This window comes from Ensifer canadensis (assembly GCF_017488845.2).
In the GTDB taxonomy this organism is placed as follows: domain Bacteria; phylum Pseudomonadota; class Alphaproteobacteria; order Rhizobiales; family Rhizobiaceae; genus Ensifer; species Ensifer canadensis.
The window spans coordinates 1,142,053-1,198,071 of record NZ_CP083371.1 but is presented as its reverse complement, the minus strand read 5'-3'; the positions used below and the strand labels follow the sequence as shown (position 1 = coordinate 1,198,071).

57 protein-coding genes (2 of these 57 cut by a window edge) are annotated in these 56,019 nt (G+C 61.9%); 33 read left to right on the top strand and 24 right to left on the bottom strand.

Annotation, left to right across the window (positions count from 1 at the left end):
* On the top strand, positions 1 to 488 hold the 3' portion of the coding sequence (locus J3R84_RS25330) for an alpha/beta hydrolase (RefSeq protein ID WP_025428696.1). The gene continues 115 nt to the left of window position 1, outside the view; 488 of the gene's 603 nt are visible here — the last part of the coding sequence; the start codon falls outside the window, past its left edge; the stop codon is at positions 486 to 488.
* A gap of 3 nt (positions 489 to 491) precedes the next feature.
* Here the strand turns inward: J3R84_RS25330 and J3R84_RS25325 are convergent, their stop codons facing one another.
* The 8 genes from J3R84_RS25325 to J3R84_RS25290 form a co-directional block, all read right to left on the bottom strand.
* Positions 492 to 1,604: an ABC transporter permease gene (locus tag J3R84_RS25325; protein ID WP_057226612.1), complete on the bottom strand. Its 1,113-nt coding sequence runs from the start codon at positions 1,602 to 1,604 to the stop codon at positions 492 to 494.
* A gap of 1 nt (position 1,605) precedes the next feature.
* Positions 1,606 to 2,754, bottom strand: a complete 1,149-nt coding sequence (locus J3R84_RS25320; RefSeq protein ID WP_025428698.1) for an ABC transporter permease — start codon at positions 2,752 to 2,754, stop codon at positions 1,606 to 1,608.
* Positions 2,751 to 4,487 carry an ATP-binding cassette domain-containing protein gene (locus tag J3R84_RS25315; RefSeq protein ID WP_203528070.1) on the bottom strand — a complete coding sequence of 579 codons (1,737 nt, stop codon included), beginning with the start codon at positions 4,485 to 4,487 and terminating at the stop codon, positions 2,751 to 2,753. The genes J3R84_RS25320 and J3R84_RS25315 overlap by 4 nt, the downstream gene beginning before the upstream one ends.
* Positions 4,484 to 5,494 carry a secretion protein HlyD gene (gene hlyD / locus J3R84_RS25310; RefSeq protein WP_025428700.1) on the bottom strand — a complete coding sequence of 337 codons (1,011 nt, stop codon included), beginning with the start codon at positions 5,492 to 5,494 and terminating at the stop codon, positions 4,484 to 4,486. Before hlyD ends, J3R84_RS25315 begins: the two co-directional genes overlap by 4 nt.
* Entirely contained in the window at positions 5,491 to 6,192 is a 702-nt protein-coding gene (locus J3R84_RS25305; protein WP_107027242.1) for a CerR family C-terminal domain-containing protein, read from the bottom strand. The genes hlyD and J3R84_RS25305 overlap by 4 nt, the downstream gene beginning before the upstream one ends.
* A 141-nt stretch (positions 6,193 to 6,333) precedes the next feature.
* Positions 6,334 to 7,497 carry an HPP family protein gene (locus J3R84_RS25300; protein WP_107027243.1) on the bottom strand — a complete coding sequence of 388 codons (1,164 nt, stop codon included), beginning with the start codon at positions 7,495 to 7,497 and terminating at the stop codon, positions 6,334 to 6,336.
* Positions 7,498 to 7,657: 160 nt separating this feature from the next.
* Positions 7,658 to 9,022 carry a sensor histidine kinase gene (locus tag J3R84_RS25295; RefSeq protein ID WP_107027244.1) on the bottom strand — a complete coding sequence of 455 codons (1,365 nt, stop codon included), beginning with the start codon at positions 9,020 to 9,022 and terminating at the stop codon, positions 7,658 to 7,660.
* Positions 9,019 to 9,693 (bottom strand): response regulator, encoded by a 675-nt coding sequence (locus tag J3R84_RS25290; RefSeq protein WP_025428704.1) that lies wholly within the window; start codon positions 9,691 to 9,693, stop codon positions 9,019 to 9,021. Before J3R84_RS25290 ends, J3R84_RS25295 begins: the two co-directional genes overlap by 4 nt.
* Before the next feature lie 281 nt (positions 9,694 to 9,974).
* Here J3R84_RS25290 and J3R84_RS25285 point away from each other — a divergent pair, with 281 nt between their 5' ends.
* From J3R84_RS25285 to J3R84_RS25270, 4 genes are all read left to right on the top strand, one after another.
* On the top strand, positions 9,975 to 11,702 hold the full coding sequence (locus J3R84_RS25285) for a phosphoethanolamine transferase (protein WP_371412253.1): 1,728 nt from the start codon (positions 9,975 to 9,977) through the stop codon (positions 11,700 to 11,702).
* Positions 11,703 to 11,884: 182 nt separating this feature from the next.
* On the top strand, positions 11,885 to 12,262 hold the full coding sequence (locus J3R84_RS25280) for a hypothetical protein (RefSeq protein WP_107027245.1): 378 nt from the start codon (positions 11,885 to 11,887) through the stop codon (positions 12,260 to 12,262).
* A gap of 197 nt (positions 12,263 to 12,459) precedes the next feature.
* Positions 12,460 to 13,128 (top strand): metallophosphoesterase family protein, encoded by a 669-nt coding sequence (locus J3R84_RS25275; protein WP_057226603.1) that lies wholly within the window; start codon positions 12,460 to 12,462, stop codon positions 13,126 to 13,128.
* Positions 13,129 to 13,252: 124 nt separating this feature from the next.
* Positions 13,253 to 13,927, top strand: a complete 675-nt coding sequence (locus J3R84_RS25270; protein ID WP_057211217.1) for an HAD family hydrolase — start codon at positions 13,253 to 13,255, stop codon at positions 13,925 to 13,927.
* Between the two features lie 205 nt (positions 13,928 to 14,132).
* Here J3R84_RS25270 and J3R84_RS25265 read toward each other — a convergent pair whose 3' ends face one another.
* Positions 14,133 to 15,722, bottom strand: a complete 1,590-nt coding sequence (locus tag J3R84_RS25265; protein WP_057211215.1) for an ABC transporter substrate-binding protein — start codon at positions 15,720 to 15,722, stop codon at positions 14,133 to 14,135.
* 748 nt (positions 15,723 to 16,470) lie between these two features.
* Between J3R84_RS25265 and J3R84_RS25255 the strand changes: the two genes are divergently transcribed.
* The 4 genes from J3R84_RS25255 to J3R84_RS25240 all read left to right on the top strand — a co-directional run bounded on the left by J3R84_RS25255 (position 16,471) and on the right by J3R84_RS25240 (position 21,266).
* Complete coding sequence (locus J3R84_RS25255; protein WP_057211213.1) at positions 16,471 to 17,499, top strand: amino acid ABC transporter substrate-binding protein; 1,029 nt, start codon at positions 16,471 to 16,473, stop codon at positions 17,497 to 17,499.
* 73 nt (positions 17,500 to 17,572) lie between these two features.
* Positions 17,573 to 18,721, top strand: coding sequence for an amino acid ABC transporter permease (locus J3R84_RS25250; protein WP_057211210.1), 1,149 nt, complete (start codon positions 17,573 to 17,575; stop codon positions 18,719 to 18,721).
* 3 nt (positions 18,722 to 18,724) lie between these two features.
* Positions 18,725 to 19,831 (top strand): amino acid ABC transporter permease, encoded by a 1,107-nt coding sequence (locus tag J3R84_RS25245; RefSeq protein ID WP_225906291.1) that lies wholly within the window; start codon positions 18,725 to 18,727, stop codon positions 19,829 to 19,831.
* Entirely contained in the window at positions 19,824 to 21,266 is a 1,443-nt protein-coding gene (locus tag J3R84_RS25240) for an amidohydrolase family protein (RefSeq protein ID WP_203528069.1), read from the top strand. Before J3R84_RS25245 ends, J3R84_RS25240 begins: the two co-directional genes overlap by 8 nt.
* Before the next feature lie 64 nt (positions 21,267 to 21,330).
* Here the strand turns inward: J3R84_RS25240 and J3R84_RS25235 are convergent, their stop codons facing one another.
* From J3R84_RS25235 to cysT, 3 genes are read right to left on the bottom strand one after another with little or no spacing between them, the layout of a single operon-like run.
* Entirely contained in the window at positions 21,331 to 22,440 is a 1,110-nt protein-coding gene (locus J3R84_RS25235; protein ID WP_207932861.1) for a sulfate/molybdate ABC transporter ATP-binding protein, read from the bottom strand.
* Positions 22,441 to 22,455: 15 nt separating this feature from the next.
* Positions 22,456 to 23,328, bottom strand: coding sequence for a sulfate ABC transporter permease subunit CysW (cysW, locus tag J3R84_RS25230; protein ID WP_207932860.1), 873 nt, complete (start codon positions 23,326 to 23,328; stop codon positions 22,456 to 22,458).
* Positions 23,318 to 24,184, bottom strand: coding sequence for a sulfate ABC transporter permease subunit CysT (gene cysT / locus J3R84_RS25225; protein WP_025428468.1), 867 nt, complete (start codon positions 24,182 to 24,184; stop codon positions 23,318 to 23,320). Before cysT ends, cysW begins: the two co-directional genes overlap by 11 nt.
* A 42-nt stretch (positions 24,185 to 24,226) precedes the next feature.
* Here cysT and J3R84_RS25220 point away from each other — a divergent pair, with 42 nt between their 5' ends.
* The 3 genes from J3R84_RS25220 (at position 24,227) to J3R84_RS25210 (ending at position 27,092) form a co-directional block, all read left to right on the top strand.
* Positions 24,227 to 24,469 carry a hypothetical protein gene (locus tag J3R84_RS25220; protein ID WP_207932859.1) on the top strand — a complete coding sequence of 81 codons (243 nt, stop codon included), beginning with the start codon at positions 24,227 to 24,229 and terminating at the stop codon, positions 24,467 to 24,469.
* A 264-nt stretch (positions 24,470 to 24,733) separates the two neighbouring features.
* Positions 24,734 to 25,342 (top strand): RBBP9/YdeN family alpha/beta hydrolase, encoded by a 609-nt coding sequence (locus J3R84_RS25215; RefSeq protein WP_057208068.1) that lies wholly within the window; start codon positions 24,734 to 24,736, stop codon positions 25,340 to 25,342.
* A gap of 343 nt (positions 25,343 to 25,685) precedes the next feature.
* A complete protein-coding gene (locus tag J3R84_RS25210) occupies positions 25,686 to 27,092 on the top strand; it encodes an FAD/NAD(P)-binding protein (RefSeq protein ID WP_057225221.1) in 1,407 nt (468 codons plus the stop codon).
* Between the two features lie 19 nt (positions 27,093 to 27,111).
* Here J3R84_RS25210 and J3R84_RS25205 read toward each other — a convergent pair whose 3' ends face one another.
* From J3R84_RS25205 to J3R84_RS25190, 4 genes are all read right to left on the bottom strand, one after another.
* The gene (locus J3R84_RS25205) at positions 27,112 to 27,948 is read right to left on the bottom strand and encodes an ABC transporter permease subunit (protein WP_057214696.1); all 837 of its coding nucleotides are present in this window, start codon (positions 27,946 to 27,948) and stop codon (positions 27,112 to 27,114) included.
* Positions 27,945 to 28,763, bottom strand: coding sequence for a taurine ABC transporter ATP-binding protein (locus tag J3R84_RS25200; protein ID WP_203530102.1), 819 nt, complete (start codon positions 28,761 to 28,763; stop codon positions 27,945 to 27,947). Before J3R84_RS25200 ends, J3R84_RS25205 begins: the two co-directional genes overlap by 4 nt.
* A gap of 101 nt (positions 28,764 to 28,864) precedes the next feature.
* Complete coding sequence (gene tauA / locus J3R84_RS25195) at positions 28,865 to 29,872, bottom strand: taurine ABC transporter substrate-binding protein (RefSeq protein ID WP_203530103.1); 1,008 nt, start codon at positions 29,870 to 29,872, stop codon at positions 28,865 to 28,867.
* Between the two features lie 177 nt (positions 29,873 to 30,049).
* Entirely contained in the window at positions 30,050 to 30,598 is a 549-nt protein-coding gene (locus tag J3R84_RS25190; protein ID WP_057208060.1) for a flavin reductase family protein, read from the bottom strand.
* Between the two features lie 185 nt (positions 30,599 to 30,783).
* Between J3R84_RS25190 and ssuD the strand changes: the two genes are divergently transcribed.
* Positions 30,784 to 31,953, top strand: a complete 1,170-nt coding sequence (gene ssuD, locus J3R84_RS25185; RefSeq protein WP_057208056.1) for an FMNH2-dependent alkanesulfonate monooxygenase — start codon at positions 30,784 to 30,786, stop codon at positions 31,951 to 31,953.
* On the top strand, positions 31,950 to 33,383 hold the full coding sequence (locus J3R84_RS25180; RefSeq protein WP_225968513.1) for an FAD/NAD(P)-binding protein: 1,434 nt from the start codon (positions 31,950 to 31,952) through the stop codon (positions 33,381 to 33,383). Before ssuD ends, J3R84_RS25180 begins: the two co-directional genes overlap by 4 nt.
* 49 nt (positions 33,384 to 33,432) lie before the next feature.
* On the opposite strand, the gene J3R84_RS25175 is transcribed toward J3R84_RS25180, so the two are convergent.
* Genes J3R84_RS25175 through J3R84_RS25150 form a run of 6 tightly spaced genes read right to left on the bottom strand, consistent with a single transcriptional unit; the run spans position 33,433 to position 36,834 of the window.
* The gene (locus tag J3R84_RS25175) at positions 33,433 to 34,143 is read right to left on the bottom strand and encodes an MOSC domain-containing protein (protein WP_203530104.1); all 711 of its coding nucleotides are present in this window, start codon (positions 34,141 to 34,143) and stop codon (positions 33,433 to 33,435) included.
* Positions 34,133 to 34,834 (bottom strand): glutamine amidotransferase, encoded by a 702-nt coding sequence (locus tag J3R84_RS25170; protein ID WP_057208098.1) that lies wholly within the window; start codon positions 34,832 to 34,834, stop codon positions 34,133 to 34,135. Before J3R84_RS25170 ends, J3R84_RS25175 begins: the two co-directional genes overlap by 11 nt.
* Before the next feature lie 2 nt (positions 34,835 to 34,836).
* Positions 34,837 to 35,412: a redoxin domain-containing protein gene (locus J3R84_RS25165; RefSeq protein WP_203530105.1), complete on the bottom strand. Its 576-nt coding sequence runs from the start codon at positions 35,410 to 35,412 to the stop codon at positions 34,837 to 34,839.
* Between the two features lie 53 nt (positions 35,413 to 35,465).
* Positions 35,466 to 36,014 (bottom strand): carboxymuconolactone decarboxylase family protein, encoded by a 549-nt coding sequence (locus J3R84_RS25160; protein ID WP_025428728.1) that lies wholly within the window; start codon positions 36,012 to 36,014, stop codon positions 35,466 to 35,468.
* Positions 36,001 to 36,237 (bottom strand): hypothetical protein, encoded by a 237-nt coding sequence (locus J3R84_RS25155; RefSeq protein WP_203530106.1) that lies wholly within the window; start codon positions 36,235 to 36,237, stop codon positions 36,001 to 36,003. The genes J3R84_RS25160 and J3R84_RS25155 overlap by 14 nt, the downstream gene beginning before the upstream one ends.
* A gap of 15 nt (positions 36,238 to 36,252) precedes the next feature.
* Positions 36,253 to 36,834 (bottom strand): MarR family winged helix-turn-helix transcriptional regulator, encoded by a 582-nt coding sequence (locus J3R84_RS25150; protein ID WP_225906587.1) that lies wholly within the window; start codon positions 36,832 to 36,834, stop codon positions 36,253 to 36,255.
* A 273-nt stretch (positions 36,835 to 37,107) separates the two neighbouring features.
* Here J3R84_RS25150 and J3R84_RS25145 point away from each other — a divergent pair, with 273 nt between their 5' ends.
* The 5 genes from J3R84_RS25145 (at position 37,108) to J3R84_RS25125 (ending at position 41,302) form a co-directional block, all read left to right on the top strand.
* Entirely contained in the window at positions 37,108 to 37,509 is a 402-nt protein-coding gene (locus tag J3R84_RS25145) for a pseudoazurin (protein ID WP_225906588.1), read from the top strand.
* Positions 37,510 to 37,624: 115 nt separating this feature from the next.
* Positions 37,625 to 38,176: an MgtC/SapB family protein gene (locus J3R84_RS25140; RefSeq protein ID WP_203530108.1), complete on the top strand. Its 552-nt coding sequence runs from the start codon at positions 37,625 to 37,627 to the stop codon at positions 38,174 to 38,176.
* A 272-nt stretch (positions 38,177 to 38,448) separates the two neighbouring features.
* Positions 38,449 to 39,000 (top strand): MaoC family dehydratase, encoded by a 552-nt coding sequence (locus tag J3R84_RS25135; protein WP_057225230.1) that lies wholly within the window; start codon positions 38,449 to 38,451, stop codon positions 38,998 to 39,000.
* Positions 39,001 to 39,008: 8 nt separating this feature from the next.
* Positions 39,009 to 40,169: a CaiB/BaiF CoA transferase family protein gene (locus J3R84_RS25130; RefSeq protein WP_025428733.1), complete on the top strand. Its 1,161-nt coding sequence runs from the start codon at positions 39,009 to 39,011 to the stop codon at positions 40,167 to 40,169.
* Complete coding sequence (locus tag J3R84_RS25125) at positions 40,166 to 41,302, top strand: ABC transporter substrate-binding protein (RefSeq protein WP_057225232.1); 1,137 nt, start codon at positions 40,166 to 40,168, stop codon at positions 41,300 to 41,302. Before J3R84_RS25130 ends, J3R84_RS25125 begins: the two co-directional genes overlap by 4 nt.
* A 118-nt stretch (positions 41,303 to 41,420) precedes the next feature.
* On the opposite strand, the gene J3R84_RS25120 is transcribed toward J3R84_RS25125, so the two are convergent.
* Complete coding sequence (locus J3R84_RS25120) at positions 41,421 to 42,257, bottom strand: amidohydrolase family protein (protein ID WP_203529764.1); 837 nt, start codon at positions 42,255 to 42,257, stop codon at positions 41,421 to 41,423.
* A 117-nt stretch (positions 42,258 to 42,374) separates the two neighbouring features.
* Entirely contained in the window at positions 42,375 to 43,163 is a 789-nt protein-coding gene (locus J3R84_RS25115) for an IclR family transcriptional regulator (protein ID WP_057208037.1), read from the bottom strand.
* Between the two features lie 167 nt (positions 43,164 to 43,330).
* On the opposite strand from J3R84_RS25115, the gene J3R84_RS25110 reads away from it, so the two are divergent.
* From J3R84_RS25110 to J3R84_RS25045, 14 genes are all read left to right on the top strand, one after another.
* Positions 43,331 to 44,650: an ABC transporter substrate-binding protein gene (locus J3R84_RS25110; protein WP_057208035.1), complete on the top strand. Its 1,320-nt coding sequence runs from the start codon at positions 43,331 to 43,333 to the stop codon at positions 44,648 to 44,650.
* A gap of 179 nt (positions 44,651 to 44,829) precedes the next feature.
* Positions 44,830 to 45,726, top strand: a complete 897-nt coding sequence (locus tag J3R84_RS25105; RefSeq protein WP_025428738.1) for a carbohydrate ABC transporter permease — start codon at positions 44,830 to 44,832, stop codon at positions 45,724 to 45,726.
* Positions 45,726 to 46,592, top strand: a complete 867-nt coding sequence (locus J3R84_RS25100; protein ID WP_025428739.1) for a carbohydrate ABC transporter permease — start codon at positions 45,726 to 45,728, stop codon at positions 46,590 to 46,592. The genes J3R84_RS25105 and J3R84_RS25100 overlap by 1 nt, the downstream gene beginning before the upstream one ends.
* Positions 46,593 to 46,597: 5 nt before the next feature.
* Positions 46,598 to 47,695, top strand: a complete 1,098-nt coding sequence (locus tag J3R84_RS25095) for an ABC transporter ATP-binding protein (RefSeq protein WP_025428740.1) — start codon at positions 46,598 to 46,600, stop codon at positions 47,693 to 47,695.
* 1 nt (position 47,696) lies between these two features.
* Positions 47,697 to 48,809 carry a mandelate racemase/muconate lactonizing enzyme family protein gene (locus tag J3R84_RS25090; RefSeq protein WP_025428741.1) on the top strand — a complete coding sequence of 371 codons (1,113 nt, stop codon included), beginning with the start codon at positions 47,697 to 47,699 and terminating at the stop codon, positions 48,807 to 48,809.
* 10 nt (positions 48,810 to 48,819) lie between these two features.
* Positions 48,820 to 49,170 carry an L-rhamnose mutarotase gene (locus J3R84_RS25085; protein WP_057225238.1) on the top strand — a complete coding sequence of 117 codons (351 nt, stop codon included), beginning with the start codon at positions 48,820 to 48,822 and terminating at the stop codon, positions 49,168 to 49,170.
* Positions 49,163 to 50,242, top strand: coding sequence for a Gfo/Idh/MocA family protein (locus J3R84_RS25080; RefSeq protein ID WP_057208028.1), 1,080 nt, complete (start codon positions 49,163 to 49,165; stop codon positions 50,240 to 50,242). Before J3R84_RS25085 ends, J3R84_RS25080 begins: the two co-directional genes overlap by 8 nt.
* A gap of 2 nt (positions 50,243 to 50,244) precedes the next feature.
* Positions 50,245 to 50,691 (top strand): MaoC/PaaZ C-terminal domain-containing protein, encoded by a 447-nt coding sequence (locus J3R84_RS25075; RefSeq protein ID WP_025428744.1) that lies wholly within the window; start codon positions 50,245 to 50,247, stop codon positions 50,689 to 50,691.
* A 10-nt stretch (positions 50,692 to 50,701) separates the two neighbouring features.
* Entirely contained in the window at positions 50,702 to 51,436 is a 735-nt protein-coding gene (locus tag J3R84_RS25070; RefSeq protein ID WP_171520653.1) for an SDR family oxidoreductase, read from the top strand.
* Between the two features lie 25 nt (positions 51,437 to 51,461).
* Positions 51,462 to 52,307, top strand: coding sequence for a fumarylacetoacetate hydrolase family protein (locus tag J3R84_RS25065; protein WP_203529763.1), 846 nt, complete (start codon positions 51,462 to 51,464; stop codon positions 52,305 to 52,307).
* Positions 52,308 to 52,328: 21 nt separating this feature from the next.
* Entirely contained in the window at positions 52,329 to 53,606 is a 1,278-nt protein-coding gene (locus J3R84_RS25060; RefSeq protein WP_025428747.1) for an L-fuconate dehydratase, read from the top strand.
* 247 nt (positions 53,607 to 53,853) lie between these two features.
* Entirely contained in the window at positions 53,854 to 54,831 is a 978-nt protein-coding gene (locus tag J3R84_RS25055) for a C4-dicarboxylate TRAP transporter substrate-binding protein (RefSeq protein WP_203529762.1), read from the top strand.
* 156 nt (positions 54,832 to 54,987) lie between these two features.
* Positions 54,988 to 55,500: a TRAP transporter small permease gene (locus tag J3R84_RS25050; protein ID WP_025428749.1), complete on the top strand. Its 513-nt coding sequence runs from the start codon at positions 54,988 to 54,990 to the stop codon at positions 55,498 to 55,500.
* Positions 55,497 to 56,019, top strand: the 5' end (the start) of a protein-coding gene (locus J3R84_RS25045) for a TRAP transporter large permease (RefSeq protein ID WP_025428750.1). Its footprint extends 791 nt past the window's final position; the window shows 523 of its 1,314 coding nt (coding positions 1-523); the start codon lies at positions 55,497 to 55,499; the stop codon falls past the right edge of the window. The genes J3R84_RS25050 and J3R84_RS25045 overlap by 4 nt, the downstream gene beginning before the upstream one ends.

Here is a 56,019-nt window from a genome sequence, read left to right as displayed (position 1 = left end):
AGTTGATGCCGGAAGCGACGATCATTTCGCCGCGTGGCGACGTGTCGGAGCATGGCGCTGCCCGCTTCTTCAAGCGGACCGGCGAAGGTGTCTATGACATGGCGGACTTGTCGCGGGCAACGAAAAAGATGGCCGAATTCGTCAGGGCCGTCGCAGGCGAACACCAGGCATCCGAGGTCATTGGGCTCGGCTATTCGAACGGCGCGAACATTCTTGCCAACGTGCTGATCGAGAACGGCCTATTCGACAAGGCTATCCTGATGCATCCGCTAATCCCGTTCCGCCCCAGAGACAATGCAGCGCTCGCGGGGCGTCAAGTTCTGATCACGGCCGGGGAGCGCGATCCGATTTGCCCGGCGCCTCAGACGCAGGCATTGGCGGACTATTTCAAGGCGCAGGGCACCGCCACCGAGATCGAATGGCATGCCGGTGGGCACGACATCCGCCAGAATGAAATCTCCGCAATCGAGCGTTTCATCAAGGGTTGATATTCATTCCAGCCGGCGGCGGAACAGCCATGAAGCGGCCGAGAGCGTGACAAGGGCGATGACGCAGAGCGGAATCGTCTGACGCACGACCTCGGCCAGCGGAATGTCCTTCAGGAACACGCCCTTCACGATCACCAGGAAATAGCGCAACGGATTGACAAGCGTGACCGGCTGCAGCCAGGCGGGCATATTTTCGATCGGTGTGGCGAAGCCCGAGAGCAACATCGCCGGCACCATGAACAGGAAGGCGCCGAGGATCGCCTGCTGCTGCGTCATCGACAATGCGGAAATGAACAGGCCGAGGCCGACAACGGCGGCGAGATAGAACACTGCGCTGCCGTAGAGCAGGAACAGCGAGCCGCGCAGCGGCACGCCGAAGATGAAGACGGCGGCGAGAATATAGACCGTGATGTGGAACAGCCCGATCATCATCGGCGGGATCAGCTTGCCGATCAGGATCTCATGGGTGCGCAACGGCGACACCATCAACTGGTCGAAGGTGCCAAGCTCCCGTTCGCGCGCGATCGAGAGCGCAGTGACGATCAGCCCGATTAACAGCGCGATGCTGGCAACGAGATTGGGCACCATGAACCATTGATAGGTGAGGTTGGGGTTGAACCAGTTCCGCGCCACGACCGTGATCGCCTCGGACGACACGCGCTTGCCGGCCGGCGTATCGGCGGCGAGCGTGCCGACGATGCGTCCGAGATAGCCGGAGACGATCTGGGACGCATTCGACCGACGCCCGTCGAGAATGATCTGGACCTCGGCCGGTCGGCCAGCTTCTATGTCGCGCGAGAAGGTTGGGCCGATCTCCAGGGCGGCAATAGTGCGTTGCCTGTCGATGGCGTCGCGAACTTCATGCTGATCATCGGTGAACGCAATGCTTCGAAACGTCGGGGAGCCGTCGATCCGTTCGACCAGTTCTTGTCCCCAATGGCCGTTGTCGCGATTGAGAACCATGACGTCGACATTGGTCACCTCGAGCGTGGCCGCATAGGAAAACACCAGAAGCTGCACGATCGGCGGTCCGATCAGGATTGCGCGGCCCTTCGGGTCGCGCAGCACTGCCAGCAGTTCCTTGACGATCAACGCCTTGAGCCGGGTCCACCACATGTCAACCAATCCTCTTGCGGGTGCTTCGGGCCGCGAGCGCGAAAAACACGCAGCCGATCAGCAGCATGACGGCGATCGCCTGCAGGAACATCGGCCAGATGTCGCCTGCCAGAAACACCGTCTGCAGGCTCGGTATGAGATAACGGGCCGGCACGATGAAGGTGATCCATTGGATGACAGTCGGCATGGAGTTTATCTCGAACAGGAATCCAGACAGCAGAAAGGCCGGCAGGAAGGCCGAGATCAGCGCAAGCTGCGAGGCCAGGAACTGGTTCTTGGTGGCCGCGGAAATCAGCAGGCCTTGGCCGAGCGCCGGCATCAGGAACGTCGCCGAAAGCGCGTAGAGGGCTGCAACGGAGCCTCGAAACGGTACGCCGAAGAGAAAGACGGCCAGGAGCACGCAAAGCGTCATCGACGCCAGCCCGAGCAGGAAATAGGGCAACAGCTTGCCGGCGAGCAGCTCCGCTGCCGATACGGGCGTTGCCATCATCGCCTCCATCGTGCCGCGCTCCCACTCGCGCGCGACGACCAGTGAGGTCAAAAGCGTGCCGACGAGGGTCATGACGATGGCGATCGAGCCGGGCACGAGGAAGTTCCGGCTCGTCAGCTCCGGGTTGAACCAGAACCGTTGCTCCGCGGAGATTGCCGGCGGCCGGCCGGCATCCTCCTCGAGCCGTTGGCGCTCCCAGTTGGCGACTGTAGCCTGGGCATAGTTCTGCACGAAGTTGGCGGTGTTCGGATCCGAGCCATCGACGAGAACCTGCAATGCCGGGTGTCGTCCGGCGGCATGATCGGCGGCAAAGCGGGCAGGGATGATGACGATCCCACGGATACGCCCGAGCACGAGATCGTCTTCGAAATCGCGACGGTCACGGCCGAGACTGACGGAGAAGTAGCGCGATGCCTGAAAGCCTGCGGCGAGATCGCGCGTCAGGGGCATCTCCTGCTCCACCACCAGGCCGATGCGCGTTTGCGTGGTATCGAGGGATACGCCATAGCCGAACAGGAACAAGAGGATCAGCGGCAGGACGAAGGCGATGAGGATGCTGCTCGGATCGCGGACGATCTGGTAGCTCTCCTTGCGCACAAGTGCTGCAAAGCGGCGTCCGCGTCCGGTCGTCGGCGTTTCGATTTGTGCCGAGGTATTCATGCCGCGGCCCGTTTTTCTTCAGACCCCTGCACCAGGGCGATAAAGGCGTCTTCCATCGTCGGGTCGGGGTTGGCCGCATCGGCCACCTGCTTCTTCAGGTCGTCCGGCGAGCCGAGCGCGATCGAGCGCCCGCGATAGATGAGCGAGATCCGATCACAATACTCTGCCTCGTCCATGAAGTGGGTGGTGACCAGCACCGTCACGCCCTTTTCGACGAGGCCATTGATGTGGGTCCAGAACTCGCGACGGGTGATTGGATCGACGCCCGAGGTAGGCTCGTCAAGGAACAGCGCTTCCGGTTCGTGCAAAACGGCGCAGGCAAGGGCAAGGCGTTGCTTGAGGCCGAGCGGCAGGTCCTTGGCGGACATGTCGAGCAGACGGCCGAAACCGAAAATCTCGACCATCAATCGCGTCCGCTCCCGCTTGCGCTCGCCGGACAGGCCATAGACACCGGCAAAGAAATTCAGGTTCTGCGCGACGCTGAGATCGCCGTAGAGCGAGAATTTTTGAGCCATGTAGCCAAGGCGGTTGCGCGCTTCGGCGGCGTCGCGGCGCAGGTCGAAGCCGGCGACGCGTCCTTCGCCGGCGCTCGGCTTCAACAGTCCACAGAGCATCTTGAACGTCGTCGATTTTCCGGCGCCATTGGGCCCGAGAAGTCCAAAAATCTGGCCACGTGGAATCTCGAAGGTGATGTCGTCGGCAGCGGTGAAATCGCCAAAGCGCTTTGTCAGGCCATGGGCCTCGATCACTGGCCTGCCGTTCTCGTTCGTAAACGGCGTCTGCGCCTCGGCCAGTTTCGAGCGGCCGCCGGGACCGCCGCCGAGCATGTCGATGAATGCATCTTCGAAACGCGGCGGCGTCACCGTCGCTTGCGGCGCGGTGTCGTTCTTCTCTGGCGATGCCGATGGCGGGGCTACCCCTGATGCCATGACAAGGCGGATGGCTTCCCCCTGGATGACACCGTCGACGACGCCGTCTTCGTCGAGATATCGCGCAAGCGCCTCGCGGCGGCGTCCCGTGATGCCGGAAATCTTGAAGACACGATCGGCGACGCGCCCCGTCAACTCGGCGGGCGCGCCGGCAAAAAGCAGCTTGCCCTCGTTCAGCAGCAACACCCCGTCGCAGGCCTCCGCCTCGTCGAGATAGGCCGTGGACCAGACAACGCCGATGCCGGAGGCCGTCAGGTTTTCGACCATCTTCCAGAGGTCACGTCGGGAAATCGGGTCAACGCCGACGCCCGGCTCATCGAGCAGCAGCAGGCGTGGTTTGCGGAGCAACGCGCAGGCAAGCCCGAGCTTCTGCTTCATGCCACCGGAAAGCTTGCCCGCCAAGCGCGACGTAAAGCGCTTGAGGTCGGTGAATTCGAGCAACTCGTCGTATGTCGCAGTGCGTTCGGCGAGCGGAAGGCCGCGCAGGTCCGCATAGAGATCGAGGTTTTCCTGCACGCTCAGATCTTCATAAAGGCCGAAGCGCTGCGGCATATAGCCTATGGACGCCTGAATGCTGGCGGGATCCTTCGCGGTGTCGAAGCCCAGCACGTCCACCGTGCCCTCGTCGGGCAGCATCAGGCCGGTCATCAACCGGATCAGGGTGGTTTTTCCCGCACCGTCGGGGCCGACCAGGCCGGTGATGCGACCGCCGAGAATTTCCCCGTCGATATGATCGAGCGCGGGCGCGCGCTCGCCAAAGCGCTTTACCACGCCGGAGATCCGAACGAAGGGTTCGTCGGTCATGGCACGCGCCCTTCAGCCGGTGGCAGACGTACGGTGACGGGCATCCCCTGGCGCAGATCCTCTCCCGGTTTGGTTACCACGATACGCAGGCGGTAGACGAGATCGGTGCGCAGTTCCGGCGTTTCGACCGACTTCGGCGTGAATTCGGCAACCGGAGAAATAAAGCCTACCGTTGCCTCATAGGGCCGGTCCGGGGCCGTATCCGAGACGATCTCGACTTTCATGCCGGGATGCACACGGCCAAGGTCGGGTTCGGCGACGTAGGCGCGAACCCAGACGGGCTCATTCAGCGAAAGCACATAGGCGGTATCTGCTGGCGCAATCATCGCGCCGGGCTCGCGTACACGGGAAAGCACGATGCCGTCGCTTGGCGCCAGCAACTGCGTATCGGAAAGCGAAGTGCGCGCGCTGGCAAGCTTGGCTTCGGCAGCCTGCACCTGTGCGGTGGCAGCCGCGATGTCTTCGACCCGACTTCCTTCCTCAAGCAGTGCAAGTGCTTCGCGGGCGGAGGTGGCGCGAGCGGCCGCCGCGGCGCGAGCGGCGCTTGCTTCGTCGAGATTCGCTTGCGAAATCGTGCCATTCGGCCGCAATTGTCGGGCGCGCTTATAGGCGAGCTCGGCATTCTGGAGATCGGCGAGACGCTCCTCGTGGGCGGCGCGCGCCTGAGCGATCTCGGTCTTGCGTGCACCGGCTTTCAGCTTTTCAAGATTGGCGCGCAGCGCACCGAGGTCCGCCTCGGCCGCGTCGACCGCCTGTTGAAAAGGCGTGGCGTCGAGGCTGCCGAGGATATCGCCCGTCTTGACTGGATCTCCTTCGTCGACAGCAAGCTTGTCGATGCGCCCGCTCACGCGAAAGCCGAGAGACACCTGCCTGATATCGACATTGCCGTAAAGCACTGAGGCCGAGCGCTGTTCGGTCCATCCAAGCCGCAAGGGTAGCTCGAACCACCAGCCGGCAGCGACTGCTCCGGCGAGGAGGACGACCGGGATGAGTACTTTCCGGTTCATGGGCGGCGCTCCCCATTCTCTCCGAGCGCTTCGACGAGGCCGGCGGCATGGCGCTGCAGCATCTCCAGTTCGGCGGGGCCGACGGCCTCCCACCGCATCTGCCGTAGCAGTGCGGCATGCGCCATGCGGAAGACGAGGATGCTGCCGACGAAAGACAGCGTCTTCAGCCGGACCTGCTCCGATGCCGGGTCCTCACCAAGGATCGCGCCGACCAGTCGGCCGGCAATGCCGATCATCGGCCCCATGATGTTTTCGTAAACCCGTGCGAAGGCTTCCGTCGGCTCCATCTGCTCGCGGATGATGAACCGGGCCCAGCTCTCGGACTGCCGGCTGACGAACAGGCCGACCATGCGCTGGGCCATCTGCGTCAGCAAGGCGCGTGCCTCCGTTGGGCTCATGGCGCCACCTTCCGCATCAAGCCGTGCAAGGCGTTCCAGGATCACGGTTCGCAGATCGGCGACATGTCCGCCGATGATCGCCGCCAGATGCTCGGCTGCGGCGATGTAGAGGCCTTCCTTACCGCCGAAGTAGTAGGGGATCGCCTGCAGGTTGACGCCGGCCGCATCTGCGAGTTTTCGAGTACTTGCCCCGTCAAAGCCATAGCGTCCAAAGACGTCGATCGAGGTCGAAAGTAGCTTCTCTTTGGTGAGGTCGCCGCGATCGGGTTTTGGTGTGGGCTGGGAGTTTTTGTTTTTCATCACCTGCGCACATTGCGGCATTCGAGTGATTAAGTCAATCGAATGAATTTGCATAAAAGCAAGCCGACGGATCGCGCGCCATTTTTCTAGAAGATGGCTTGGCAGTGTCGCCCTCGAAAGGCCCAACGCTAAAGTGCGAGACTACGCGACGTCGCGCTCGTCATTTTCCAGCCTTCGCTGGAAAAGGGCGGCGATCAGATCGGATTGCGTGATGATGCCGACCAATCGGTTGTCGGCGTCGACAACAGGCATGTGGTGCAGGCCCATGTCAGCCATCGGCGGGACGAGCTTGGCGATCATCGTTTCCGGCAGTGCCGATTGGACGCGACGCGTCATGATCTCGGAAACCAGCCGTGGTGGCTTCGGGCCGAATCCGATGACGTTGCCGAGGCGCTGCCCGAGGCCGCCGTGCTGTGCCAGCATCGTATGCTTGATGAAGTCGGTCTGGGTGACGATGCCGACGAGGCCTTCTTTTTCCGTGACCACCGGCAGGGCCTTGATGTCGTGCTCGAGCAATGTCTGCCAGGCTTTGCGCAGTGAGGTTTCCGGCGTCGCCGTCGCCACGTCGCGTGACATGACTTCGCCGCAGGTGATTTCGCCCGAGCGCCGATTGAACGCGCGGATCTGCGCCTGATGAATGAGCGCATCGAGTTCGTCCGGGCTGATATCGACAACTTCGCCATATTGCGCCAGCACCGCCTGCAAATCTTCCGGCACGATGCCGAGACGCTGCATGGGCGGCGGGTCATCGGTGCGGTGCGTATTGCCGGCGGGCGCTAGGTGCGGATAACGGCGGCCGGTGGCGTTGTTGAACAACAGCGCGACGACGAGGATGAGCGCGGAATTGATCGCGACCGGCGACAGCACGAACCAGTAGCCGGCCTCATGTATCGATGTGCCGCCAAGCACGGCGGTCAGGGCGACCGCGCCGCTCGGCGGATGAAGGCAGCCGAGCAACAGCATGATGGCGATCGCAAGTCCAACGGCAACGGCCGCCGCGACCACCGGTTCCGGAATGAGAAGTGCGCAGGTGACGCCGATCAGCGACGACACGATGTTGCCGCCGAGGATGGACCAGGGCTGCGCCAACGGACTGGACGGCGCGGCGAACAGCAGGACCGCGGAAGCGCCCATCGGCGCGATCAGCAGGGGCAGATTGGCATCGGCACCAAGTGCCAGAGTGCTGACGAGGCCGGTCAGGAGAATGCCGACAAGCGCGCCAAGCGACGCGCGCAGCCGCTCCATATGGCTGACGGGGACGAGCGATGGGATGAAACGCTTGAGATAGGCACTGGCCTTCGACATGGCAACTCGCGGGCGGCAGAATGACTAATTGCCCAGCCCAATAGCACATGACGGAGAATTGGGCAGGAAATCCACATCCAAAAAAACGCGATGGATTAAAATATATGCACGGCGCCTGCGTCGGAAGCATCGCGGGCCTCGGCCTCCCGCGTATCGGTCGTCAGGTCTGCGACCCATCCGATCGGGCGGCAGAGAAGTCGATGGTAATCTTCGTGCCTTGATCCGATGCGGTCTCGAAGGCGATCGGGGCGTCATGCAGCTCACTGATGCGCTGGACGATTTTCAGGCCGAGGCCGAGCTGTCCCGTACGCTTGATATAGCCGAGATCTTCGTGATGTTCCGGAAGATCGACGAGCCCCTTGCCGTTGTCCTCGACGCTGACGATCGCGCCAGGGCCGCAGGTCAGCACAATGCGGGTGCCCGTTGGATTATGCTTGACCGCATTCTCGATCAGGTTGCGCAGCATGTTTTCGACGAGCGCCGGGATAACCGTGACCGCAGGCGTTCCTTCGTCGACGAATTCCAGCGATTTGTCGTGGTCAAAGACAAAGGGCGCGATCGCCTCTGCGAGGCTCGCACCGATCTGCGAGAGGCTGGCCGATTGATAGGCCGAAGGATCGACGGCATCGGCCCGGGCGAGCGAGGTCAGCTGCTCGAGAATATGCGTGAGGGCATCGAGGTCACGTTCGGCATTGCGGGCGCGAGGGTCGTTGATGTGGCTGAGTTCCATTTTTGCGATCGAAACGGGGGTGCGGATCTCGTGCGCTATGGAGGAGGAGAACAGTTTCTGGGATTGGACCAGGTCGGCGACCCGCGCCAGCATGCGGTTGACGGCACTGATCAGGCGAGCGATCTCCTCGGGCATGCGGGTGAGTGGCAGCCGAGCACCGCTATCGCGGGGATCCAACCGATCTGCCGCCGCAGCCGCCATGGCCACCGGTTTCAATGCGCTGCGGATCGACCAGATCGTCGCGCCGATGACGAGGCAGAACATCAACGTCATCGGCACGATCATGGAATCGAACATCTCGTGCAGCAGTGCGCCGTACATGAAGCCGTTCGGGTCCCTGAGGATCGCCAGTTCGACCAGGACAGTCGCCCCGGCACGCTCGAAGGTTTGTCCGCCGGCGACGCTGAACGGTTTGCCTGGTTGAATTTCGCGTTTCCAAAAATTCGGCGCGTCGATGCTCATTGGAAGAAAATGCTCGGCGCATTCCGTCGTGCAGTTTGAATAGAGCGGCGTACCCGTCTCCGTTCGGACCCTGAGGAAGATCGAGCCATCGCGATCATGGCGGTCGATATAGCGTTCCCTCAGTTCGCGATCCGGTTCGAAACTTACAACGCCGTCGCGGACGTGGATGGCACGCGAAAGAGCCTCCGTCTCCTGTTGCAGCATGAGAACGCTGAGCTTGTCGTCGTCGAACCAGTAATCTGCAAAGACGACGCCGATCTGGATTGCCATGGCGAGCAGCGAGAACGCCACGATGCGGCGGGCAACGATGCCGATCAGCGACGAGTGCTTCATAAGGCCCGCCTGAGCAGATAGCCGATCCCGCGTACGGTCTCGATCTGGATGCCGGTCTCGTAGACCTGCAGCCGTTTGCGCACCCTGGAAACGGCCAACTCCAGCGCATTGGGGCTAATCTCCTGGCCATATTCCGAAAGTGCGGTTTCCAGCCTGCGCTTCGGAACGACCCGGCCGACCTCGCGCATCAGGATTTCGATCAGCGAGCGTTCGCGCGGCGGCAGCGGTACTACAATGCCATCACATGTCAGGTCCGCGGTCGCAGGGTCGTAGCGTAGGGCGCCTGCCTCGAGAACCGGCTGCACCGCTTGCGGATTGCGCCGCAACATCGCGCGGCAACGCGACAAGAGCTCCCGGTGATGAAAGGGCTTGACCAGATAGTCGTCGGCGCCGGCATCCAGTCCGGCAATGCGCTCATCGACCGATCCTCGCGCCGTGATGATCAAGACGGGCAGCCCCGGATACTCCTGGCGAACGCGGCGCAGCAGTGTCAGGCCATCGCCATCCGGCAGGCCGAGGTCAAGCAGAATCAGGTCGTGTTCCTGAGCCGCGATTGCCGCTTCAGCGTCCGAAACGCTCGAAACGGCGTCGAGCCGCCAGCCCGCATCGCGCATGGTCTCTCCGACCAGTTCTACCAGTCGCGGACTGTCTTCAACCAGGAGCAGGCGCATCGAGTCGTCTCGGCATGACCATTCTTCGTTCGACCATATGGGCTTTCTCAAGGGCTGCCAACTCCCCCGCGCACGCCAACCAAAGCGGGTGTCGCAGAGGCAATGAGCAATCTTGACGGGGTTTCGACAGCTTATGGGGCGTATCTCGACAGAGCAGAGGCAGGCTGCAGTCGAACCGGCGAGCCCGCATGACGTGGCCTTCGCCTCTACTGGATGCCCGCGACAGCATCGGCCGTAAAGCAAAATCGGCCCGGCAGTCGCAGCAGGAGAAGACTGTTTTGATGGTCACGAAAATCCGCCGGCCAGAGCTCGGCAGCATTGCGCTCAGTGCGATCGTCAGCGTTTATTTGCTCGCTATCACCAATAATTCCTTCTGGACGCATGCCGCGGTCTATTTCGATCATTCACGGCTGTCGCTTCTGTCCTTTGGGACCGCACTGGCGCTTACGACCTTCGCGGGTATGATGCTGGCGTCGGCCAAGTACATCATGAAGCCGGTGTTGATCTTTCTCATAGTCGCTTCCGCGGCGGCTGCCTATTTCATCGATTACTTCGGTGTAATCATCGACAAGGACATGATCGGCAACGCTGCCGTGACGACGCAGGCCGAGGCGAGCCATCTGTTGACCGGCAGCTTGGTGCTGCATCTGTTTCTCTATGCTGTCGTTCCTTCACTGTTCGTGGTCTGGGTCAAGGTACGCCACCAGCGGGTCCTGCCCAAGACAGCAACCACTCTTGCCATTGTCATTCCCTGCCTGCTCGTCAGCGGCGGGCTGATCTATTCGGATTTTGCAAGCGTTGCCTATGTCATTCGCGAGCACAAGGATCTGATGAAGCGCTTCAATCCCACCGGGCCGGTTTCCGCTGCGTTAAAATACGCATCCTCGACCTATAAGGAGCGCAATATTGCCGTTCAGCCGCTAGGCACTGACGCCCGGCAGGGTGCGCGTGTCGCCGCGGCGGGCAAGCCGGTTGTCGTGGTCGTCGTTGCCGGTGAAACCGCCAGGGCGATGAACTTCTCGCTCAACGGTTATGACAGGGATACCAATCCGGAGCTCAAATCTCTCGGCGTGATCAACTATACCGACACGACGAGCTGCGGCACGGCAACGGCGATCTCGCTTCCCTGCATGTTCTCGGTCTATCCGCGCAACGAGTATACGGAGTGGAAGGCCCGCTCGACCGAAAACCTCGTGAACGTTCTGACCCGCGCTGGCGTTTCTGTGTCCTGGTGGGACAATAATACCGGCAGCAAGGGCATTGCCGACCTCATCAGCTTCGCCAGCATGACGAACCAGAAGAACAGCCCGCTGTGCAACAATGGCGAATGCCTTGACGAGATTTTCCTCGGCGAACTGGACAAGAAGCTGACGGCGACCAAGTCGAACAGCGTTATCGTGCTGCACCAGCTCGGCAGCCACGGCCCGTCCTACTATCTGCGTTATCCGGAAAAGTTCCGGAAGTTCAAACCGGATTGCCGCACAGCTGAGCTGATGAAATGCTCAGTCGAAGAAATCACCAACGCCTACGACAATAGCATCCTCTACACGGACCATGTGCTGGCAAGCGTTGCCCGCCTCTTGGAGAAGCATCAGAACGACATCTCTGGCGCGATGATCTACATGTCCGACCACGGCGAATCCCTTGGCGAGAACGGTATCTATCTGCACGGCGCGCCCTATGCGATCGCGCCGCGCGAGCAGACTCAGGTTCCCTTCGTCACATGGTTCTCGAAACCGTATCAGGCGGCAATGGGCGTCGACACAAGCTGCCTTGCCAAGGAGACGGATCAGCCGAAATCGCACGATAACCTGTTTCACACCGTGCTTGGCATGATGGATGTCGAGACGAAGGTCTATAATCGCGAGCTTGATGCCTTCGCCAACTGCACCCGGCAGGATCCGCCCGGCAAATCGAACGGTTCCGCCTTCCAGGCCGCCGATACGGCAAAAGACCTGCCGGCGCCGATTGTCCCGGCAACGATCATGCCGGGTGCGAAGGCGCTCTAAACGATCGGTCCGACCGCGGATCCGGTACAAATCTGATCGACCGGTGGAACAAAGCAACCATCTGCGCACTTCCCTGAATGGCCACTCGTTTGCGCCACAGTGCGGCAATGCAAACGAAGGGTGGCAAAGACGCCAGCGCCAATCGGCGCCGGCGATCCATGCTTTTGCAGAGGGAGAGACTGATGCAGGTCGTCGGAATACAGGTTTCCGCTGAACGCGCCGGCAAGGCCGGCTTCACGGTCGAGTTCGTTGGCGCCGAGGGCGAGGTCGTCACGGTGACATGTCCGCAGGATGCGGAAGGATCGCTGAACAGGTTGAATGCGGTGACGAGGGCAAAGGACATTCTGTCCGCCGCGCTCGGAGCCGATGAAAAATTGCAGGATACGCCAGATCCGCGCGCAAGTGCCGCCGCGCTGCGCCCGATCCCCAATGCGCGGACTGCACATGACCGTAAAACCATGGAAGAACAACTCGACGAAGGTCTCGAAGATACCTTCCCGGCAAGCGATCCGGTCTCCATTGCCAGCTCGGCGATTGCCAAGGGAAACTCCCGCCGTTAATCAGTGGGTTCTCAGTGGTTCAAATCGAGCCCAAGATGGCGCACCATCCTTGACCGGCGCCTTGGCTGGTTTTTCGGCTTGATCATCGCTGGCCTTGCCGTGTTTCTGCCATCCATGCAGTCTATCGGCGCTCGCATCCAAGCGCCGAACATCCGTTGCGGCGTCAACCCTTTCGTCGAGTACCGGAGGACTGGCGCATGAGCGCGCAGCATCTGACCTTTGCCGTCGGCGATATCCACGGCTGTCTGACCGAGCTTCAAGCGCTCCTGAGGCAGATCGAAACCTATGCGCCCGAGGGCAGGGTGATCTTTCTTGGTGACCTGATCGACCGCGGCCCGGATAGCCGAGGCGTGATTGAATTGATCATGGCAGGGCCGCAGAAGCAGGGCTGGTCCTGGCTGACGCTCAAGGGCAATCACGAGGAAATGCTGCTCGGCGCCCGCAGCGGCGAGAGCGATGTCGACTGGTGGCTGCTTAACGGCGGCAAAGAGACACTGGCATCCTACCATCACACTATTCCCGCAGCGCATTTGAAGTGGCTGATGCAGCTTCCCTCCATTATCGTCGAACCGTTTCGCATCTTCGTCCATGCGGGCGTCGATGAAACCATGCCGCTGGAGCGCCAGGGCGAGGAAATCTTCCTGTGGATCAGGCGGCCCGACAATCACTCCGGCGATTATTGGGGCAAACACCTTTGCCATGGCCACACGCCGAGCCGCTCCAATCCACGCACCGTCGGCAACCGGACCAATGTGGATTCGGCTGCCGTGTTTGGCGGCAGTCTGTCCTGCGCGATTTTTGACGATGACGTTCCGGGTGGCCCGATCGGTTTTCTGAGCACCGGGCGTGGCGCTGACCATTCGTAACTTGCCGTTGCCGAAGATGATCACGGGGACACCGAATTGCGTTGTGCCCCTGATCTCCAGGCTGTACGTGTGCCGGGACTGGGCGGGCTTTCTCGCCCATCATCGCAGCTTCAGGGGATCACCGTTGGATACCGCGCCTTCATCTCTCTTTGCCAAGAACTTCGCCGCTCTCCTGTTCGATATGGATGGCACGCTGCTCAACTCCATGGCCGTTGTCGAACGCGTCTGGGGCGCCTGGGCTGTCCGCAACGGGCTCGACCCCGTCGAAATGATGAAAACGGTACATGGCGTTCGCGCCGTGGATACGATCCGCACGCTCGAACTGCCGGGCGTTGATCCGGAGCATGAGGCGCACGAACTCGCGCTCGCCGAAATCGCCGACGTCGAAGGCATCATCGAGATCGAGGGCGCTGTCGCCTTCCTCAATTCACTGCCGCCGGAGAAGTGGGCGATCGTCACATCGGCGCCGCTCGACCTTGCCGTTCGTCGCCTCGCGGCCGCAGGTATTCCCACGCCGAAGCTGATGATCACCGGCGAAGACGTGTCGGTCGGCAAGCCCCATCCCGAGGGCTATCTTTTGGCCGCCGAAAAACTTGGCGTGCGGCCGGAAGACTGCATCGTTTTCGAAGATGCTCCGGCCGGAATTCTCGCCGGCAAGGCCGCCGGCGCCGAAGTCATCGTGATCACCGGCGCGCACTCTGCCGCGGCAGACACGCCGCACCTGACGCTCGCCCGCTACAATGATATCGAGGCAGGCATTGCCGATGACGGCCTGCTGTCGCTGCGCCACCGTCGCTAGAGCGTTTCCGATTTAGACGAAACCGGACAAACGCTCTATCTGTTTGTTTTTACGCATTTCCTGACGGAAAGCGGCATCGCACTTTTCCTGGAAATGCGCTAAGCGCTGCCCTTGAAAGACGCGGGCCGCCATGGCGGTGCCGGCTCGCGACGTTGATGAAAGCCGGAGAGCCTGATCAGGGCCTCCGGCCTTTCCGTCTCTTGGTTCAGGCCGTGACCCAGCACTTCGTCAAGGCATGGCCGCCCATCAGTTCGCCGTTCGGATCGTCGACCCACCCGCCGACCTTGTCGTTGGTGGCGTCGATATAGTTGTTGAACATCGGCACGATGACGCCGCCTTCGTCGCGCAGCATCATTGCGGCCTGGCGATAGATCGCCTTGCGCTTGGCCTCGTCGAGTTCGCCGCGGGCGGCGAAGATCAACTTGTCGAAGTCATCGCGCTGGAAACGCGTGTCGTTCCATTCGGCCTTCGACAGATAGGCAATCGAATAGACCTGATCCTGCGTCGGTCGGCCGGTCCAATAGGACATGCTGAAAGGCTGCTTGTTCCAGACATCCGACCAGTAGCCGTCGCCCGGTTCGCGCTTCAGGTCGATGGTGATGCCGCATTTGGCAGCGCTCATCTGGAAAAGCTGGGCGGCATCGACGGCGCCGGGGAAGGCGACGTCGGACGTGCGCAGCAGCACGGAGCCGTCGTGGCCGGATTTCTTGTAGTGGAACTTCGCCTTGTCAGGGTCGAAGACACGCTGCTCGATGTCGTTGTCGAAGAGCGGATAGCCATTGATCATCGGCGTATCGTTGCCGACGGTGCCATAACCGCCGAGAACCTTTGCCACCATCTCCTCGCGGTCGACGGCATATTTCAACGCCAGCCGCAGGTCGTTGTTGTCGAACGGCGCGGTGTTGCAATGGGCAATGAACACGTAATGCCCCTTGCCCGGCACATTTCGGATGACCACGCCGGGAAGGCGCTTGATCAGTTCGACAAGCTTCGGCTCGATGCGGTTGATCATATGCATCTGGCCGCTTTGCAGCGCCGCGGTGCGCGCGGTCGAATCGTTGATGACGACGATTTCGATCTGGTCGGCATGACCGCGTTCGGCCGATCCCCAATAGCCTTCGTGGCGCTCAGCGACGTGTTTTACGCCCGCCTCGTTCACGACAACCTTGTAAGGACCGGTGCCAATGCCGGCGGTCGGATCGTCCTTGCCGCCGTTCGGCTGGATCATCAGGTGGTAGTCGCTGACGATATAGGGCATGTCCGCATTGGGCTGCCGCAAGGTGATCACGACATTGTCGCCGTCAGCCTTGATCGTCTCGAACTCCTGCACAAAAGGCAGGGCCGCCGATTTCGAGTCTGCATCGCCGTGGCGCTCGAGCGTTGCCACCACGTCAGCCGGCGTCAAAGGCTTGCCATTGTGGAAGGTGACGTCCTTGCGGATCTTGAAGCTCCAGGTTTTTGCGTCGCTGGAGGCCTCGTAGGACTCGGCCAGGCGGTACTCGATCTCGCCGGTCGGTGCGACTTCCAGCAGTTGCTCGCCCCAGCAGCGACCGAGCGTGTATGGCACCTGGCTCGCCCATGTCGCAGGGTCGAGGCTGTTGGTCGATTCGCCGCCGACTAGGCCCGCCCGCAGCGTCCCGCCCTTGACTGGCCCCGCCGCACGGGCGGCACTGCCAAGCAATGTCTGCGCAGACGCGATCGTCACCCCGAGCGCCGCTGCCCTCCCCAAAAATTCCCGTCGTGACAGGCGGCCCGCTGCAACCTGTCGGCTCATGTATTCCAGTTCTGTTGGCATCGCTTACTCCCTCCCTCGCAAGACGCGCCCGGCATACCGGCAACGTTGCAGGATAGTGTGGGAGAAGAGACGTCTGAGATTCTCACCCGACGACAGTTCATGCCGCAGATGATGAACACAACGTCGTATTCGGCTCTGCCTTAATCCTTCAGTCCATCCGTCGCAGACGCGCGAAGCGGGCTAAGATCAACAAGCAGCGTGAGACCACCTCACGCACGAACCGTGTCTGCGCCGGGGTCCCGTCAGTTCGGCAAGCAGGATGTGATATTCGCCGGAAAGGCGGATGGAGAGCGGCCGCGGTCGGAGACACACGCACTCCTGTCGGCACTGAGATCGACGAAACCTTCGGCATTCAGGCGCACGAACGCACCGCGAACGCTGGTGCGACTGACCTTGAAATGATCGGCGATCGTGTCTTCGGATTGCTTGGTGCAGGGCTTCAGCGCGTGCTCCAGGACGGCCTGCGCAACAACCGATAGACGGACTCGCTGCGACTTGATCTCTCAGACAACGCTGTCCCCCCAAGCAAGCCGGGCGGGTCTGCAATACATGCCCCATAACCTCGATAGTGTCTCCAAACTATACGCGTCAATATTGTATACAATAATGTTGCCATTCGTATCCGGCTATCGTATGCAATTGGTGACACGGCGGGTTGATCCGCTGTGTGCCTAGGCGGGAGGAGGCATGCGACGTGGATCGCATGACCCGCAGAGGCGGAGATTGTCGAAGTCAACGGGAGGGGAAAATGAAGAAAAGAATTCTGCAACTTTGCGCCACCGCAGCAGGCATCGTGGTCGGCCTCACGGCGTTCACCGCCAGCGCCGCCACCACGCTTGAGACAGTCAAGGCGCGCGGCAAGCTGATCTGCGGTGTCTCGATGAGCACGCCCGGGTTTGCGACGGCTGACGCCAAGGGCCACATGCAGGGTTTCGATGTGGACGTGTGCCGTGCCGTTGCGTCGGCTGTTTTCGGCGACCCGGAAAAAGTCGATTTCGTTCTGACGAACATCAACACCCGGTTCCAGGCTCTGCAGTCAGGCGAAATCGACATGCTGTCGCGCCAGACCACCCATACCTTCTCGCGCGAAGTCTCGCTCGGTCTCGATTTCGGCCCGACGGTATTCTATGACGGCCAGGGGTTGATGGTGCCGAAGTCGCTCGGTGTCAACAGCGCCAAGGAGCTGACGGACGCAGCGATCTGCACACTGCCCGGCACGACGACGGCCCAGAACCTCAGCGATTTCTTCCGCACGATCGGCGGCAAGTTCGAACTGGTTGTTTTTGAAAGCCCGGATGAAAACCGCAACGCCTTCTTCTCGGGCCGTTGCGAGGCGATCTCGTCCGACCGGTCTGACCTGGCGTCGATCCGTGCGGTTGCCAACAATCCGGACGACTATGTCGTCCTTCCCGAGACCATCTCCAAGGAGCCGCTCGCTCCGTCGGTCCGGCAGAACGATTCCAACTGGCGCGATATCGTTTCCTGGTCCGTCTGGATGCTGATGGCGGCCGAAGAGCGCGGCATCACCCAGGCCAATGTCGACGAAATGACGAAGAGCGAGGATCCGGAAATCCAGCGCATGCTCGGTGTCAACGAAGAGCTCGGCAAGATGCTCAACCTCGACAACAAGTGGGGCTACAACATCGTCAAGGGCGTCGGCAATTACGGCGAAGTGTTCGAGCGCAACCTCGGCACCAAGACCGCGCTTGGCCTGACCCGTGGGCCGAACACCCGTTGGAGCGAGGGCGGTCTGCTCTACGCACCGCCGTTCCGTTGATATTCGTCGGCCCGCGCCCTGGCGCGGGCCTTTTTCGTCTTGGACGTTCCCTTTGCCCGGCAGACGTGTCGCCATGTCCCTGTTTTATGACGCGCGCATCCGCGCCTTCCTCTATCAAACGATCGCGATCGGCGCTGTTGTCTTCGTCGCCTGGGCGATGTTCAGCACCGCGAGCGCCAACCTTGCCAAGCAGGATATTGCCACCGGCTTCGGCTTCCTGGCGCGTCAGGCAGGTTTCGTCATCACCGAGACTGCGATCGCCTACGAGCCGACCGACACATTCGGCCGTGCCATCCTTGTCGGCATCGCCAATACCGTGAAGGTTTCGGCACTCGCCGTCTTCTTCGGTACGATCCTCGGTGTGCTCGTCGGCATCGGCAGGCTGTCGCACAATCCGGTCCTGTCGCGCCTGATGCTTGCCTATGTCGAAGCGCTGCGCAATGTGCCGCTGCTCCTCTATCTGCTGCTCTGGTATTCGCTGATCATCTCCGTTTTCCCGCCGGTAAAGCAGGCGATCGAGATGCTGCCGGGCGTGTTCCTGTCAAATAGCGGTCTGGTCATGCCGGCCATGCGATGGGCGAGCGGCTTTGAATCGCTCCTCATCGCCCTGTTCGTCGGCGCCGCTGCCGCTGTTGCGATCGAGCGCGTCCTTGCGCGTCGTCGGATTGCCACGGGCAAGGAGATGCCCGTTGCCACCATAGCGGCGCTTGCCTTCCTGCTGCCGCTGGCGGCAACACTGCTGTTCGCCGACATCTCGGTCTCGATGGATGTCCCCGAACTCGGCCGGTTCCGCCTGACCGGCGGCTATCACGTGCGCCCGGAATTCGTGGCACTGCTGATCGGCCTGACGTTGAGCGCTTCGGCAAATGTCGCCGAGATCGTGCGCGCCGGCATTCAAGCCGTCAGCAAGGGACAATGGGAGGCCGCGACGGCCCTCGGCCTGCCGCGCTCGCGCACGCTGAAACTCGTCATCCTGCCGCAGGCGCTGCGTATTATCGTGCCGCCGTTGACCAACACCTATCTCACGGTCTTCAAGAACAGCTCGCTCGCGATTGCCATCGGCTATCCGGATCTGGTGATGGTTTCCAACACCATCATGAACCAGACCGGCCAGGCCATCGAAGCCATTGCCATCTTCATGGCCGTCTATCTCGGCCTGTCCATCCTGATCTCGCTGGTGATGAACTGGTACAACGCGCGCGTTGCGCTGAGGGAGCGCTGAGCCATGGCCCAGTTCGAAGGCTTCCTTGCCGACCCTATCCTGATGGCGCCCGCCGCCCGCCCGAGGGTGAGCAACCGTACCTGGCTTTCCGCCTATTTCGGAACGCCGGGCAACGCACTGATCACCATACTTTGCCTCGGCACGATCTTCGGCCTTGCCAAGCTCGCGATCGGCTGGCTGTTCCTCGACGCGATCTTTTCCGGCACGCCGGCGGAGTGCAAGGTTTCAAGCGGCGCCTGCTGGCCGTTCCTGTCGACCAAGCTGCGCTATATCTTCTTCGGCTTCTATCCCTTCGACGAGCAGTGGCGACCGCTCACGGCGATGCTGCTGTTTCTCGGCGCTTGCGGCGTGTCGATGGTGCCGCGCACTTGGGGCCGGGCGCTTGCGGTCACATGGATCGTGGTGATCCTGCCGACGCTTTACGCGCTGATGGCCGGTGGCCTGTTCGGGTTGACCGTCGTGCCGACCACCCAGTGGGGCGGCCTGCCGCTGTCGTTCATGCTTTCCTTCGTCGGGCTCGCCTGCGCCTTGCCGCTCGGCATTGCACTTGCGCTTGCGCGTGCTTCGAGCCTGCCGGCGATCCGCATTCTCGGCGTCGGCTTCATCGAAATCGTTCGCGGCGTGCCGCTGATCAGCATCCTGTTCATGGCGACCGTCATGCTGCCACTGTTCATGCCTGATGGTATTACCATCGACAAACTGCTGCGGGCCCAGGTGGCGATCATTCTCTTCGCCGCCGCCTACATCGCCGAAATCGTCCGCGGCGGATTGCAGGCCGTTCCCAAGGGGCAGATCGAGGCGGGCCATTCGCTCGGGCTGCACTATTGGCAGATCATGCGAAAGATCGTGCTGCCGCAAGCCCTGAAGAAGGTTATCCCGCCGCTCGTCGGGCTGTTCATCGGCTTTTTCCAGGATACGACCCTGGTGACGATTGTCGGCCTGCTCGATTTTCTCGATACCGTGCGCACCGCCATGCGCGATCCGCAATGGCAGGGCATCGCCGTGCTCGAAGGCTACGTTTTTGCGGCGGTCGTTTACTTCTTTTTCAGCGCATTAATGGGCGCTTATAGCCGTTTCCTCGAGCAATATTTCAGGACCACGCATGACTAGCAATATTCACCTCATCCGCAGGGCGCATACGGTTGTCGGCTTCGACACCGAGACGAAAAGCCATGTCTATCTCAACGACGTCGACGTCGCCTATGACGATACCGGTTTCGTCCATGTCGGCGGACATTATGACGGCGCCTTTGCCAGCGAAACCTCCGGTGCCGACCGGATGGTGATGCCGGGTTTCGTCAATGTGCATTGCCACTCCGGCGAGGAACCGATCTCCAAGGGCATCTTCGAAGACGCGGGTACGGCAGCACTTTGGGGCAACGCCCTCTACGAGTATTCCAACCTGCTGGAAATCGACGATGGCGCGATCGAGGCGTCGTTGACCGTGATGCTCGGCGACCTCATGCGTAGCGGCGTCACCACGCTGCTGGACATTGCCGGGCCGCATGAAAGCTGGCTGCCGACCTTGGCGCGAAGCGGTGCTCGCGCCTTCGTCGCTCCAGGCTTCCGCGAAGCGCAATGGCATGTCGAAGACAGCCATCGCCTTGATTTCATCTGGGACAAGGCTCGAGGCCGCGAGGCTTTCGCCCGGGCGCTTGATGTGGTCGACACTGCCGCAGCCCATCCCTCCGGACGCCTTGGCGGGGTGGTGGCGCCATCGCAGATCGAGACCTGCTCGGCCGAATTGCTGCAGGACGCGGCCGCAGAGGCGCGCAAGCGCGGCATGCCGATCACCATCCACTCCGCCCAGACCATGGCGGAACATGAGGAAATGCTGCGCCGGACTGGCCTGACCGCGGTGCAGTATCTGGAAAGCCTGGGGATCCTCGGCGACAACCTGATCCTTGGCCATTGCATCTTCGTCGACAGCCATTCCTGGACGCGCCAGCGCACCGATATCGATCTCGGCCTGCTGGCAGAGCGGCGCACGACGGTCGCCCATTGCCCGGTGACGTTCTCGCGCAGCGGCATGGCGCTGGAATCGGTCGGGCGCTATCGCCGCGCCGGCGTCAACGTCGCCCTCGGGACTGACAGCTATCCCTTCAACATGCTTGAAGAAATGCGCCAGGCGATGATCTGTGCGAGGCTTTCGGGCAAATCCGTGTTCGACGTATCGACCGCGGATATTCTCGATACGGCAACGCTTGCGGGCGCCCGCGCGCTTGGCCGTGACGATATCGGCCGGATTGCCGTCGGCGCAAAAGCCGACTTTCTCATCGTTGACCTGAAACACCACGCGATGCAGCCGGTTTACGACCCCTTGCGCAATCTGCTGCATTGCGCGGCAGAGCGCGCTATCGAGGAAGTCTATGTCGATGGACAATGCGTCGTGCGCCATGGGCGCGCGACCAAAATCGACTACGACGGAGCCGTGGCGCTGCTACAGGACGCGCAGAATTACGCGTGCCGCAAGGCGCCTGAGAATGATCCCAAGAAGCGGCCAATGCGCGACTTGGCGCCGTTGTCGCTGCCCGTCCCTTCCTAGAACACGACGCGGGCGGTAATCATTGATCCAAAGAGCGCCGGCTAGGGCTGGCGCTCTTGCAAGGTCAGGCTTGCGCGACCAGTCGCGGTTTTTCGGTGGCGGCTTCGTCCCGTTTCGACTTCGCGACGGGCTGCCCCTCCCTGAACAACTTCCACTTTGTCGGCCGGAATGCGACCCTTGCGCGGTCCTGTGTTGTGGTGCGTTCGGGTGGCAGTTCGATTTCGGCATGCGGGTGGTTGCGGCCGAGGTCGAGTTCGAGATGGCGGGTACCGGCGACGCGGCGGCTGGCGGTGACCAGGCCGGCGAGACAGCCGCCGCAGCCATCGATCAGCTCGATGTCGTGCGGGCGGAAGTAGAGGGTGGCCGGGCCGTCGGGCTCGGTCGGGGCTCTGAGGCCGATCGGCCGGTCCTCAAACCAGATCTCGCCGTTTTGCAAGGTGACGGCCAGCGCGTTCGACTGGCCGATGAAGCCGTAGACGAACGGCGACACCGGATGGTCGTAGATCTCGTCGGGGGTGCCGACCTGTTCGATCGTGCCCTTGCTCATCACCACCACCCGGTCGGCAAGCTCCAGCGCCTCTTCCTGGTCATGGGTGACGAAGATGGTGGTGTGGCCGGTGCGGTCGTGGATCTCGCGCAGCCAGCGCCTGAGTTCCTTCCTGACCTGGGCATCGAGTGCGCCGAAGGGCTCATCGAGCAGAAGCACGTTCGGCTCGACCGCCATGGCGCGGGCGAGCGCCACGCGCTGGCGCTGGCCGCCCGACAGCTGCGCCGGATAACGCTTCTCAAGCCCGGAGAGCTGGACGAGATCGATGAGATCAAGCGCGCGCTTGCGGATGTCGGCCGCCGGTGGCCGGCGGTTGGCCGGACGCACCTTGAGGCCGAAGGCGACATTGTCGAGTACCGTCATGTGACGGAACAGGGCATAGTGCTGGAACACGAAGCCGATGTTGCGCTCCTGCACGGTCTTTTGCGAGGCATCCTCGTCGCCGAAGAAGATCGTGCCGTCGGTCGGGCTTTCAAGACCGGCGACCAGCCGCAACAGCGTCGTCTTGCCCGAGCCGGAGGGGCCCAAGAGCGCGATCAGCTCGCCCGAGCGGATGTTGAGCGAGACATCGTCGAGCGCCGGAAAGCGGCCGAATTCCTTGCGTATGTTCTGAACGCGGACTTCCATGACGATCCGGACCTTTCAATGCCTGCGGCTGGCGGCGATCTCGGCGCTGTAGCGAAGCTCGAGCGCCGTTTTCAAGACGAGGGTGACCAGCGCCAGCAGCGCCAGCAACGTCGCAACCGCAAAGGCGGCGACGAAGTTATATTCATTATAGAGGATTTCCACCTGCAACGGCATGGTGTTGGTCTGGCCACGAATATGGCCCGAGACCACCGACACCGCGCCGAACTCGCCCATGGCGCGGGCGTTGCACAGGAGCACGCCGTAAAGCAGCCCCCATTTGATGTTGGGCAGCGTCACATGCCAGAAGGTCTGCCAGCCGGATGCGCCCAAGGACAGCGCCGCCTCCTCGTCGCTGGTGCCCTGTTCCTGCATCAGCGGGATCAGCTCGCGGGCAACGAAGGGGAAGGTGACGAAGACGGTGGCCAGCACCAGCCCCGGCACGGCAAACAGGATCTGGATGCCATGGCTCTGCAGCCACGGGCCGATGAGGCTGTGCGAGCCGAACAGAAGCACGAAGACCAGACCGGAGATCACCGGCGAGACCGAGAACGGCAGGTCGATCAACGTCGTCAGGAAGGCCTTGCCGATGAACTCGAACTTGGCGATCGCCCAGGCGGCGGCGACGCCGAAGACGAGGTTGAGCGGCACGGCGATGGCCGCGACGATCAGCGTCAGGCGGATGGCGGAAAAGGTCTCGGCATCGCCAAGCGCCGACAGGAACTCGGCCGGTCCCTTGCGCAGCGCCTCGGTAAAGACGGCGGCCAGCGGCAGCAGCAGGAACAGGCCGACGAAGGCGAGCGCTGCAGCGATCAGACTTAGCCGGGCAAAGCGGCTTTCCGAGGTGGCGGCGCGCACGTGATGGGCGGCTGTAGTCAGATCAGGCGACATAGACATATCTCCGCCGGCTCCAGGCCTGGATCGAGTTGATGACGAGCAGCATGGCAAAGGAGATCACCAGCATCACCGCGGCAATGGCGGTGGCGGCGGGATAATTAAACTCTTCCAGCCGGATGACGATCAAGAGCGGGGCGATCTCGGAGACGTAGGGCAGGTTGCCGGCGATGAAGATCACCGAACCGTATTCGCCGACGCCGCGGGCAAAGGCGAGGGCAAAGCCGGTCAGCCCAGCCGGCAGCAGTCCCGGCAACAGCACCCGGCGGATCGTCTGGAAGCGGCTGGCGCCGAGCGTGGCGGCGGCCTCCTCCACTTCCTTGTCGATCTCCTCCATGATCGGCTGCACGGTCCGGACGACGAAGGGCAGGCCGACGAAGATCAGCGCGATGACGATGCCGATGGGGGTAAAGGCGATCTTGATGCCAAGCGGCGCCAGCAGCGCGCCGATCCAGCCGTTCGGGGCATACAGTGTCGCCAGCGCAATGCCGGCGACCGCCGTCGGCAGCGCGAACGGCAGGTCGACCATGGCGTCGATCACCCGCTTGCCGGGGAAACGATAGCGCACCAGCACCCAGGCGAGGATGACGCCGAAGATCAGATTGACGATGGCGGCGACAAAGGCCGTGCCGAAACTGATCCTGAGTGCATTGAGGGTGCGGGTGTCGAGCGCCAGCGTCATGAACTGCGACCAGCCAAGGCCGCTCGAGCGCCAGATCAGGCCCGACAGCGGAATGAGGATGATCAAAACCAGCCAGAATAGCGTGACGCCGAGCGCCAGACCGAACCCCGGAAGCACGCTCGGCTGACGAAACCGCCAGCGCCTGTTGTGGCCATGCTCTCTCAAATCCAACTCACCTCTCATGCCCAAGGCAAAAAACCCAAGCGGTCCTCAATGATCGACCCGGCCGTTTCCAACCAGGCGATCGCCATTCCGATCAAGCTCAAACAAACCCGACGCCTTAGCACCGCCGGTCGGGCAAAACCTATCTGGTCCGCCGCCAACCTTGCTGTTCTTTCGTCCGGCTTGTCGAGTTGGCCGAACACAGCACCACTCCTCAAAACTTCGATTGCGCTTGCCGCCGAAGTCCTCGCGTCAAACTATCAATTTCGCAGGCACCAACAACGCAATTTTTGACTGCCGGGGGCCTCAAAACGAAACTGATTTCGCTGAGAAACGCGTCAAAGGAAACACTCTGCCTCAAGCATTGTTCCACAGCCGATACGGCAATTTCAGTGCACTGATTCAAAGCCGCAGAAAGTTATGCTATAGATTTTATGGATATTGGGTATTCCTTGCTTACCTCATGCCAGTTGCCTTCGCATAATCGCCCCATGAATTGTTTGATAGGAAGACGATCGGCGCACCGCCACTTGGCCCGTGTCGCAAGAGGCTGATACCATGGCAAAAACCTTGATCATCCCCGGTCTTTTCGGCTCGGGCGCGGGGCACTGGCAGCGTCACTGGCTGGACGACCAGCCGCGAGCGACGCTCGTCGAGCAAGATGACTGGGACCATCCGGTGCTCGAGCGGTGGCGTGACGCGCTGGAGCGCACTATTCTCCGTCACGGTGTCGTGGACGTTGTTGCCCACAGCCTGGGCTGCATCCTCGTTGCCAGTCTGGCGCGTCGACCGCTGGCACGGCAGATCAGAAGCGCGCTTCTGGTGGCGCCCTGCGATCTAGACGTGACGGGGCGGCTGCATCCCGGCTCGATCGCGTTCGGCGCCATGCCCGAGCATCCGTTGCCGTTTCCGAGCCTGATCGTCGGCAGCCTCAACGACCCCTATATGTCGTTCGACCGATTGCGGCATATCTCGACCCGCTGGGGCAGCCGGCTCGTCGATCTCGGTCATGCCGGGCACATCAATGTCGCGAGCGGTTTTGGCCGGTGGTCGCGCGGCTACGACCTGCTGACAGTCCTGAATGGCATCGCACGGCGCGAACAGCCCCCGGCGAGCGCTGCACAAATCGCTGAAAACCGGGAGGGTCGCGTCGTCGCTGGCCGATAGATACCGGCGCGGTTTCACCTTCTACGTGCGGCTCGAAACGCAGGGGCGACACAAAGGGCTTGATGTCCGCTGGAAATCGCGTTTTAATAGCGCATAAACTTTATAGAGTATGCCGTATAGGGATGACCATGTGCCGAGGTGCCAGGCCAGCCAGAACAACGGATACCTCCTCGCCGGCCCATGCGGCTGGCGGCACCATCCCCGACACTGCAGATTTGAGCCCCGTCAGCGGCCGATCTCGGTGCTGGGCGATACCCCAAGGTCCGATCCGTGTTCGGGATCGGAACAGCCATGCGTTTCAAACTTTGCCGACTGACCGCAGTCGGGCCACAAGGGAGCTCACATGACTGTCCACGGATTGTTTGCCAAGATTTCGCCCGACAGTGACAGCCCTCGGGAAAAGCCGCGCATTGCCATCATTGGCCGCGGCTTCTCGGGGATCATGATGGCGATCGCGCTGATGAAGTCGGTGCGAACAGCATTTCATGTTCATCTCTTTGACCCGCAACCGACCATCAGTGGCGGGCAGGTCATGGCCGCCGCCCAGAGCGGCGAAATCCTCAATAGCCGCGTGCGCGATCTGTCGGTGGCCGCCGGACAGCCGGAGGATTTCAACGATTGGCTCTGTGCCAACCAGGATTTTCGCTCCGCCGTCTCAGCCGCCATTCCAGGCTTCCAGCAGATCTTCGTACCGAAGAGCATCTTCAGCGACTACGTCTACCAGCGCTTTTCCGAAGCGTTGACGCGGCGGCCGGATATCTCCATGCAGCTCTCCTGCCAGGCGGTGCTGGGCCTGCGAAAGCTGCCATCCGGGCGCTTCCTGGTCCTGCAGGAAGAAGGCTCGATCGAATGCGACGTTGCGGTACTCGCCACCGGATTCGGTATCCGCGCGCTTGAAATGGAGGTTGCGGACGATGAGCGTCCCCTGGTGAGAGCGCGGCGTCTGGTGGTGCCGCGCCATGCGGTGCTGCTCGGCAGCGGGGTGCGTGTCGTCGATCGCCTGCTGCAAATGCGCGACAACGGCTATGCCGGCGAGATCACCATCATTTCGCGGCATGGGTTCCTGCCGCAATCGCACACGCGGCTTTCAGCAGCGCCGACTTTCCCGGTGGATCCGATGCCGACGAGGCTACGCGACATCGTCCGCTTCGTCAGGCAAGCCTGCGCCGAGGCGGAGGCCAACGGTCTGAGCTGGCAGGCCGCCATGAACGGGCTCCGGCGCCGCGCGCGTTCTCTGTGGCAAGCTCTGCCAGAACAGGAGAAGCGTCAGTTCAACCGTCATCTGCGCTCGATCTACGACAGCCATCGCAACCGCCTGCCGGCGCCAATGCACCTGCGACTGCAGCAGGAACTGGCCGACGGCCGCACCGTCGTGCGCAAGGGCTGGGCCGGGCGGCGGCGGCCGGACGGGCTCATGGTCCGCTGGGCAGGAGCGCCGCAGGAAGATCTGCTGGTGGCAGATCAGGTCATCGACTGTCGCTGCTCTGCGCCTGACCTCAAGGCCCCGGTCATTCAGAACCTCTTTGCCGGCGGTCTGGCGCAGCCGGACGAGCTCGGGCTCGGCCTCGCCGTCAGCCCGGCCGGCGAGGTGCTTTCGGACAGCCATCCAACGGCCAACCTCTACGCGATCGGCCCCCTGGGTCTCGGCAGCCTGCCCGATATCGATCTGGTGCCCGAGATCGTCACGCAAACCTATGCTGCCGCCCGATTGATCGCCACGCGCCGCCGGGTGACGCAGAAGTCTGCATAGGAAGAGCCGTGGTTGCCCGTCAGCGGTGGTGCGACCACGGCACCAGCCGCCGCTCGATCCGTCGTGCAACGACTTCAAACAGGAAGGCGACGGCAGCGATCACCACGATGCCGGCTATGACGATGTCGGTGACCAGGAACTGGGCCGCCGATTGGATCATGAAACCGAGGCCGCGTGTCGCCGCCACGAGCTCGGCGGCAACTAGGGTCGACCAACCGGCGCCGAGCGCAATGCGTGTGCCGGTGAGAATGGATGGCAGCGCGCCCGGCAGGATCACATGCAGCAGCAATTGCCGTCGCGATGCGCCGAAGGCGCGCGCGGCATTGATGTGGTCGGGCGACGCGGATTTCACGCCCGCAGCCGTCGAGAGAATGATCGGCGGCAGCATTGCGAGCGCAATCACGGCAATCTTCGATGCCTCGCCGATACCAAGCCAGATGATGACGAGGGGCAGATAGGCGAGCGGCGGCAGCGGACGCAGAAACTCGACGATCGGATCGAGGATGCCCTTGCCCCAGCGGCTGGTGCCGATCGCAAGGCCCGCAGGCACGCCGAGGATGAGTGCCACGCCGAGCGCACCGAAGATGCGCGAAAGGCTGGCGGCGATATGCTGGACGAGCGTCGCGTCGACAAAGCCCGTAAGCGTCAGGCCGCTCAGCGCCCGAAGGACGGCGAGCGGCGATGGCAGGAACAGCGGCGGCACCAGGCCATAGGCTGAGACGAGGCTCCAAAGGCCGACCAGCGCGGCGACCGTTGCCGCTGAAATCCAAAGAACGGGCAGCGTGCGTGGCGGCTTGACCTCGATTTCGCCGCTTGGATCGGGGCGGGTGGACGTCGCTTCCAGGGAAAGGGTCATGCTGCCACACCTTCGTCTTCGGAATGAATGAGACCGGTTTCGGAATGAATGAGACCGGTCAAGTCATCGTGCAACTGCTTGAATTCGGCAGAGGCGCGCAGGTCGGATTGAGGTATTCCGGAGAGATAGCCCCGGCCGAAATTGACCGGAATGATCTTGGCGATCCGACCCGGGTTCGCGGTCAAGACGACGATACGCGTCGCCAGCATCAAGGCTTCATCGATGCTGTGTGTGATGAGCAGTGCACCGGCCCGGCTGGCCCGCCACATGTCCAGGAGAAAGCCTTGCATGCGCACACGCGTCAGCGCATCCAATGCGCCGAGCGGCTCGTCCATCAGCAGGAACCGCGGCTGCGAAGCCAGGGCTCTTGCGATACCGACACGCTGGCGCATGCCGCCGGAAAGCTCCCACACCTTGCGCTCTGCCGCATCCGGCAAACCGACGCGCTCCAGCAGAGACTGTGCTTCCTTCAATCGTTGGTCCTTGCCGACACCCCGCAGGCGCAAAGGGAATGCAACGTTTTCGATCGCGCTCAGCCATGGGTAAAGCGCGTCATCCTGAAAAACGACGGCACGATCGGAACCGGGGCCCGACAACGACCGGCCATCAAGCGAGATCCGGCCGCTGCTTGGCGTCAAAAAGCCGGCCGCCAGATTGAGCAGGCTCGTCTTGCCCGAACCGGATCTGCCGATGACCACGACGAAATCGTCGCCGGCAATCTCCAGACTGATCCGGTCGAGAACCAGCGGTGCTTGCGCCCCCCCTTCGCCAGGGGCGTATCGCAACGAGACATTCTCAAGCGCAAGCACGGACATTGTGCAGTTCCCATAATCTACAACATGGTTCGAAGGATGGGTTGGCGGGGTTCACGCCCACAGTCGTGCCGCCAACCGCTCCCAAGGCAATCCCGCCCTGCTCAGAACGAGAGCTTGGCGGCTTCCTGCGCCCAGCGCGCCGAGACGTAAGGGCCGTAATCGGTCAGAACCGCCGGGATCTTTCCCTGCTCGAGCAGGAAGGCCGACGTTTCTGCAATGGCCTTGGCCGTTGCGCCGCCGAGAAGATCGGATGTTGCCTGCTCCTCCAATGATGGGAAGTAATATCCCTTGAGCAGGGCGGGCACGTCCTCCGGCTTGGCGCCGGTCAGGCGGGCGATCTTTTCGGCCTGCTCCGATGTGGCATTCCATGTCTCCGGCTTGGCCCGGTAGTCGGCATAGGCGTCACCGGTCACCTTGACGAACCCGGTGACGATATCCGGATGTTCTTCGGCGAATTTCTTGCTGACGATCCAGGCATCGAAGGTCGGGCCACCCCACTGGGCAACGTCGGCAGAGGTGGCCAAGACGGTCGATGTCTTCTTGATCTCGGACAGCACCGGATCCCAGACATAGGCGCCGTCGATGTCGCCACGCTGCCAGGCCGCCGCAATTTCCGGCGGGCGCAGGTTGAGGATCTCCACCGATTTAGGATCGATGTTCCAGTGCTTCAGCGCCGTCAGCAGGCTGTAGTGAGCCGTCGACACGAAGGGTGTTGCGATCTTCTTGCCGGCGAGTTCTTCGGGCTTGCTTACGCCCTTGACGGCCAGGGCTTCCGCGTCGCTGATCAGGCCGACGACGAAGATGGTTTCGAACGGCAGTTCCCGGCTTGCCGCAGCCGCCAGCGGCGACGAGCCGACATAGCCGATATCGATCGAGCCGGATGCAAGCGCCGCGATGACATCGGCGCCGCCGTCGAACTTCTGCCAGTTGATTTTCGCGCCGGTCACCTTCTCATAGGTGCCATCGGCCTGCGGCACGCGCGACGGCTCGACGATCGGCTGATAACCGATGGTCAGTGTGGTGTCCGCGGCCTGAGCCGCAAGCAGTCCCTGCGTCGCCAACACCAGCGCTGCGGTTGATACCAGAAGGGTACGTCTTGCTATTGTCATTGCCTGCTCCTCAACGGTTTGCCGATGGCCCCGTCGTGGAGCCTGTATTGATAATCTCAAAACCCATGGATTTTATAGAGATAAAAAATACCCCGTTTGTGCGACGGGGTATGAAGCCATTCCAAACTTCGGTCGATTGGGCATCATCTTTGCCCGCTCGAACGTGGTCCCCTCCAGTTACGGCAGGAAACTGCCGTAACGGCCGCTGTGGTAGAGGACGGGTTCGCCTGAGCCTGCCGCAATCGCCAGGACCCGTCCCAGGATGATGGCGTGGCTATGACGCTCGATGATCTCCTCGACTTCGCAATCGATCGCGGCAAGTGCCCCATTCAGGGCGGAAGCGCCGCTGACGAGGGTCCGCCAGTCTGCGCCGCCGTAGCGTGCCGCGCCTTTGAGACCACCAAAGCCCGCGAAGCGCTCGGCCACGTGCTGCTGCTGGCTTGCGAGAATGTTGACGCAGAAATGCTGGTAACGCTCGATCACCGGCCAGGTGGATGACGTCCGGTTGATGTTGACGATCATCGTCGGTGGATCGACCGAAAGCGCCGTTGCCGACGTTACCGTCGCGCCTGTGCGATCGTCGCCGATACCGGCGGTGATGACCGAGACGCCGCCCGACAGGTTGCGCATGGCGGATTTCAGTTCCGATGGCGTGATGGGGTTAGGGCGATCGATCGCATGACTTGATGTCGTGAATGCACTGGAAGCGGCGAGAGCGATGTTCATGGCAAAATCCTCGAAAAATTTGACCTGCTTCCCGGTCGTGAAGCCGCGATCCGGGAAAAAATTTTTCCTCTACTCAAAAATGATCGCCGGATTTTTCATTGTCAATAAATTTTATAGAGTTTATCTTTTTTGGACTGCCGGCCCTGTCTGGCGCCTGCCGTCGATCGTGTCCGAGGAGAATTCGCATGAGCAACACGCCTGACAAAGTCAACGTTCTCTGGTTCCTGCCCACTCACGGCGACAGCCGCTATCTCGGCACATCACGGGGAGGGCGCAATGTCGACCTCAACTATCTGAAACAGGTCGCCCAGGCTGCCGATGCGCTGGGCTACTACGGTGTGTTGATCCCCACTGGCCGCAGTTGCGAGGACAGCTGGGTGGTGGCGTCAGCCCTGGCACCCTTGACCGAGAAGCTGCGCTTCCTGATTGCGGTGCGGCCTGGACTGCTTTCACCGATGCTGGCAGCCCGGATGACGGCAACGCTCGACCGGCTTTCCGAGGGACGGCTGCTGATCAACGTGGTGACGGGCGGCGACCCGACGGAAAACAAGGGCGATGGCATCCACCTGTCGCATGGCGAGCGCTACGAAGTCACCGAGGAGTTTCTCAACGTCTACAAATCAGTCCTTCGCGGCGAAGACGTTACTTTCAAGGGAAAACATTTCGATATCGAAGGCGGCAAGCTGCTGTTCCAGTCGGTGCAGACGCCGCATCCGCCGCTCTATTTCGGCGGTTCCTCGGGCAAGGGCCAGGAGGTGGCGGCCAGAACGATCGACAAATATCTGACCTGGGGTGAGCCACCGGAAGATGTCGCCAGAAAGATTGCCGAAGTGCGCGCACTGGCTGAGGCCGAGGGCCGGGAAGTTACATTTGGCATCCGGCTGCATGTGATCGTGCGCGAGACCGCAAAGGAAGCATGGCGGGCGGCCGACGACCTGATACAATATGTCGATGACGAGACGATCGCCGCGGCACAAAAGGTGTTCGAGCGTATGGATTCGGTAGGTCAAAGTCGTATGAGCCGGTTGCATGGCGGCCGGCGCGACAAGCTCGAGGTGGCGCCCAACCTCTGGGCCGGCGTCGGGCTTGTGCGCGGCGGTGCGGGCACCGCCCTTGTCGGTGATCCGGATCAGGTCAAGGCGCGGATGGAAGAGTACCGCGAGATCGGCATCGATACGTTCATCATGTCTGGCTACCCGCACCTGGAGGAGGCCTATCGCTTCGGCGAGCTCGTGCTGCCAAACCTGCCGCTGGGTCACGCGGTTCCCGCGCGCGAAACATCGATCAATACCGGTCCGTTCGGCGAGACCATTGCCGGCGACCACAGGCCCAAGCTCAAGGTGTCGCAATCGTGAAGCGTCGACCCCGCCGACCGGTTGTCGCAATCATCGGCGGTGGCTTCACCGGGGCGGCGGTTGCCGCCAACCTAGCCAAGAACACGACCGGTCAGGCGGTCGATATCATCGTCTTCGAGCCTCGGGGGCGCCTGGGTGCCGGTCTTGCCTACGACACCTCCGATCCGGCGCATCGCATCAACGTACCGGCGGCGCGCATGAGCCTGATACCGGATGAGCCGGACGATTTTCTGCACTGGCTGGCCGCTGAAGGTGAGCCGCGCGACGACCAGGATGCGCTGACCGAAGACGGGAATCTCTACCCTCGGCGAGCGGTCTTCGGCCGCTATGTCGGCGACTTCATCGCACCTTTTCTTCGGAGCGGTCAGGTCCAGCACTGTCACGAACGGGTGGCCCAGATCGTCAGGACGGGCGAGCAATGGCGGATCGCGGCCGATGGAGGAACTGATATCCTGGCCGACATCGCCATCGTTGCCACGACCCACCCGGCACCGTGTGCACCCCGGCACATTGCCAAGGCGCTCGCCAGCCATCCACGTTTCGTCGCCGACTCGACATTGTCAGGCGCCCTATCCGTAATCCGCGGGGAGGATCGCGTCCTCCTGATCGGCAACGGACTGACTTCGGCCGATGTCATCGCCTCGCTCAGACGAAACGGCCACCGAGGGCCGATCACCGCCCTTTCCCGCCGGGGGCTTCGGTCGAGGGGACACGCGACAACGGCGCAGGAGCCATTTGGCGATTTCGTCACCGATCCTTCGCGAACCGCTCGTTCGCTGTTGCGTAGGATACGCCAGGCAGTTCAGGAGGCGCCGACGGCGGGTCATAGCTGGCACGCGGTTTTCGACGCGTTGCGCGCCCAGGGCGGCGAAATCTGGGGAGCCCTACCTATCCCGGAGCGAAAACGACTTGTTCGCCACCTGAGGCCCTATTGGGATGTGCATCGCTTCCGGGTCGCACCACAGATAGATGCGGTCATCGGCCAAGGGCTTGACCACGGCGACGTCAGGGTTCTTGGCGGATCGGTGAAAGAGATAGCCCGGGCCGGCGAGACCATCACCGCCGAGGTTAGACACCGTCATACCGGCAAGTGCGAGCAGATGACATTTGACGCCTGCGTCGTGACCACCGGCCCGGCGCACACGGCTATCCTCAGGAGCCAGGGTTGGCTGGCCGATATGGCCGATGCTGGCCATTTGCAACTGGATGGGGTGGGCCTCGGCCTTGCCTGCGATGAACAAAGCCGCGCAGCCGACCGCGACGGAAAAAGCGACGACGCGCTTTTCATCGCCGGCCCGCTTGCCCGCGGCACATTCGGCGAGTTGATGGGGCTGCCGCAGGTGAATGATCATGCGATCTTCGTCGCTCATCAGGTCACGCAGCGTCTCGCAAGCCAGTCCCGGTCGAGGCCTGCGGTGCAAATCGCCTGACACAGAGCAGGCTTTCTACGTTTGCCGGGCAAGCAAGCCGGGGCCACATCTACCCTTCGTGCTGGCCCTCAAGACGCCGCGACCAGTCCTCGACCTTGCGGGTCGCCAGCCGCTTGATCGCGTAGTCGCGCCAGTTCGTCGGCAAGATATCGAGGTTGGCAATCTCCTGAAGGGCGTCCCGGTTCATCGTGTCGACGTAGAGGTAATGCCAGAGTCGCCTGATGGTCCAAGTCGGGTATCGGCGCTCGACCAGAGCGAGGGCGTCTTCCGCGCAAACGCGCCCTTCCTCGATCACGCGGTAGTACCATCCGGTGCGACCGGATTGCTGGACACGCCGGGCCATGTCGCTTTGACCGAAGCGCTTGTTCAGTTTCCAGCACGGCTGCCGGCCCTGGCTGACTTCGAGCAGGGCACGGCCCAGGCGAAACCGATCTCCGACGGCCACATCATCTTCCGTCAGTCCGGATGTCGACAGGTTTTCGCCGAACGCTCCAGGGTGATCGAGAACCGCTGCCGGGCCGATCTCCGACCGCCAGAGCCGGTAATGATCGCCGGGGTAGTGGTGCACAGCCTTCTCGATGCCGCCGTGTCGTTTAAGGTCGCCCTGGTGATCGCCAACGAAGCCGGTCGGCGACAGGTGCAACGCCCCGGCGACCGGCTTCTTGTCGATACCGCTTTGCGTCCCGCGTTCATCGATGGCGGTCAGTGAACCCACCAGCAATGCATTGAGGGCAATCGGCTCTATTTGCTCAGGCCGCATGCAACTGCTCCAACCATGCCGTCATCATCGAGTCGGCGGCCGTCGCTAGTGTGGCCCCGTATTGCGTCGCATCGTCGCGAAGTTTTCCGATGTCGATCTTTGCCGCCACCAGCTCGCAGGCGTGACCGACCAGCCACCGCTCAAACGCCACTCCCGCATCCGCCTCGGGGTGAAACTGAAGCCCGAGAATATTGTTGCCGATGGAAAACGCCTGCTGCACGGTCTTTGGGGTCGACGCCAGCAAAGTGGCGCCGGCGGGAAGATCGTAGGTATCGCCGTGCCAATGCAGCATCGGCACGCCATCCAGATGACGAAGCGGAGAAGCACGGCCGGCCTCGCTAAGGCTGATCGGGTCGAAACCGATCTCCTTGATCCCCAATGGAAAGACCCGCGCGCCGCTTGCGCGCGCAATCAGTTGCGCGCCAAGGCAGATGCCGAGGGTCGGCCGACCGGTCTTCAGTCGTGCTGCCAGCACCTCGACCTCCCGCTGCAGAAACGGGTAGGTCCGGTCCTCGTAGGCGCCGATCGGTCCGCCGAGTACAACGACAAGGTCGGGGGCGTCCGGCGCGAAATCCAGAAAATCGGCGGTTCCGACATCGCGGTATTCTATCCCGTAGTCAGCGCGAAGGGGAGCGGCAAAGGTGCCGAGATCCTCGAAATGAACATGCCTGATCACCAGGGCCGATTTCAGTGTCATCGCTTTCCTGTCTCTATTCGACGTGAAATCTCATCGGGAATTGCGCAGCCGTCAGTCGTGCAGCCGGCGATGTCCACCGGCACAGTCGTTGCCGGCAGCGGTTCTGCAAGTGCTGTCGCCAGCCAAGCTCCGACGAGCAGATCGTCCTCGATCCCGAATCGATGGTGGCGGACCTTGCCGTCGCGGCCAATGATGATGGTCGTGGGCGTGCCACGCATGCCGTAGCCCTGCATCGTGCGCGGTATCGGCGTATCGGGTGATGCCGCGTCGACGCCGATCGGAAAGCTTAGACGGTATTCGTGGATGAACGCCTTGAGGGCCTCCGGACCCATCGCCGTATGATGTTCGAAAACCGTGTGCAGGCCGATCACTTGGAGATCGGTGTCGCGAAACAGCCGCTGCACGCGCTGGGTCTGCGGCAATCCGTGCGATACGCAGGCGGGGCAAAGCATCTGAAAGGCGTGGATGAAGACGACGCGCCCGCGCAGCATGCCGAGGCTCAGCGGCGTTGCGGTGTTGAACCAACTGCTCACGTCCAGTTCCGGCGCCTGATTTGAGAGATCAGCGATCATGAGGCCATTCCTTTTGGGAGGGGCCGGGCAGGCAGGTCCTGCCCGGCGGGATGTCAGGCCGCTTCGCGCACGAGCTTGACGCCGGGGAAATCGACCGGCACGGCGAGGGCCACGTTGATGTAGTTGGTGAAGAGATTGAGCGCCACGTGCGCGATGATCTCGACAATGTCCTGATCGTCGAAGCCGGCATTGCGCAACGCCTTGACGTCAGCATCCGAGACCTGACCGCGCTCGTCGACCAGGATGCGGACGAATGAAAGCACCGCCGCGGTCTTCGGATCAGCGGAGTCGCCGCGTTGGGCGTCAGCCATTTCCTGCGCTGTCGCGCCGGCCTTGCGGCCGAGAGCCGTATGCGCCGCCAGGCAATAGTGGCAATCATTGCGGTCAGCGACGGCGACGGCAATCTGCTCTCCGAGTTTGGCGCCGAGCCGGCCATTGCCAAGCGCGCCGAACGAACCCCACATGCTGGCAAGTGCCGCCGGGGAATTGGCCACCGCCTTAAACATGTTCGGTGTCGCGCCGAAGGCCGCGTGGATGCTGCCCAGCAGTTCTGCACTGGCACCGGTTGCCGTCTTGGGGTCAACTAGATTAATTCTGCTCATGGTTTTCTCTTTCTATTTGCGTGGAGGGAGAAAATGCCGGTCCGCCGATGGCAGTCGACGGGCCGGCGCCGACATCATCGGGGCCGAAAGCGCGCTTGAATGCGGTGAAATCCTTTGGTCCCGAGGGTGAAGCGGTTCGTCCTGGTGCCGACGTCAGCACGCTGGGGCGTGGCAGCGCCGGTGCATTGGTCGAAACAAATGATGGGTCGGTGGTGTCCTTCATTGCATCTGCCCCACCTCAGGCCGTGCCACGGTTGAATATCTTCCAGGCGGCGGCCTGGCTTGAGGCGTCTGCCGTTTCGTATTCGCCGCAATCGATGCGCAAATCCGCTTGGCCAAACGGTGCGTTGACGAAGGCGCAATGGTGCGGCTCTTTCGAACCCGGATAGGCATTGGGCTGGAAGTATCGGCAGTTCACACACATGCGTTGTTCCGGGATGGCGCCGGACGCCTGCAGCGTGCGGATGATCTTGACCAGATGAAGCAGCAGATCTTCCTGTTCGAGCGTCGATAGCGACGCAAAGGCAGCGTCTGTCGCCGAGGCAATCATGCCGGCGCGGCGCACGGCGGCCTCGCCTTCGGCCGTCGCGGCCACCGCTACGGCCCGCGCATCCGAAGGGTCCGCCAGCTTCTCGACAAAACCCTTGCGCGTCAGTGCATTGATCGAATCGGTCGCCGTCGGCTGGCTGACGCCGAGATGGGCTGCGATCTGTTTGACGCGCATGCCAGCTTTGCCACGGCCCACCAGAAAGATCAGGATCTGCAGTTGTGTCGGGTTCAATCCGATCACGTCGGCCGCCGTCCATGCTTCGGTCCGCATCGCCGTCGCTATCCGTGCGAACCCATCGCCTATGCGGTCGATGATTGCAGGCGGTGTCGTCGTGTTCTTTGCCATGCCTGATATATATAGGACTCCTATTTAGTGTCAATTCACCGTCGCCGGGAATCCGCATCCAATTTGACGCGCATCAAATTAGGTGCGTGGCCTTCGGACTAATACTGCGGCGAACAACCCAAGCACGGGCTGCTCGGTCAAACGGAGAAGACGATGTTGAAAGCAATCAAGAGCGGATTGGGCCTCGCAGTGGCGGTCATGCTTATCGCTGCGCCCGCAACCGCCGCGGATTTCGAAGTGCACATGCTCAACAAGGGCAAGGAAGGCGCGATGGTGTTTGAACCTGCGTCGCTGAAGGTTGCGGCCGGCGACACGGTGACGTTCATCCCGACCGACAAAGGCCACAACGTCGAAACGATCAAGGGCATGATCCCGGATGGCGCAGAGGCATTCAAGAGCAAGATCAACGAAAACTACAAGGTGACCTTCACTGCACCCGGCATCTACGGCGTGAAATGCACGCCGCACTACGGCATGGGCATGGTCGGCGTGGTTCAGGTCGGCGACAGCCCGGCCAACCTCGCAGCGGTGAAGGGCGCCAAGAACCCGAAGAAGGCGCAGGAACGGCTGGACGCCGCATTCACAGCGCTCGGCAACTAAAGCAAAGCCACACTGAAACGAGCGGGCGGGGACGGGCCGCTCGAAGGCGCCGCTCACCGGGCGGAAGGCGGCGCCATCATGCGGAACCAATGCGAAGCATTCGCGTTGGTTCCGCATGGAGCAAATCGTAGCAGACATGTTTCCGCCGTCGCAGATTCCCTATCCGGTCATCTTCGCGCGCATTCTCGGAGCCCTGCTGATGGGCTCGATCATCGGCTTCGAGCGTGAAGCCAAAGCCCGCCCGGCCGGTCTCAAGACGCACATGCTCGTCTGCCTCGCCGCCTGCACCTTTGCAGTCATCTCGCTTGAAAGCGTCTCTATGAAGGGCTTCATAGACGAGCGGGTCCGGATCGATCCCTTGCGCGTCGTTGAGGCGGTCACCGCGGGCGTCGCCTTTCTTGCGGCGGGCACCATCGTACTGTCGCGCGGACAGGTCCAGGGCCTGACGACCGGCGGTAGTCTGTGGTTGGCGGGCGCCATTGGCCTCGCTCTCGGCTTCGGCCACTGGATCATCGCTGCCTTTGCGACAGGATCCGCCTTTCTTGTTCTTTCCGTCGTCGGCAGGCTCGAAGCGGTAGTTGAGGAGGAAGAGCAACCCGGCCCTCAACCGCAGGCATCCAAGCCTCGCGACGAGAAGGTGAGCCGCATCCGCAAGACCACCCGATAGATTTCGCATCCTGCGCCGCTTGGGACGGCACCATTTTTCACTCACCGGCTCTGCAGCGTTTCTTTCGATCCATGGCTTTCTTGGCCGGCAGATCAGGCCGGGCGCAATGGTCATTTGCATCTTGCAAAAAGCCTCCATATGTGAACAGTATCTTTACATAAGAAAATTCATGGAGGAGATAATGCCCAACCAGCACAGCCGCGCCCATATGATAAGCGCGACCACTCGCTGCCAGCTGCCAATGCGGATACGAGCCAGCGCAGGGTTTTCTCATGAATGAATTCTCGCCAACCGTTGGCGTGTCTACGACACGCCCCACCGACATGCCGGAGGATCACGCTGCCCTTCCGGTGTGGAATGCCGAAAACTGGTTTTACGAGAACTGGCCGGTCGGCCAGCGCATCCGCTCGTTGCGCCGGACGATCTCCGAGAGCGACAGCCACCTGTTCAACACGCTGGTCGTCGACATCCACCCTTATGTCCAGGATCAGATGTTCGCGGAACGGGAAGGCATCTTCGGCCGCCGACTGGTGGCTGGCGCCTTCGTTTTTTCGGCCGGCCTCGGCCTCGTCGCCACCAACTGCGTCAACGCTTTCTCCTACGGCTATGACAAGCTGCGCTTCATCAAGCCGGTCTTTCTGGGCGACACGATCTACACGATCCGCACCAACATGGACAAAACACCGCGCTACAAGGAGCTGGGTCTGATCCGGGCCAGTTATCAGGTCTTCAAGAACGAGGGTGAGCTGGTGCTCTACTGCGAGCATCTGCAGACGGTGAAGTACAACAATCCGGCTGACTTCGTCGGCAAGACAGAGAAATAAGAACAGCGATGCACGAGGAAAACGAACTGCCTTTGGCCGGCCTTGTCGTCGTCGACATGAGCCAGTTTCTCTCCGGTCCCTATTGCTCTCTACGGCTGATGGACCTGGGCGCGCGCGTCATCAAGATCGAGCGCCCGGATGGCGGCGATCTATCGCGCCGCCTCTATCTCAGCGACACCGAGATCGGTGGCGATTCCACCATCTTCCACGCGATCAATCGCGCCAAGGAAAGTCTGGCAATCGACCTCAAGGACGAATCCGATGTGGCGGCGCTGAAGGCGCTGCTCGCCAAGGCCGACGTCCTGATCCAGAACTTCCGACCCGGCGTCATTCAACGGCTGGGCCTCGACTACGAGGCCGTTCGGGCGATCAACCCGCGCATCGTCTACGCTTCGATCAGCGGTTATGGGGAGGAGGGTCCCTGGGTCAAGCGGCCCGGTCAGGACCTGCTGGCGCAGGCACGTTCCGGCGTCATGTGGCTGAATGGCGACGAAGCACAAGGGCCGGTCCCCTTCGGTCTTGCCATTGGCGATATGCTTGCCGGCGCTGCAGCCGCCCAGGGCATTCTTGCCGGCCTCGTCCGCCGCGGCATCTCCGGCAAGGGCAGCCTGATTGAAACCAGCCTGCTCGAAGCACTGGTCGACTTCCAGTTCGAGGTGCTGACGACCCATCTCAACGACGGCAGGCGGCTGCCGAAGCGCTCGGATTTCCGCAGCGCACACGCCTATCTGTCGGCGCCCTACGGGGTCTACCCCGCCAAGGACGGCTACCTCGCCATCGCGATGACGCCGATCTCGAAACTTGCCGACCTCCTGGAGATGCCGCAGCTCGCACCCTATTGCGACGACCCGTCTTCGTGGTTTTCCGCAAGAGACGAGATCAAGGCCCTGATCGCCGAGCGCATCGGCGAAAACACGGTGGACCATTGGCTGGCCGTGCTCGAGCCGGCCGACATCTGGTGCGCTCGCGTGCTCAACTGGAACGAACTGCTGGAAAGCGACGGCTTCCGCACCCTTGACATGCTGCAGACGGTCAACCGCGAAGACGACGTGTCAATCCTGACCACGCGTTCGCCGCTGCGGGTCAACGGTCGGCGCGCCCAGGTCGATCGCGCTGCCCCGAGAATCGGCGAACACAGTGCATCGATCCGCAAGGAGTTCGGCCTATGACCGTCACCCTCAAGGGCATGACGTGGAGCCATCCACGCGGTTACGACCCCATGGTGGCGTGTTCGAGACTCTGGCAGGAAAAGACCGGGGTTGCCATCCATTGGGAGAAGCGCTCGCTGCAGGATTTCGAGACCTATCCGGTCGAGGAGCTCGCCAAGGCATACGATCTGATCGTTATCGATCACCCGCATGTCGGGCAGATCACCAATGAAGGGTGCCTTGCGCCTCTTGATGTGGCCGGTCGAGAAGCGGAACGTTCCGTGCTTGCAGCCGGGTCGGTCGGGCAATCCTATCCGAGTTACAGCTGGAACGGGCGCCAATGGGCCTTTCCGATCGATGCCGCGGCACAGGTCCAGGCCTGGCGCCCTGATCTCGGAGAGCGTGTTTCGAGCTGGTCCGGCATGTTGGACCTCGCGCGCAAGGGTGCGGTGCTGCTGCCGCTGCGACCGCCGCATTCGCTGATGAGCTTCTACACGCTCTGCGGCAATCTCGGTCACCCCTGCGCAGTGAGCGGACAAGCGGACCTGGTGGACCGTGACGGAGGCGTTGCCGCCTTCGAGATGCTCTCCGAGCTTGTATCGCTGATCGACCCCGCCTGCTTCGCGATGGATCCGATCGCGGTGCTGGAGGCGATGTCGGCCCCGGAGGCAAAAGCCGCCTGCGCGCCGTTAATCTACGGCTACGTCAGCTACTCGGTTGCCGGTTTCCGGCCGTCGCTCATCCGGTTTGGCGACATTCCGGTCGCCGGCCAGCATGGCCCAAGCGGTTCGGCGCTTGGCGGAACGGGCATTGCCGTCTCCGGCTTCTCGTCGTCCATCGACGCCGCGACCGACTTTGCCTATTGGGTTGCAAGCGGTGCGGTCCAGCGCCAGGCCTACGCCTTTGGCGGCGGACAGCCGGGACACGGCGACGCCTGGGACGACGATGCGGTGAACGCGGCGACATCAAACTTTTATCGCGCGACCCGTGCGACGCTCGAAACCGCCTGGGTGCGTCCCCGACACGATGGTTACATGCCGTTCCAGCAGGCGGCCTCGGATCGCATCAATGACGGGCTATTGCGCAAGGAGAAGGCGCGACAGGTCGTTGACGATCTCAACCGGCTTTTCACCGAAAGCTTCGCGGCGGCGTAAAGAGAAACACCGGAGATAAGCGATCGGCTCATCTCCGGTGTTCAGCAAAAAAAGGCCGACCTAGCGGTTTCAGGCTTTGTCGTGCGGGTGGGTGGCCACAATGGGCCGCGTTGCTTCCTTACGCGAGATTCCAGATTCGACGTGCGTTTGCCGACAGCAGCTTTGTCCGCTCGTCCGGACTGCAGTGCTCCAGCAACGCGTGAGTGGTCGCAACCCAGGTTGAAAGGTTGGCGCCGAGCGTGCAGACGGGCCAATCGCTGCCCCAGACGACGCGGTCCCAGCCGAGAGTAGCGATCGTATGCTCGACGTAAGGTCGTAGCGTCTCGACATTCCAGCTTTCATCCGCATAGGCGACGACGCCGGATATCTTGGCAACCACGTTCGGCCGCTTTGCGATCTCGCGCATATGGTCACGCCAGGGATGTTCGGCGCCGTTGCGGATATCGGGAACGCCGCAATGGTCGAGCACGAACTGCAGATCGGGCACGAGATCGGCAAGGGCAATCGCTTTGGGGATCTGGTGCGGCAGGACGCAGAGATCGAAGGTAAACCGGCTACCGCCAAGCAGCTTGATGTTCTCGCGGAAGAGGGAACCTTCCGACAGATCGTCCGGGACCACATGCAGGACACGGCGAAACCCCTTGACGAGGCGGTCCCCCTGCTGCCGTTCGAGATAGGCGGCAAAGCCGTCCTCTTCCGGGCGGCATGCGACAATTGCCCCCTTGAGCAGACTGCCCGCTTTTTGCGAGAGCTGTCGAACCTCTGAGGTCTCCAGCTCCATTTCGCCGGGATCGACGTCAACTTCCATGTGCAACGCCGTCTCGATGCCGACACGCCGGGCCTCCGCCTCATAGGTCGAATAGAGGAAATCCCGATCCAGCGCCGGGACGCCCGTCAGCCAGGGATAGGTCAACGCGGACTTGTTGATGAGATGCAGATGGGTATCAACGATCACGATGCGGCTTCCTCCATACGCCTCACACTCTCACACGAGAAGAGATCATTCAAATAAGAAATTGACAGTATGCAGCGATCGCGGACGTCGTGTGCCGACCGTAGATCCGGCACCTGCTCATTCCGACGATTGCGCCACATCCGATCCCGCGAGCACCGAAAGCTGTGTTGCCGCGCTGCGCAGGAGCGAGATCGTCTCGGTGATATCAGGCGCAGATGGCGCATTGACCAGCGCAATATAGGGAATGGTCAATGCCGCGATGCCACGGCCGTCAGGCCCGAGAATGGGCGCCGAGAGGTTGTAGACGCCGGCCGTCTGGGCGCTTGCCATCATTTCGTAGCCACGCTCGCGGATCTGGTCGAGCCGGGCATAGAATTCCGGACCAAGCAAGATCTCGTCCTTGCTGCGCGCGTGCTCGGCGATCATCATTTCCCGCTCCTCCGGCGTGCGGAAGGCGAGCAGGATGTGACCGGAGCCAGTATCGAACAGGCTGATGTGCGAGCCGACCCTGATTGAGATACCCCAGTAATCAGGCGCTTCCTGCTGGGCGATGACCACGGCCGAGCCGCGATCGAACACGGCCAACTGGTTGGCCTGCTTCGACCGCTGGGCAAGATCGCGCATCAGTGGCGTCGCATAGGAGGCCAGCCGCCGCACCGGTGCGTGAAGCTGGGCCAGGCCGAAAAGCTTCAACGTCAGGGAATAGCGATCGCCATCGATTCGCGTGACGTAGCCGCGGCGCACGAGCCGGTCGAGCATCCGGTAGAATTCGTTCGGGCTCCGATTGAGCCTTTTCGATATTTCCGCCTGCGTCAGGCCTCCATCGACGCTCGCCAGCAGTTCGAGAATATCAAGTCCCTTGTCCAGCGCGGGGGCGCGGTAGCGATCGGACTCTTCGGTGTCCATGGGCGTCCTCCTTAGTGAATATCGATATCCATATACGCAGAGAAAGCCGCCGACAAAAGAAAGTTCACCCTTGACGAGTGATAAAATTGTTGTTTGTATATGAATTAGTTTCTCACAAATGAGAAATGCGGGCCGGGATGAGGGCGCGCTACAGTGGAGGAGAGGTTATGAACAGGCTGCTTTCCGGCGTCTCGGCCGGAGTCATCATGCTTGCCTGCGCAGTGGGAGCGGCCAGCGCCGCGGAACTGCCCGGCAAGTTCGAAGGCGTCACCATCGACGCCAAGCTGATCGGCGGACAGCAATACGAAAAGCTCTATGAGCGCATCGCCGAATGGGAGAAGGCGACCGGCGCCAAGGTCAATATCCTGTCGAAGAAGAATCACTTCGAACTCGACAAGGAGATCAAGTCGGATATCGCCACGGGCGGTATCAGCTGGTGCGTCGGTTCCAACCACTCTTCCTTCGCCCCGCAATACCCCGACATCTATACCGATCTCCTGGCACTGCTTCCGCCGGAAGAAATCGCAAAGTTCGTGCCGGCTGTCATCGACGCCTCGACGCTCGGCGGCAAGCTCGTCATGCTTCCACGCGCGCAGTTCGACGTGTCGGCGCTCTACTATCAAAAGAGCCTCTACCAGGACGATGCCAAGAAGGCCGCCTTCAAGGAAAAATACGGCTACGACCTCACGCCGCCGGATACCTGGGCGCAGGTCAGCGACCAGGCAGAATTCTTCGCGGCCCCGCCGAACTTCTACGGTACGCAGTTTGCCGGCAAGGAAGAGGCCATCAATGGCCGCTTCTATGAAATGCTGGTCGCCGAAGGTGGCGAATACCTCGACAAGGATGGACGTCCGGCCTTCAATTCCGAAGCCGGCATCCGGGCGCTCGACTGGTTCGTCAAGCTCTACAAGGACAAGGCCGTTCCTCCGGGCACGACCAACTACCTCTGGGACGATCTCGGCCAGGGCTTTGCTTCCGGCTCGATCGCCGTCAATCTCGATTGGCCTGGCTGGGCGAGCTTCTTCAACGATCCGAAGTCGTCGAAGGTTGCCGGCAATGTCGGCGTCAAGGTTCAGCCGGCAGGTTCCTCGGGCAAGCGCACGGGCTGGTCCGGGCACCACGGCTTCTCGGTCACCGAGGACTGCGCCAACAAGGAAGCGGCAGCTTCGCTCGTCTGGTGGCTGACCAACGAGGATAGCCAGAAGCTGGAATCGGCGACCGGTCCGCTGCCGACGCGCACCGCCGTCTGGGAATACAACATCAAGGCCGCCGAGGGCGATGCCTACAAGACTGAGGTGTTGCAGGCTTTCCAGGAAGCGGCAAAGCATGCATTCCCGGTTCCGCAGACTGCAGAATGGATCGAAATCTCCAACGCCGTCTATCCTGAACTCCAGGCCGCCATCCTCGGCGACAAGACGTCGAAGGAAGCGCTCGACACTGCCGCCGAAAAGGCGACCGGCATCCTGGAAGACGCAGGAAAGCTCTGAGTAGAGACAGGAAGGCGGCGCCGATACCAAGGTGTCGGCGCCGCCTTCGTCATTTACTGCGTAACTCCCTGGATCGGAAATGGTCAGGAAGGATTATGCAGCAAGTTTAATGCCTTGCAGCGTCTTTTTCGCGTCATATCTGACGCGCGGCACTGTGATGTCACCCTCAGGAATGCCTGATGAAGCTCAAGAAACTGTCCGCACCGGTCCTTCTGCTACTACCGGCCTTTGTCGTGCTGGCAGCGGTCATCGTGGTGCCGTTGCTCTTCTCCTTCTATTCGAGCTTCACGCCGTTCCGGCTGACCAAGCCTGAATCGCTCTGGATCTTCGTCGGTCTGCGCAACTACATCACCGTGCTGAGCAACTGGGATTTCTGGGTCGCTTTCGGCCGCACCGTCCTTCTGCTCACCGTCGCACTGAACACGGAGATGCTGCTTGGCCTCGGCCTCGCGCTCCTTGTCAACAAGGCCACCCACGGCCAGCGGCTGCTGCGCACCATCATGATGTTCCCGATGATGTTTTCACCGGTGCTCGTCGGCTTCCAGTTCAAATTCATGTTCAACGACAACATCGGTTTCGTGAACAATGCGCTGCAGTCGCTCGGGCTGACGGACCGCGCCATCCCCTGGCTGATTGACGGCAACCTCGCGCTGATCTCGATCATCATTGCCGAGGTCTGGTCGTCGACCGCGGTCTTCGCGATCCTCATTCTTGCCGGTCTTCTGGCGATGCCGAAGGACCCGGTCGAGGCGGCGCATGTCGATGGCTGCACGCCATGGCAGACATTCCGCTACGTCACCTGGCCCTATCTCATGCCTTTTGCCTTCATCGCCATGACGATCCGCTCGCTCGACGTCGCCCGCGCCTATGACATCGTGAAGATCATGACCGATGGCGGCCCGGCCAAGCGCACCGAGCTTCTGTGGACCCTGATCGGCCGCACGGCCTACGCCGACGCCCGCATGGGGATGGCCAACGCCATGGCCTATGTCGCCATCCTGCTGTCGATCGTCTTCACCGTCTATTTCTTCCGCAAGCTCGCCGCCGCGCGCCAGCAGATCGGAGCCGAGTGGTAATGGATATCAATTCGTCACATCGCCTGCGCCGGCGCCTCCTGAAGACGGCGCATCTGATCGGGCTGTTTCTCGCAATGGCCGTGATCTGCCTGCCGGGCCTCTGGATCGTGCTGTCGTCGTTGCGCCCGACCGTCGAGATCATGGCAAAGCCGCCGGTCTGGATCCCGGAAAGCATTTCGCTGGATGCCTACCGCGCCATGTTCGCCGGCGCCGGGCAGGGCGGGGTTCCCGTCTGGGACTACTTCCGCAACTCTCTCATCATCTCCGTCACGTCGACGGTGATCGCTCTGGCGATCGGCATGGCCGGTGGTTATGCCTTTGCCCGTTACCGCTTCAAGGCAAAGTCGGCGATTTTCCTCGGCTTCATGCTGACGCGCGCCGTTCCCGGCATCGCGTTGTCCCTCCCGCTCTTCATGATCTATGCCCGCACCGGCATCATCGACACGCATTTCTCGCTGATCCTGACCTATGTCGCGCTGAACGTGCCCTTCACTATCTGGCTGATCGACGGCTTCTTCCGTCAGGTACCGAAGGATCTGGCGGAAGCCGCCCAGATCGACGGCTGCACACCCTGGCAGGCATTCTGGCAGGTGGAGTTTCCGCTTGCTGGCCCCGGCATTGCCTCCGCGGGCATCTTCGCCTTCCTCACGTCCTGGAATGAATATGCTCTGGCCTCGCAGATCACCCGCTCGGTCAACTCGAAAACTCTGCCCGTCGGCCTGCTCGACTACACCGCCGAGTTCACGATCGACTGGCGCGGTATGTGCGCGCTCGCCGTGGTCATGATCGTCCCGGCGCTCACGCTCACCTTCATCATTCAAAAGCACCTCGTTTCGGGCCTCACCTTCGGCGCGGTGAAAGGATAACATTCATGGCTCCTGTCACCCTCAGGAAACTGGTCAAACGCTATGGCGCGCTCGAAGTCGTTCACGGCATCGATCTCGAGGTGAAGGACCGCGAGTTCATCGCCCTGGTCGGCCCGTCCGGTTGCGGCAAATCGACGACGCTGCGCATGATCGCCGGCCTCGAAGATGTCAGCGGCGGAGCCATCGAGATCGGTGGCCGCAAGGTCAACGACCTGCCGCCGCGCGCCCGCAACATCTCGATGGTCTTCCAGTCCTACGCGCTCTATCCGCATATGACGGTCGCCGAGAACATGGGTTTCTCGCTGAAGATCGCCGGCCGCTCCACTGACGACATCAAGGCGCGCGTCGATGAGGCTGCGACCATTCTCGATCTCGGCCATCTGCTGGAGCGTCGCCCGTCGCAACTTTCCGGCGGTCAGCGCCAGCGCGTGGCGATGGGCCGCGCGATCGTGCGCCAGCCCGACGTCTTCCTGTTCGACGAGCCGCTGTCCAACCTCGACGCCAAGCTGCGCACCCAGGTGCGCACCGAAATCAAGAAGCTGCATGCCCGCATGCAGGCGACGATGATCTATGTGACGCATGACCAGGTCGAGGCGATGACGCTTTCCGATCGTATCGTCATCATGCGCGATGGCCATATCGAGCAGGTCGGGACGCCGGAGGAAGTGTTCCAGAAGCCCGCGACGAAGTTTGTTGCCGGCTTCATCGGCTCGCCGCCGATGAACATGGACGAGGCCGTGGTCGACCATGGCCAGTTGGTGTTTGCGACCGGCGTCCGTCTGCCCATCCCGCCGCGGTTTGTCGGCGCGCTCCGCGCCGGCCAGAAGGTCACATTCGGCCTGCGCCCCGATGATATCTACCCCACGGGCCACGGCCTCCATGCCGGCGATGCCGCTGCCGTGCACGAGGTTGAGCTGCCCGTCACCATCACCGAGCCGCTCGGCAACGAGACGCTGGTGTTCATCCAATTCAATGGCCGCGACTGGGTTTCGCGCATGCTCAATCCGCGTCCGCTTCGCTCAGGCGAAAGCGTGCGCATGAGCTTCGATCTCTCGCGCGCCCATCTCTTCGACATCGAGACAGGAAAGGCTCTGGAAGGCTGACATGGCAAGGATCGAGAAAATTGAACTGCGTATGGTCGATCTGCAGCCGAAGGTGAAGCGGACCGACGCGATCCAGAGCTTCGTCAGCCAGGAAACGCCGATCGTCACGATCACCGATTCCGACGGCGCGACCGGGACGGGCTACAGCTACACGATCGGCACGGGCGGATCCTCCGTCATGCGCCTGCTGTCCGACCACCTCGTTCCGATCCTGATCGGCGAGGACGCCGATTGCATCGAAGCCATCTGGCACAAGATGGAATTTGCCACCCATGCGACGACGATCGGCCCGATAACGGCGCTGGCACTCGCTGCCGTCGACACCGCCCTTTGGGACCTGCGCGCACGGAAACAGAAGCTGCCGCTCTGGAAGCTTGCCGGTGGCGCCAAGGACAGTTGCCCGCTCTACACCACCGAAGGCGGTTGGCTGCATATCGAAAAGGAAGCCCTCGTCGAGGATGCGCTTCAGGCCAAGGCCAAGGGTTTTTCCGGCTCCAAGGTCAAGATCGGCAAGCCGCACGGCTCCGAGGACTATGATCGCCTCTCGGCGATGCGCAAAGCGCTCGGCGATGGCTTCGAGATCATGACCGACTGTAACCAGGGTTTTACCGTTGACGAGGCGATCCGCCGGGCCGCTCGGCTGAAGGAGCTGGATCTCGCCTGGATCGAGGAGCCGCTGCCGGCCGACGATCTCGACGGCCACATCCGCCTGACACGCTCGACCCCGACCCCGATCGCCGTCGGCGAATCCATGTATTCGATCCGGCATTTCCGTGAGTACATGCAGAAGGGGGCCTGCTCGATCGTCCAGGTCGACGTCGCCCGCATCGGCGGCATCACGCCTTGGTTGAAGGTCGCGCACGCTGCTGAGGCTTTCGATATTCCGGTCTGCCCGCATTTCCTGATGGAACTGCATGTCAGCCTTGTCTGCGCCGTGCCGAACGGCAAATATGTCGAATACATTCCGCAACTCGATGAACTGACGACCAAGGGCATGGAGATCCGTAACGGACGCGCCATCGCGCCATCTGAAGCCGGCATCGGCATTGCCTGGGACTGGGATGCCGTGAAAGCGCGCTCGATCAACGAGTTCACCCGGGAATTCGTGAAGTAGGGAGGCCGCCATGCAACGAATGGGAATGGTGATCGGTCTTCAGCCCGACAAGATCGCCGAATACAAGACGCTGCACGCTGCCGTCTGGCCGGAGATCCTCGCGCTGATCTCCGAGTGCAACATCACGAATTACTCGATCTTCCTCAAGGAGCCGGAAAACCTGCTGTTCGGCTACTGGGAATATATCGGCGAGGATTTCGCAGCCGACATGGCCAGGATGGCCGCGCACCCGAAGAACCAGGAATGGTGGTCGGTGTGCATGCCATGCCAGAAGCCGCTCGAAACGCGCGGGGATGGAGAGTGGTGGGCGATGATGGAGGAAGTCTTCCACCACGACGGAAAGGTCTTGCATCGTGACTGACCAGTTCGATCCGACGTCGCTGCAGCAATCCTGGCCGACACCCGAAAAACCGCGCCCGATCGTCATCTTCGGCGCCGGCAGCATTGTCGGTGATGCGCATCTTCCGGCCTATCGCAAGGCAGGCCTTCCCGTCGCCGGCATCTTCGATCCCGATGTCAAGAAGGCGGCGTCGCTTGCTGCCGAATGGGGCATCCGAGCGTTTGCGACCGAGACCGAGGCGCTGGCAATCCCAGATGCGATCTTCGATCTGGCGACGCCGCCGGCAGCGCATGCTGCAATCCTGTCGAAACTGCCAGTAGGATCGGGCGCCCTGATCCAGAAGCCGATGGGCGCAGATCTGGCAGCAGCCACGGAGATCCTCAACATCTGCCGTGACCGGCAATTGCAGGCGGCAGTCAATTTCCAGCTTCGCTTTGCCCCGATGATGCTGGCGCTGCGCGACGCGATCGAAAAAGGCTATCTCGGCCAGATCGTCGACTTCGATGCGTGGCTTGCACTTGCCACGCCCTGGGGTCTCTGGCCGTTCCTCAAAGGGTTGCCGCGGATCGAGATCGCCATGCACTCGATCCATTATCTCGATCTGATCCGCGGACTGCTCGGCAATCCCGACGGTGTGCACGCCAAGACGATCGGCCATCCCAATCATGAGGTGGCGCAGACCCGCACGGCCGCCATTCTCGACTACGGCGACCAGGTGCGCTGCGTGCTTTCGGTCAATCACGACCATGATTTCGGCCGCAAGTTCCAGGCCTGCGAGTTCCGTATCTCGGGAACCGAGGGGGCGGCATACGTCAAGCTGGGCGTCAATCTCGACTATCCGCGCGGCGAGCCCGACGAACTGTGGATCCGGCCAGCCGGTGGCACGGAATGGGTGGAGGTGCCGCTCAACGGCGCCTGGTTCCCAGACGCTTTTGCCAATCGCATGGCCAACCTGCAACGCTTCGTTAGTGGCGAGGACGAGCAGCTGATCGGCGCAGTCGACGACGCCTGGCAGACGATGGCGCTGGTCGAGGCCGCCTACCAATCCAGCGCGCGGCCTGCAACCGCGATCGCGCCACTTCCCGGACGTTGACGATGTTGGAACAGACAATCCATTTCGAAGACTATGAACTCGGCCATGTCAGGTTGAGCACAGGCCGTACGATCACCGAGACCGACTTCGTGGTCCATGCCGGGCATACGGGCGACTTCTTCCCGCACCACATGGACGCGGAATTCGCCAAAACCTTGCCCGGCGGCCAGCGGATCGCCCATGGCACCATGATCTTTTCCATCGGCGTCGGCCTGACGGCGTCGCTGATCAATCCCGTCGCCTTTTCTTATGGCTATGATCGGTTACGGTTCGTGCGTCCGGTTCATATCGGCGACACCATCCGCACCCGCGTGACGATCTCCGCCAAGGAGGACGATCCGAAGCGGCCGAAGGCGGGACGTGTCGTCGAACGGTGCGAAGTTATCAACCAGCGTGGCGAGGTCGTCCTCGCCGCCGATCATATCCTGGTCGTCGAACGCAAAGCATGAGGGGTCAACAATGACAACGGGTCTTTCGGGTAAGGTCGTCCTTATCACCGCCGCAGCCCAGGGCATCGGCCGCGCCACCGCGCTTGCCTTTGCCAAGGCCGGCGCCAAGGTGCATGCCACCGACATCAACACCGAGGCACTCGCAGCGCTGGCCGCAGAAGCCTCTGTTGAAACCCATCGGCTCGACGTTCTCGACCCAGGCGCTGTCGAGGCGCTGGTTGCCAAGATCGGTCAGGTCGACGTGCTCTTCAATTGCGCCGGTTTCGTGCATGCCGGCTCGATCCTCGACATGAAGGATGCCGACCTTGAATTCGCCTTCGACCTCAACGTCAAGGCGATGATCCGCACCATCCGGGCCGTGTTGCCGGGCATGCTTTCGCGCAAGGACGGCTCGATCATCAACATGGCTTCGGTTGCGTCCAGCATCAAGGGCGTGCCGAACCGCTTTGCCTATGGCGTGACCAAGGCGGCCGTCATCGGCCTGACCAAATCCGTTGCCGCCGACTATGTCGCCGACGGCATCCGCTGCAATGCCATCTGCCCTGGTACGGTCGAAAGCCCATCGCTGCAGGATCGCATGCGGGCACAGGGCGATTACGACGCGGCGAGGGCCGCCTTCATCGCCCGTCAGCCGATGGGCCGGATCGGCACGCCGGAAGAGATCGCCGATCTCGCCCTCTACCTCGCCGGCGCGACCTATACCTCCGGGCAGGCCTATGCCATCGATGGCGGCTGGACAATCTGAGCACTCAAATCAGGGATATGACACCATGAAACTTCTTCGTTATGGCGAACCGGGGCAGGAAAAGCCTGCAATCATCGACGCGAGCGGCACGCTTCGCGATCTTTCCGACCATGTCGCCGACTTCTCGGGAGCAGCGCTGGATCCTGCCAAGTTGGCGGAGCTGGCCAAGCTCGATCTTGCCGGCCTTCCGGCTGTGGCCGGCAGCCCGCGCCTCGGCCCTTGCGTCGCTGGCACCGGCAAGTTCATCTGCATCGGCCTCAACTATTCCGACCATGCCGCCGAAACGGGTGCGACCGTTCCCTCCGAGCCGATCATATTCATGAAGGCGACGTCGGCCATCGTCGGTCCGAACGATGACCTCGTCATTCCGCGCGGCTCCGAGAAGACCGACTGGGAAGTCGAACTCGGCGTCGTCATCGGCCGCAAGGCGAAGTATGTCAGCGAAGCCGAAGCCCTCGACTATGTCGCCGGCTATTGCACGGTCCACGACGTGTCTGAGCGCGCGTTCCAGATCGAGCGCCAGGGACAGTGGACCAAGGGCAAGTCCTGCGACACCTTCGGCCCGACCGGCCCATGGCTGGTGACGAAGGAGGAAATCCCGGATCCGCAGAACCTGCCGATGTGGCTCAAGGTCAACGGCGAGACGATGCAGAACGGCTCATCCAAGACCATGGTCTATGGTGTCGCATATATCGTCTCCTACCTGTCGCAGTTCATGTCGCTGCAGCCGGGCGACATCATTTCGACCGGTACGCCGCCGGGCGTCGGCATGGGCATGAAGCCGCCGCGTTACCTCAAGGCCGGCGATGTCGTCGAACTCGGCATCGAAGGTCTCGGCACCCAGAAGCAGTCCGTACGCGCGGACGACTGATCTATTCTCATTGGAGCAAACATGACCCGCATCACCGATCTGCGCGTCTTCGATCTGCGCTTTCCCACATCGCAGAGCCTCGACGGTTCCGATGCCATGAACCCGGACCCTGACTATTCCGCGGCCTATGTCATCCTCGACACCGATAGCCCCGGATTGGCGGGCCATGGCCTGACGTTCACGATCGGGCGGGGCAACGACATCTGCTGCATGGCGATCAAAGCCATGCAGCATCTCGTCGTCGGCAGCGATACGGCGGAGATACTCGCCAATCCAGGCCGCTTTTGGCGACATCTGACCAGCGACAGCCAGCTGCGCTGGATCGGCCCGGAGAAGGGGGCCATTCATCTGGCCACCGGTGCCATCGTCAACGCGATCTGGGATCTGCTCGCCAAGGAAGCCGGCAAGCCCGTCTGGCAACTCGTCGCCGACATGTCGCCGGAAGAGATCGCCGACATTGTCGACTATCGCTATATGACCGATGTGCTGACCCGCGACGAAGCCGTGGCGATCCTGAAGCGTGCCGAAGCCGGCAAGGCGGAGCGTATCGCGACGCTGAAGAGCGAAGGTTACGCCTGCTATACGACGTCTGCCGGTTGGCTCGGCTATGACGACGACAAGCTTCGCCGGCTGGCGCAGGAGGCAATCGACCAGGGCTTCAATCACGTCAAGATGAAGGTCGGGCGTGATCTCGCCGACGACATCAGGCGCCTGACCATTGCACGCGAAGTCATCGGCCCGGACCGCTACCTGATGATCGATGCTAACCAGGTCTGGGAGGTCGGTGAAGCGATCGACTGGGTCAAACAACTGGCCTTTGCCAAGCCGTTCTTCATTGAGGAACCGACAAGTCCCGATGATGTCGCCGGCCACCGTAAGATCCGTGAGGCGATCGGCCCGGTGAAAGTCGCAACCGGTGAGATGTGCCAGAACCGGATCATGTTCAAGCAGTTCATCGCCGAGGGCGCGATCGACGTGGTGCAGATCGATTCCTGCCGCATGGGCGGCCTGAACGAAGTGCTGGCGGTTCTGCTGGTGGCGGCGAAGTATGAGCTTCCAGTCTGGCCGCATGCCGGCGGGGTAGGGCTCTGCGAATACGTCCAGCATCTGTCGATGATCGACTACATCGCCGTGTCTGGGACCAAGGATGGCCGGGTGATCGAGTATGTCGACCATTTGCACGAGCACTTCCTCGAGCCGTGCATCATCCACAACGCCGCCTACATGCCGCCGGAACGTCCAGGCTTTTCGATCGAGATGAAGCCGCAGTCCATCAAGGATTACACGTTCAAGGGCTAGTAGCGCCGATTATCCCTGAGAGGGTATTCATATATAAGTTGTGAATTCAAACGTGTTGCTTGAAGCCGCTGCAGGATCTCTGCGGCGGCTTTTGCTTTTTCCGCCAACGGGACGCGGAATGGCGCTCTCACCTTCGAACAGCCGCGGCGCCGAGACATTCCACTTGACGCTTGTGACTCATTCGTAAATAACTTATTCATTCGCTTATGAATGAATTCCGGAGGGGAGTCCGGAACAGGAGGATCCAATGAAGAAGTTCGTGCTCGCGGCTGCCATCGCCGCTCTGTCCTATTGCGGTAGCGCCAATGCGCAGGAATACAGCCTGCGTTTTTCGACCTCGCAGGTGAATCCCAACGAGCCGATCGTCAAGGCGATGAAGACCTTCTCCGAGCGCGTCGAGAAGCGTTCTGACGGCCGAATCGCGATTACCGTGATGACCGGCGACCAGCTCGGCGCGCAGAAGAAGGTCAATGAGATGGTGATGAGCGGCGCCAGCCTGCTCAGCGCCACCGACTACGGCCAGCTCGGTCAGTTCGTGCCCGATATGTCGATCCTGGCCGGCCCCTACGTCTATCCGAGTCTTGAGGCCACGGACCGCCTGTTTGCATCGGACCTCTACAAGGAACTGTCGGGCAAGCTCGAGGCGCAGGGCATCAAGATCATCATGCCCAACGGCCTCTTCGGCTACCGCCACATCATCTCCAACAAGCCCGTCCGTACCCCGGCCGATCTTGCCGGCGTGACGATCCGCGTGCCGTCCTCGCCGATCATGATGGCGACCTTCGGCAGCTACGGCGCACGCCCGACGGAACTTCCCTGGGGCGATGTCTACAACGCGCTGCAGACCGGCGTCGTCGATGCCGCTGAAGGGCCATTCGGTTCGATCGCCGGTGCGAAGCTGAACGAGACCCGCAAGGTCGTCTCCAAGACCGGCCACCAGATCATGTTCACCGCCTGGGTCGCATCGAGCCAGTTCTTCAACGGCCTGCCGGAAGATCTGCAGAAGATCCTTCTGGAGGAGGGGCAGACGATCGCCAAGGAACTGACTGAGATGACGCTCGAAACCGACGACGCCTATGCCAAGCAGCTTGCCGACTCCGGTGTAGAGATCGTTACAGACGTCGACGTTCCGGCTTTCGTCGAGGCATCGCGCGTCGCCTACGACAAGGTGCCGAATATTACCCCGGGCATCTACGATCGCGTTCAGAAGGCGATGGCCGAGTAGGCGGACACGCTCCCGCCGCCAACCCGGCGTCGGCTCGACGGTCGACGCCAGATCGGCAGATTTTCTCGCAGGGAATGTGAGATTGGCACAGCCGAACTGAAAATGGGTGGCGCAACACGCCACCCATATCCTTCTCTTCAAATGACCGAGGCCGCTATGGAAACCTCACACCTTCAGGAAGAGACAATACCTCTTCTCAGTTTTCGCCGCGCCGACGAGGCGATCGGCGTTGTCGCGCTCATCGTCATCGTCTTTTCGATCCTCTGGGGTGTCGTCAGTCGCTATATCTTCCCGCAGCCGGCTGCATGGACCTACGAACTGGCGATCATGGCCTTTGCCTATCTCGTGTTTTTCGGCGCCGTTGCCGGTGTTCGGTTGGGGACGCATGCGGCGATCGATGTGCTGGTCACGGCCTTCCCCGCAGGCTGGCAGAAGGCGATTGCCTGGTTCAATTACCTGTTGCTCGCCGTCTTCTTCCTGGTGATGACGGTGCTGTTTGCCTGGCAGGCATGGACGTCGCGCCAGGTCCACACCATCGCGCTCGACCTGTCGCGCAGCCTCTCCTATGGCCCGCTCGCCCTCGCGTCCGCCGGCATGTTCGTTCAGCACCTGATCGTCGAAAGACCGTGGACTGCGCGGGTGCATCGCAATGTGGAATCGCTGATATGACCTTCTTTCATCTTGCCGGTCCGTCGCTGTTGGTCGTCGTGCTCTTCCTTTTGTCCACCCCGATCACCTGGGCGATGGCGATTGGAGCGTTGGCGTTCTTCCTCATCAACATGGACATGATCCCGCTTGCCAATTTCGCCCAGGAAATGGCCGAAGGTAGCCAGTCCGTGTCGCTGCTGGCGCTGCCGCTGTTCGTACTCGCCGGCTGCATCATGAACGCCTCGGGCATCACCCGCCGGCTGCTCAACCTTGCTGACGTCCTCGTCGGCCATATGACCGGGGCACTCGCCCAGATGTGCACGGTTCTCGGCACGCTGCTTGGCGGCCTGACTGCATCCGCCAACGCCGATGCGGCGATGCTTGCCAAGACGCTGGGCGTCGAAATGTCGGAGAGGGGATATAGCCGCGCCTTCGCCGCCGTCATCACGTCGTCGGCCGCCATCATCACCAGCCTGATCCCGCCGTCGATCGGTCTTATCGTCTATGGCTTCCTTGCCGAAACCTCGATCGGCCGGCTGT

Bases quoted from the DNA above. Each gene is read 5' to 3' on its own strand.
- J3R84_RS25085 (WP_057225238.1), top strand. From the start codon at position 48,820: ATGCAACGAATGGGAATGGTGATCGGTCTTCAGCCCGACAAGATCGCC.
- J3R84_RS25215 (WP_057208068.1), top strand. From the start codon at position 24,734: ATGGCAAAAACCTTGATCATCCCCGGTCTTTTCGGCTCGGGCGCGGGG.
- J3R84_RS25100 (WP_025428739.1), top strand. From the start codon at position 45,726: ATGGATATCAATTCGTCACATCGCCTGCGCCGGCGCCTCCTGAAGACG.
- J3R84_RS25175 (WP_203530104.1), bottom strand. From the start codon at position 34,143: ATGCGGCCTGAGCAAATAGAGCCGATTGCCCTCAATGCATTGCTGGTG.
- tauA (WP_203530103.1), bottom strand. From the start codon at position 29,872: ATGACAATAGCAAGACGTACCCTTCTGGTATCAACCGCAGCGCTGGTG.
- J3R84_RS25070 (WP_171520653.1), top strand. From the start codon at position 50,702: ATGACAACGGGTCTTTCGGGTAAGGTCGTCCTTATCACCGCCGCAGCC.
- J3R84_RS25245 (WP_225906291.1), top strand. From the start codon at position 18,725: ATGGCCCAGTTCGAAGGCTTCCTTGCCGACCCTATCCTGATGGCGCCC.
- J3R84_RS25155 (WP_203530106.1), bottom strand. From the start codon at position 36,237: ATGAAGGACACCACCGACCCATCATTTGTTTCGACCAATGCACCGGCG.
- J3R84_RS25210 (WP_057225221.1), top strand. From the start codon at position 25,686: ATGACTGTCCACGGATTGTTTGCCAAGATTTCGCCCGACAGTGACAGC.
- J3R84_RS25265 (WP_057211215.1), bottom strand. From the start codon at position 15,722: ATGCCAACAGAACTGGAATACATGAGCCGACAGGTTGCAGCGGGCCGC.
- J3R84_RS25135 (WP_057225230.1), top strand. From the start codon at position 38,449: ATGAATGAATTCTCGCCAACCGTTGGCGTGTCTACGACACGCCCCACC.
- J3R84_RS25315 (WP_203528070.1), bottom strand. From the start codon at position 4,487: ATGACCGACGAACCCTTCGTTCGGATCTCCGGCGTGGTAAAGCGCTTT.
- J3R84_RS25255 (WP_057211213.1), top strand. From the start codon at position 16,471: ATGAAGAAAAGAATTCTGCAACTTTGCGCCACCGCAGCAGGCATCGTG.
- J3R84_RS25065 (WP_203529763.1), top strand. From the start codon at position 51,462: ATGAAACTTCTTCGTTATGGCGAACCGGGGCAGGAAAAGCCTGCAATC.
- J3R84_RS25305 (WP_107027242.1), bottom strand. From the start codon at position 6,192: ATGAAAAACAAAAACTCCCAGCCCACACCAAAACCCGATCGCGGCGAC.
- J3R84_RS25275 (WP_057226603.1), top strand. From the start codon at position 12,460: ATGAGCGCGCAGCATCTGACCTTTGCCGTCGGCGATATCCACGGCTGT.
- J3R84_RS25150 (WP_225906587.1), bottom strand. From the start codon at position 36,834: ATGCGGACCGAAGCATGGACGGCGGCCGACGTGATCGGATTGAACCCG.
- J3R84_RS25240 (WP_203528069.1), top strand. From the start codon at position 19,824: ATGACTAGCAATATTCACCTCATCCGCAGGGCGCATACGGTTGTCGGC.
- J3R84_RS25145 (WP_225906588.1), top strand. From the start codon at position 37,108: ATGCTTATCGCTGCGCCCGCAACCGCCGCGGATTTCGAAGTGCACATG.
- J3R84_RS25125 (WP_057225232.1), top strand. From the start codon at position 40,166: ATGACCGTCACCCTCAAGGGCATGACGTGGAGCCATCCACGCGGTTAC.
- J3R84_RS25165 (WP_203530105.1), bottom strand. From the start codon at position 35,412: ATGATCGCTGATCTCTCAAATCAGGCGCCGGAACTGGACGTGAGCAGT.
- J3R84_RS25320 (WP_025428698.1), bottom strand. From the start codon at position 2,754: ATGAATACCTCGGCACAAATCGAAACGCCGACGACCGGACGCGGACGC.
- J3R84_RS25220 (WP_207932859.1), top strand. From the start codon at position 24,227: ATGATCGACCCGGCCGTTTCCAACCAGGCGATCGCCATTCCGATCAAG.
- J3R84_RS25160 (WP_025428728.1), bottom strand. From the start codon at position 36,014: ATGAGCAGAATTAATCTAGTTGACCCCAAGACGGCAACCGGTGCCAGT.
- J3R84_RS25205 (WP_057214696.1), bottom strand. From the start codon at position 27,948: ATGACCCTTTCCCTGGAAGCGACGTCCACCCGCCCCGATCCAAGCGGC.
- J3R84_RS25295 (WP_107027244.1), bottom strand. From the start codon at position 9,022: ATGAAGCACTCGTCGCTGATCGGCATCGTTGCCCGCCGCATCGTGGCG.
- J3R84_RS25095 (WP_025428740.1), top strand. From the start codon at position 46,598: ATGGCTCCTGTCACCCTCAGGAAACTGGTCAAACGCTATGGCGCGCTC.
- J3R84_RS25190 (WP_057208060.1), bottom strand. From the start codon at position 30,598: ATGAACATCGCTCTCGCCGCTTCCAGTGCATTCACGACATCAAGTCAT.
- J3R84_RS25300 (WP_107027243.1), bottom strand. From the start codon at position 7,497: ATGTCGAAGGCCAGTGCCTATCTCAAGCGTTTCATCCCATCGCTCGTC.
- J3R84_RS25075 (WP_025428744.1), top strand. From the start codon at position 50,245: ATGTTGGAACAGACAATCCATTTCGAAGACTATGAACTCGGCCATGTC.
- J3R84_RS25060 (WP_025428747.1), top strand. From the start codon at position 52,329: ATGACCCGCATCACCGATCTGCGCGTCTTCGATCTGCGCTTTCCCACA.
- J3R84_RS25235 (WP_207932861.1), bottom strand. From the start codon at position 22,440: ATGGAAGTCCGCGTTCAGAACATACGCAAGGAATTCGGCCGCTTTCCG.
- J3R84_RS25285 (WP_371412253.1), top strand. From the start codon at position 9,975: ATGGTCACGAAAATCCGCCGGCCAGAGCTCGGCAGCATTGCGCTCAGT.
- J3R84_RS25110 (WP_057208035.1), top strand. From the start codon at position 43,331: ATGAACAGGCTGCTTTCCGGCGTCTCGGCCGGAGTCATCATGCTTGCC.
- J3R84_RS25250 (WP_057211210.1), top strand. From the start codon at position 17,573: ATGTCCCTGTTTTATGACGCGCGCATCCGCGCCTTCCTCTATCAAACG.
- J3R84_RS25130 (WP_025428733.1), top strand. From the start codon at position 39,009: ATGCACGAGGAAAACGAACTGCCTTTGGCCGGCCTTGTCGTCGTCGAC.
- J3R84_RS25115 (WP_057208037.1), bottom strand. From the start codon at position 43,163: ATGGACACCGAAGAGTCCGATCGCTACCGCGCCCCCGCGCTGGACAAG.
- J3R84_RS25280 (WP_107027245.1), top strand. From the start codon at position 11,885: ATGCAGGTCGTCGGAATACAGGTTTCCGCTGAACGCGCCGGCAAGGCC.
- J3R84_RS25050 (WP_025428749.1), top strand. From the start codon at position 54,988: ATGGAAACCTCACACCTTCAGGAAGAGACAATACCTCTTCTCAGTTTT.
- J3R84_RS25055 (WP_203529762.1), top strand. From the start codon at position 53,854: ATGAAGAAGTTCGTGCTCGCGGCTGCCATCGCCGCTCTGTCCTATTGC.
- J3R84_RS25290 (WP_025428704.1), bottom strand. From the start codon at position 9,693: ATGCGCCTGCTCCTGGTTGAAGACAGTCCGCGACTGGTAGAACTGGTC.
- cysW (WP_207932860.1), bottom strand. From the start codon at position 23,328: ATGTCGCCTGATCTGACTACAGCCGCCCATCACGTGCGCGCCGCCACC.
- ssuD (WP_057208056.1), top strand. From the start codon at position 30,784: ATGAGCAACACGCCTGACAAAGTCAACGTTCTCTGGTTCCTGCCCACT.
- J3R84_RS25325 (WP_057226612.1), bottom strand. From the start codon at position 1,604: ATGTGGTGGACCCGGCTCAAGGCGTTGATCGTCAAGGAACTGCTGGCA.
- J3R84_RS25140 (WP_203530108.1), top strand. From the start codon at position 37,625: ATGGAGCAAATCGTAGCAGACATGTTTCCGCCGTCGCAGATTCCCTAT.
- hlyD (WP_025428700.1), bottom strand. From the start codon at position 5,494: ATGAACCGGAAAGTACTCATCCCGGTCGTCCTCCTCGCCGGAGCAGTC.
- J3R84_RS25105 (WP_025428738.1), top strand. From the start codon at position 44,830: ATGAAGCTCAAGAAACTGTCCGCACCGGTCCTTCTGCTACTACCGGCC.
- J3R84_RS25200 (WP_203530102.1), bottom strand. From the start codon at position 28,763: ATGTCCGTGCTTGCGCTTGAGAATGTCTCGTTGCGATACGCCCCTGGC.
- J3R84_RS25090 (WP_025428741.1), top strand. From the start codon at position 47,697: ATGGCAAGGATCGAGAAAATTGAACTGCGTATGGTCGATCTGCAGCCG.